At 69.9% G+C, this 57,671-nt stretch carries 51 protein-coding genes and 1 other RNA gene (1 of these 52 running past the window's edge); 12 read left to right on the top strand and 40 right to left on the bottom strand.

All coding sequences use genetic code 11. The annotated features are described in order from the left end of the window. Window positions 1-1,839 (top strand): SEC-C domain-containing protein (locus IT184_00545; GenBank protein MCC7007282.1); only part of this gene is annotated, 1,839 nt, incomplete at its 5' end. A 12-nt stretch (window positions 1,840-1,851) separates the two neighbouring features. Then, window positions 1,852-3,375 carry an IMP dehydrogenase gene (gene guaB, locus IT184_00550; GenBank protein ID MCC7007283.1) on the top strand — a complete coding sequence of 508 codons (1,524 nt, stop codon included), beginning with the start codon at window positions 1,852-1,854 and terminating at the stop codon, window positions 3,373-3,375. On the opposite strand, the gene tsaE is transcribed toward guaB, so the two are convergent. Continuing rightward, the gene (gene tsaE, locus IT184_00555; protein MCC7007284.1) at window positions 3,354-3,776 is read right to left on the bottom strand and encodes a tRNA (adenosine(37)-N6)-threonylcarbamoyltransferase complex ATPase subunit type 1 TsaE; all 423 of its coding nucleotides are present in this window, start codon (window positions 3,774-3,776) and stop codon (window positions 3,354-3,356) included. The two genes, guaB and tsaE, sit on opposite strands and share 22 nt — an antisense overlap. Beyond that, complete coding sequence (locus IT184_00560) at window positions 3,776-5,350, bottom strand: NAD(P)H-hydrate dehydratase (protein MCC7007285.1); 1,575 nt, start codon at window positions 5,348-5,350, stop codon at window positions 3,776-3,778. The genes tsaE and IT184_00560 overlap by 1 nt, the downstream gene beginning before the upstream one ends. Before the next feature lie 42 nt (window positions 5,351-5,392). On the opposite strand from IT184_00560, the gene IT184_00565 reads away from it, so the two are divergent. Continuing rightward, entirely contained in the window at window positions 5,393-6,274 is an 882-nt protein-coding gene (locus IT184_00565; protein ID MCC7007286.1) for an aminotransferase class IV, read from the top strand. 2 nt (window positions 6,275-6,276) lie between these two features. Here the strand turns inward: IT184_00565 and IT184_00570 are convergent, their stop codons facing one another. The 10 genes from IT184_00570 to IT184_00615 all read right to left on the bottom strand — a co-directional run bounded on the left by IT184_00570 (window position 6,277) and on the right by IT184_00615 (window position 15,809). Then, window positions 6,277-6,744 (bottom strand): heme-binding domain-containing protein, encoded by a 468-nt coding sequence (locus IT184_00570; GenBank protein MCC7007287.1) that lies wholly within the window; start codon window positions 6,742-6,744, stop codon window positions 6,277-6,279. Window positions 6,745-6,977: 233 nt separating this feature from the next. Next, window positions 6,978-7,646: an acyloxyacyl hydrolase gene (locus IT184_00575; protein ID MCC7007288.1), complete on the bottom strand. Its 669-nt coding sequence runs from the start codon at window positions 7,644-7,646 to the stop codon at window positions 6,978-6,980. A 4-nt stretch (window positions 7,647-7,650) separates the two neighbouring features. Beyond that, the gene (gene gcvP, locus IT184_00580; GenBank protein ID MCC7007289.1) at window positions 7,651-10,503 is read right to left on the bottom strand and encodes an aminomethyl-transferring glycine dehydrogenase; all 2,853 of its coding nucleotides are present in this window, start codon (window positions 10,501-10,503) and stop codon (window positions 7,651-7,653) included. Then, window positions 10,503-10,877 carry a glycine cleavage system protein GcvH gene (gcvH, locus tag IT184_00585; GenBank protein ID MCC7007290.1) on the bottom strand — a complete coding sequence of 125 codons (375 nt, stop codon included), beginning with the start codon at window positions 10,875-10,877 and terminating at the stop codon, window positions 10,503-10,505. The genes gcvP and gcvH overlap by 1 nt, the downstream gene beginning before the upstream one ends. 30 nt (window positions 10,878-10,907) lie before the next feature. Then, window positions 10,908-12,053 (bottom strand): glycine cleavage system aminomethyltransferase GcvT, encoded by a 1,146-nt coding sequence (gene gcvT, locus IT184_00590; protein ID MCC7007291.1) that lies wholly within the window; start codon window positions 12,051-12,053, stop codon window positions 10,908-10,910. Window positions 12,054-12,233: 180 nt separating this feature from the next. Beyond that, entirely contained in the window at window positions 12,234-13,196 is a 963-nt protein-coding gene (locus tag IT184_00595; GenBank protein MCC7007292.1) for a sigma-54-dependent Fis family transcriptional regulator, read from the bottom strand. Between the two features lie 105 nt (window positions 13,197-13,301). Further along, entirely contained in the window at window positions 13,302-13,541 is a 240-nt protein-coding gene (locus IT184_00600; protein ID MCC7007293.1) for a hypothetical protein, read from the bottom strand. After that, entirely contained in the window at window positions 13,529-14,155 is a 627-nt protein-coding gene (locus tag IT184_00605) for a hypothetical protein (GenBank protein MCC7007294.1), read from the bottom strand. The genes IT184_00600 and IT184_00605 overlap by 13 nt, the downstream gene beginning before the upstream one ends. Further along, window positions 14,152-14,475 (bottom strand): helix-hairpin-helix domain-containing protein, encoded by a 324-nt coding sequence (locus tag IT184_00610; protein ID MCC7007295.1) that lies wholly within the window; start codon window positions 14,473-14,475, stop codon window positions 14,152-14,154. Before IT184_00610 ends, IT184_00605 begins: the two co-directional genes overlap by 4 nt. A 260-nt stretch (window positions 14,476-14,735) precedes the next feature. Then, window positions 14,736-15,809 carry an AI-2E family transporter gene (locus IT184_00615; GenBank protein ID MCC7007296.1) on the bottom strand — a complete coding sequence of 358 codons (1,074 nt, stop codon included), beginning with the start codon at window positions 15,807-15,809 and terminating at the stop codon, window positions 14,736-14,738. A gap of 70 nt (window positions 15,810-15,879) precedes the next feature. Between IT184_00615 and IT184_00620 the strand changes: the two genes are divergently transcribed. After that, a complete protein-coding gene (locus IT184_00620) occupies window positions 15,880-16,518 on the top strand; it encodes a DJ-1/PfpI family protein (GenBank protein MCC7007297.1) in 639 nt (212 codons plus the stop codon). Window positions 16,519-16,522: 4 nt separating this feature from the next. Here the strand turns inward: IT184_00620 and IT184_00625 are convergent, their stop codons facing one another. The 11 genes from IT184_00625 to radC all read right to left on the bottom strand — a co-directional run bounded on the left by IT184_00625 (window position 16,523) and on the right by radC (window position 30,365). Beyond that, window positions 16,523-17,467 (bottom strand): SDR family oxidoreductase, encoded by a 945-nt coding sequence (locus IT184_00625; protein MCC7007298.1) that lies wholly within the window; start codon window positions 17,465-17,467, stop codon window positions 16,523-16,525. Between the two features lie 17 nt (window positions 17,468-17,484). Continuing rightward, window positions 17,485-18,606 (bottom strand): amidohydrolase family protein, encoded by a 1,122-nt coding sequence (locus IT184_00630; GenBank protein ID MCC7007299.1) that lies wholly within the window; start codon window positions 18,604-18,606, stop codon window positions 17,485-17,487. 207 nt (window positions 18,607-18,813) lie between these two features. Beyond that, window positions 18,814-19,284, bottom strand: an RNA gene (gene rnpB / locus IT184_00635) — RNase P RNA component class A. Window positions 19,285-19,385: 101 nt separating this feature from the next. Beyond that, window positions 19,386-20,789, bottom strand: a complete 1,404-nt coding sequence (locus tag IT184_00640) for a sigma-54-dependent Fis family transcriptional regulator (protein ID MCC7007300.1) — start codon at window positions 20,787-20,789, stop codon at window positions 19,386-19,388. Next, window positions 20,786-22,312: a trypsin-like peptidase domain-containing protein gene (locus tag IT184_00645; protein ID MCC7007301.1), complete on the bottom strand. Its 1,527-nt coding sequence runs from the start codon at window positions 22,310-22,312 to the stop codon at window positions 20,786-20,788. The genes IT184_00640 and IT184_00645 overlap by 4 nt, the downstream gene beginning before the upstream one ends. Further along, entirely contained in the window at window positions 22,309-24,330 is a 2,022-nt protein-coding gene (gene ligA, locus IT184_00650; protein MCC7007302.1) for an NAD-dependent DNA ligase LigA, read from the bottom strand. Before ligA ends, IT184_00645 begins: the two co-directional genes overlap by 4 nt. 17 nt (window positions 24,331-24,347) lie before the next feature. Continuing rightward, entirely contained in the window at window positions 24,348-25,298 is a 951-nt protein-coding gene (locus tag IT184_00655) for a polyprenyl synthetase family protein (protein MCC7007303.1), read from the bottom strand. A 98-nt stretch (window positions 25,299-25,396) separates the two neighbouring features. Further along, window positions 25,397-26,212: a TatD family hydrolase gene (locus IT184_00660; protein MCC7007304.1), complete on the bottom strand. Its 816-nt coding sequence runs from the start codon at window positions 26,210-26,212 to the stop codon at window positions 25,397-25,399. Further along, a complete protein-coding gene (metG, locus tag IT184_00665) occupies window positions 26,209-28,197 on the bottom strand; it encodes a methionine--tRNA ligase (protein MCC7007305.1) in 1,989 nt (662 codons plus the stop codon). The genes IT184_00660 and metG overlap by 4 nt, the downstream gene beginning before the upstream one ends. A 54-nt stretch (window positions 28,198-28,251) precedes the next feature. After that, window positions 28,252-29,676, bottom strand: coding sequence for a nickel pincer cofactor biosynthesis protein LarC (larC, locus tag IT184_00670; GenBank protein MCC7007306.1), 1,425 nt, complete (start codon window positions 29,674-29,676; stop codon window positions 28,252-28,254). Then, window positions 29,676-30,365, bottom strand: a complete 690-nt coding sequence (radC, locus tag IT184_00675) for a DNA repair protein RadC (protein MCC7007307.1) — start codon at window positions 30,363-30,365, stop codon at window positions 29,676-29,678. Before radC ends, larC begins: the two co-directional genes overlap by 1 nt. A gap of 22 nt (window positions 30,366-30,387) precedes the next feature. On the opposite strand from radC, the gene IT184_00680 reads away from it, so the two are divergent. Continuing rightward, window positions 30,388-30,933 carry a DUF4398 domain-containing protein gene (locus IT184_00680; protein ID MCC7007308.1) on the top strand — a complete coding sequence of 182 codons (546 nt, stop codon included), beginning with the start codon at window positions 30,388-30,390 and terminating at the stop codon, window positions 30,931-30,933. Window positions 30,934-30,994: 61 nt separating this feature from the next. Here the strand turns inward: IT184_00680 and dapF are convergent, their stop codons facing one another. Together dapF and IT184_00690 are read right to left on the bottom strand one after the other, a co-directional pair. After that, window positions 30,995-31,801, bottom strand: coding sequence for a diaminopimelate epimerase (dapF, locus tag IT184_00685; protein MCC7007309.1), 807 nt, complete (start codon window positions 31,799-31,801; stop codon window positions 30,995-30,997). A gap of 4 nt (window positions 31,802-31,805) precedes the next feature. Then, a complete protein-coding gene (locus IT184_00690; protein MCC7007310.1) occupies window positions 31,806-32,570 on the bottom strand; it encodes a methyltransferase domain-containing protein in 765 nt (254 codons plus the stop codon). Window positions 32,571-32,599: 29 nt separating this feature from the next. Here IT184_00690 and IT184_00695 point away from each other — a divergent pair, with 29 nt between their 5' ends. Beyond that, window positions 32,600-34,219, top strand: coding sequence for an FAD-dependent oxidoreductase (locus IT184_00695; protein ID MCC7007311.1), 1,620 nt, complete (start codon window positions 32,600-32,602; stop codon window positions 34,217-34,219). A 33-nt stretch (window positions 34,220-34,252) separates the two neighbouring features. Here IT184_00695 and IT184_00700 read toward each other — a convergent pair whose 3' ends face one another. The 3 genes from IT184_00700 to ttcA form a co-directional block, all read right to left on the bottom strand. Further along, a complete protein-coding gene (locus IT184_00700) occupies window positions 34,253-35,098 on the bottom strand; it encodes a hypothetical protein (protein MCC7007312.1) in 846 nt (281 codons plus the stop codon). Window positions 35,099-35,270: 172 nt separating this feature from the next. After that, entirely contained in the window at window positions 35,271-35,720 is a 450-nt protein-coding gene (locus tag IT184_00705; protein MCC7007313.1) for a D-tyrosyl-tRNA(Tyr) deacylase, read from the bottom strand. Window positions 35,721-35,729: 9 nt separating this feature from the next. Next, on the bottom strand, window positions 35,730-36,509 hold the full coding sequence (gene ttcA, locus IT184_00710; GenBank protein MCC7007314.1) for a tRNA 2-thiocytidine(32) synthetase TtcA: 780 nt from the start codon (window positions 36,507-36,509) through the stop codon (window positions 35,730-35,732). Between the two features lie 73 nt (window positions 36,510-36,582). Between ttcA and IT184_00715 the strand changes: the two genes are divergently transcribed. Together IT184_00715 and IT184_00720 are read left to right on the top strand one after the other, a co-directional pair. Further along, complete coding sequence (locus IT184_00715; protein MCC7007315.1) at window positions 36,583-37,584, top strand: alpha/beta fold hydrolase; 1,002 nt, start codon at window positions 36,583-36,585, stop codon at window positions 37,582-37,584. Window positions 37,585-37,607: 23 nt separating this feature from the next. Continuing rightward, window positions 37,608-38,747: a hypothetical protein gene (locus IT184_00720; GenBank protein ID MCC7007316.1), complete on the top strand. Its 1,140-nt coding sequence runs from the start codon at window positions 37,608-37,610 to the stop codon at window positions 38,745-38,747. A gap of 73 nt (window positions 38,748-38,820) precedes the next feature. Here IT184_00720 and IT184_00725 read toward each other — a convergent pair whose 3' ends face one another. Genes IT184_00725 through IT184_00745 form a run of 5 tightly spaced genes read right to left on the bottom strand, consistent with a single transcriptional unit; the run spans window position 38,821 to window position 43,605 of the window. Beyond that, window positions 38,821-39,888, bottom strand: a complete 1,068-nt coding sequence (locus IT184_00725) for a glycosyltransferase (protein ID MCC7007317.1) — start codon at window positions 39,886-39,888, stop codon at window positions 38,821-38,823. Between the two features lies 1 nt (window position 39,889). Further along, entirely contained in the window at window positions 39,890-40,687 is a 798-nt protein-coding gene (locus IT184_00730) for a hypothetical protein (protein MCC7007318.1), read from the bottom strand. After that, window positions 40,668-41,648, bottom strand: a complete 981-nt coding sequence (locus tag IT184_00735; GenBank protein ID MCC7007319.1) for an NAD-dependent epimerase/dehydratase family protein — start codon at window positions 41,646-41,648, stop codon at window positions 40,668-40,670. The genes IT184_00730 and IT184_00735 overlap by 20 nt, the downstream gene beginning before the upstream one ends. Then, on the bottom strand, window positions 41,645-42,409 hold the full coding sequence (locus IT184_00740; GenBank protein MCC7007320.1) for a methyltransferase domain-containing protein: 765 nt from the start codon (window positions 42,407-42,409) through the stop codon (window positions 41,645-41,647). The genes IT184_00735 and IT184_00740 overlap by 4 nt, the downstream gene beginning before the upstream one ends. After that, a complete protein-coding gene (locus IT184_00745) occupies window positions 42,406-43,605 on the bottom strand; it encodes a glycosyltransferase (GenBank protein MCC7007321.1) in 1,200 nt (399 codons plus the stop codon). The genes IT184_00740 and IT184_00745 overlap by 4 nt, the downstream gene beginning before the upstream one ends. A gap of 86 nt (window positions 43,606-43,691) precedes the next feature. Between IT184_00745 and IT184_00750 the strand changes: the two genes are divergently transcribed. Beyond that, window positions 43,692-44,696 carry a flippase-like domain-containing protein gene (locus IT184_00750; GenBank protein MCC7007322.1) on the top strand — a complete coding sequence of 335 codons (1,005 nt, stop codon included), beginning with the start codon at window positions 43,692-43,694 and terminating at the stop codon, window positions 44,694-44,696. A 21-nt stretch (window positions 44,697-44,717) separates the two neighbouring features. Here the strand turns inward: IT184_00750 and IT184_00755 are convergent, their stop codons facing one another. The 4 genes from IT184_00755 to IT184_00770 all read right to left on the bottom strand — a co-directional run bounded on the left by IT184_00755 (window position 44,718) and on the right by IT184_00770 (window position 50,554). Further along, window positions 44,718-46,373: a hypothetical protein gene (locus IT184_00755; GenBank protein MCC7007323.1), complete on the bottom strand. Its 1,656-nt coding sequence runs from the start codon at window positions 46,371-46,373 to the stop codon at window positions 44,718-44,720. Beyond that, complete coding sequence (locus IT184_00760) at window positions 46,370-47,389, bottom strand: HYR domain-containing protein (protein ID MCC7007324.1); 1,020 nt, start codon at window positions 47,387-47,389, stop codon at window positions 46,370-46,372. The genes IT184_00755 and IT184_00760 overlap by 4 nt, the downstream gene beginning before the upstream one ends. A gap of 136 nt (window positions 47,390-47,525) precedes the next feature. Continuing rightward, a complete protein-coding gene (locus tag IT184_00765) occupies window positions 47,526-49,418 on the bottom strand; it encodes a DUF2029 domain-containing protein (protein ID MCC7007325.1) in 1,893 nt (630 codons plus the stop codon). After that, window positions 49,415-50,554: a glycosyltransferase gene (locus IT184_00770; protein MCC7007326.1), complete on the bottom strand. Its 1,140-nt coding sequence runs from the start codon at window positions 50,552-50,554 to the stop codon at window positions 49,415-49,417. The genes IT184_00765 and IT184_00770 overlap by 4 nt, the downstream gene beginning before the upstream one ends. 264 nt (window positions 50,555-50,818) lie before the next feature. Here IT184_00770 and IT184_00775 point away from each other — a divergent pair, with 264 nt between their 5' ends. Beyond that, on the top strand, window positions 50,819-51,952 hold the full coding sequence (locus tag IT184_00775; GenBank protein MCC7007327.1) for a hypothetical protein: 1,134 nt from the start codon (window positions 50,819-50,821) through the stop codon (window positions 51,950-51,952). Window positions 51,953-52,184: 232 nt separating this feature from the next. Here IT184_00775 and IT184_00780 read toward each other — a convergent pair whose 3' ends face one another. Further along, window positions 52,185-52,901: a hypothetical protein gene (locus tag IT184_00780; protein MCC7007328.1), complete on the bottom strand. Its 717-nt coding sequence runs from the start codon at window positions 52,899-52,901 to the stop codon at window positions 52,185-52,187. 193 nt (window positions 52,902-53,094) lie between these two features. On the opposite strand from IT184_00780, the gene IT184_00785 reads away from it, so the two are divergent. Continuing rightward, window positions 53,095-54,156 carry a hypothetical protein gene (locus tag IT184_00785; protein MCC7007329.1) on the top strand — a complete coding sequence of 354 codons (1,062 nt, stop codon included), beginning with the start codon at window positions 53,095-53,097 and terminating at the stop codon, window positions 54,154-54,156. A 75-nt stretch (window positions 54,157-54,231) separates the two neighbouring features. On the opposite strand, the gene IT184_00790 is transcribed toward IT184_00785, so the two are convergent. Both IT184_00790 and IT184_00795 read right to left on the bottom strand, forming a co-directional pair. After that, on the bottom strand, window positions 54,232-55,071 hold the full coding sequence (locus IT184_00790) for a hypothetical protein (protein ID MCC7007330.1): 840 nt from the start codon (window positions 55,069-55,071) through the stop codon (window positions 54,232-54,234). 427 nt (window positions 55,072-55,498) lie between these two features. Beyond that, window positions 55,499-56,551 carry an NAD-dependent epimerase/dehydratase family protein gene (locus tag IT184_00795; protein ID MCC7007331.1) on the bottom strand — a complete coding sequence of 351 codons (1,053 nt, stop codon included), beginning with the start codon at window positions 56,549-56,551 and terminating at the stop codon, window positions 55,499-55,501. Window positions 56,552-56,662: 111 nt separating this feature from the next. On the opposite strand from IT184_00795, the gene IT184_00800 reads away from it, so the two are divergent. Further along, window positions 56,663-57,671, top strand: partial view of a hypothetical protein gene (locus IT184_00800; GenBank protein ID MCC7007332.1) — the 5' end (the start) only. 1,031 nt of this gene lie beyond the right edge of the window; the window shows 1,009 of its 2,040 coding nt (coding positions 1-1,009); its start codon is at window positions 56,663-56,665; the stop codon falls past the right edge of the window.

Raw genomic sequence — 57,671 nt, forward strand, 5'->3', positions numbered from 1 at the left:
GAGAAGGTCAAGATCGAGCGCGAGAACCAGACGCTCGCGACCATCACGTTCCAGAACTACTTCCGCAAGTACGACAAGCTCTCCGGGATGACCGGCACGGCCGAAACCGAGGCCGAGGAGTTCGCGAAGATCTACAAGCTCGACGTGATCGTCGTGCCGTCGCACCGGCCGCTCCGCCGCAAGGAGGAGCCCGACAGCGTCTACCGCACCGAGAAGGAGAAGTACGAGGCGATCCTCGCCGACATCGTCGACAGACAGCAGTCCGGCCGGCCGGCGCTCGTCGGCACCGTCTCGATCGAGAAGTCCGAGAAGCTGAGCAGCATGCTGAAGCGGCGCGGCGTCAAGCACGTCGTGCTCAACGCGAAATACCACGCGCAGGAGGCCGAGATCGTGGCGCAGGCCGGCCGCCGGAGCGCCGTGACGATCGCCACCAACATGGCCGGCCGCGGCACCGACATCCTGCTCGGCGGCAATCCCGAGTTCATGGCGAGGCAGCGCACGCTGGCCGACCAGTTGGCCGAGCGGCTGCCGAAAGGACAGGAGCGGTTCGTCGACGACGAGGAGTTCGTCTACTTCCATCACCTCGACAGCTTCTACCGGGTCTCGCGGGAGGCGTACGAGCGCCTCTACGCCGAGTCCAAGCAGCAGACCGACGCCGAGCACGAGGACGTGGTCGCGCTGGGCGGCCTGCACATCATCGGCACCGAGCGGCACGAAGCGCGCCGCATCGACAACCAGCTCCGCGGCCGCGCCGGACGCCAGGGCGATCCCGGATCGTCGCGCTTCTACCTGTCGCTCGAAGACGACCTCATGCGGATCTTCGGCTCGGACCGGATCGCCGGGCTGATGCAGCGCCTCGGGATGGAAGAGGGCGTGCCGATCGAGCACGGGATGGTCACGAAGGCGATCGAGCGGGCGCAGCGGCAGGTCGAGGCGCAGAACTTCGGTACGCGCAAGCACCTGCTCGAGTACGACGACGTGATGAACAAGCAGCGGGAGAACGTCTACACGCTGCGCCGGGAACTGCTCGTCGGCCAGATCAAGCTCGACGAGGAAGCCGACGTCCTCGACACGCGCGCGTACCTGATGACGCTCGCCGAAGAGCAGATTCAGCAGGTCGTCGAGACCTTCGCCGCGAAGGAACAGGAGCCGCAGGAGTGGGATCTCGGCGCCCTGGTGCGCGGCGTGAGCGAGCTGCTGGGGATCGAGCCCGATGAGATCGAGGCGCTCGGCCTCGAGAAGCAGACGCCCGAGGAGATGGTCGACGCGATTTACGACCTGGCGGTTCGCAACTACGAGGCGAAAGAGCACCTCCTGCCGGATCCGGCGCTCCTGCGTCGCGTCGAGCGGGACATCATGCTGCAGATCGTCGACGCGCAGTGGAAGGACCACCTCTACAGCCTCGATCACCTCAAGGAAGGGATCGGCCTGCGCGGCTACGGCCAGCGCGACCCGCTCGTCGAGTACAAGCGAGAGAGCTTCGAGCTGTTCCAGGCGATGAAGGAACGGATCGACGAGGAGATGGTCCGGTACTTGTGGCGGCTTCGCCCCGTCATCGAAGGCCCGGCCGATGCCGCGGGCGCGCCCTTGCTGGCGCCGCCGACGCGCCCGGCCCCCAAGCGCCCGGCTCCGGTGACGCTGAGCGGCGCGGGCGCAGCCGCGCCGGCGTCAGCCTTTCCCCCCGCCGCCGCACGCGCCCAGCCGCCGCCGCGTCCGGCCCGCACCGGCGGCGACGATGCGCCGGTCGCGACCGTGCGCCGCGACGAGCCGAAGATCGGCCGGAACGACCCCTGCTACTGCGGCAGCGGCAAGAAGTACAAGAAGTGCCATGGCGCCTAGCTTCCTATGACGATGCCCCTCAGTCCGGCCGCCCAGGTCAGCGCGGGCCTGCCCGAAGCGCTGACGTTCGACGATGTGCTCCTCGTCCCCCGGCACTCCGAGATCCTGCCCAGCCGCGTGGACGTCTCGTCGCAGCTCACCTCCAGGATCCGCCTGAACGTGCCGATTCTCAGCGCCGCCATGGACACGGTGACCGAGAGCCGGCTCGCGATCGCGATGGCCCAGCACGGCGGCCTCGGGATCATCCACAAGAACCTGAGCATCGACGAGCAGGCGTCGGAGGTCGATCGCGTGAAGCGCTCGGAGAGCGGCATGATCGTCAATCCGATCACGCTCTCGCCGCGCCACAAGATCTACGAAGCGCTCGAGCTGATGAAGAAGTACCGTATCAGCGGCGTGCCCATCACCGAGGACGGCAGCAAGGAGGGCCGCCTCGTCGGCATCCTCACCAACCGCGATCTCCGGTTCGAGACGCGCGTCGAGCGGCCGATCAGCGAGATCATGACGCGCGAGAACCTCGTGACCGTCTCGGTCGGCACGACGCTCGATCAGGCGCGCGAGATGTTCCACCGCCACAAGGTCGAGAAGCTGCTGGTCGTGGACGCCGACTTCCGGCTGAAGGGCCTGATCACCGTCAAGGACATCCAGAAGCTCGTCAAGTACCCGAACGCCTGCAAGGACCGGCTGGGCCGCCTCCGCGTCGGCGCGGCCATCGGCGTGAGCAAGGACACGATGGATCGCGCGGATGCGCTGGTCCACGCGCACGTGGACCTGCTCGTGCTCGACACCGCGCACGGCCACTCGCAGGGCGTGCTCGACATGGTGGCCCAGTTGCGCGAGCGGTATCCCGATGTCGACATCATGGCGGGCAACGTCGCGACCGGCGCGGCGACGGCCGCGCTCATCGAGCGCGGCATCAACGCCGTCAAGGTCGGGATCGGCGCCGGCTCGATCTGCACCACGCGCGTCGTCGCCGGCATCGGCGTGCCGATGATCACGGCCGTCGCCGAGTGCGCGCGGGCGGCATGGGATCGTGGCGTGCCGATCGTGGCGGACGGCGGCATCCGCTACTCGGGAGACATCACGAAGAGCCTCGCCGTTGGAGCGAGCGCCGTGATGGTGGGAAGCCTGTTCGCCGGCACGGACGAGAGTCCGGGCGAGATCATCCTGTATCAGGGGCGCAGCTTCAAAGAGTACCGCGGCATGGGCTCGCTCGGCGCGATGCGCCGGGGAAGCCGCGACCGCTACTTCCAGGACGAGTTCGATCTCGAGAGCGGCAGCGGCGATGGCAGCGACAAGCTGGTGCCCGAAGGCATCGAAGGGCGCGTTGCCTACAAGGGCAGCGTGTCCGCGATGATCCACCAGCTCGTGGGCGGCCTCCGCGCGGGCATGGGCTATTGCGGATGTCCGACGATTCCGACGCTGCAGCGGGAGGCCATGCTGATCCGCGTGACCTCGGCCGGCGTGCGCGAGGGGCACGTGCACGACGTCGTCATCACCAAGGAAGCGCCGAACTACCGCGTCGAGTCGCGATAGCGAATCCGGATCCGCCGGCCGTCGGCGCCGGTGGGTTCGATGTCGACGTCGATGGCGCCGGCTGGCGGCCGGCGCCAGCGCTCCGGCCACTCCACCGCCAGCACCGCGCCCTCGCAGAGATCGTCGATCCCGAGGTCGTCCACCTCCGCGGGCGACAGCCTGTACAAGTCGACGTGCTGCAGCACGGTCGGTCCGGCGTATTCCTGGACGATCGTGAACGTCGGGCTCGACACCTCGCGCGGATCGCAGCCGAGCCCTTCGGCCAGCCCGCGCGTGAACGCCGTCTTTCCCGCGCCGAGTGGCCCGCGCAGCAGCACGGCGGCGCCAGGGCCGAGCGTGCGCCCGAGCGCGCGCCCGACGTCGGCCGTCTCGGCCTCCGAGTGCGTCGTGTATTGGCCGATCACGCAATCGCCGCCGGCGGCGGCTCCGGACCGATCAGGTCGAGCACGGCCTCACCGAGCGCCTCGATGATATCCCCGGCGATGAGCGACACCTGGCCGTGCGCATCGGCCGCGACGTCGCCGGCGCGTCCGTGCAGGTACACCGCCAGCCTCGCGGCCGCATCGACGTCGTGCAGTTGGGCGCACCGCGCGGCGATCATGCCGGTGAGCACGTCGCCGGCCCCGGCGGTCGCCATGCCGGGATTGCCGGTGACGTTGACCGCGACGCGCCCGTCGGGGGCCGCGACCAGCGTGCGATGGCCCTTCAGCACGACATGCACGCGGCGGGCGGTGGCCAGGTCCGTTGCGGCGTCCACCCGGTGCGACTGAATGGCTTCGATCGACGCGCCGACCAGGCGCGCCATCTCGCCGGGATGGGGCGTCAGCACGACTGGACCTCGATGCCCGCCAAGCAGCTCCAGATGACCCGCGAACGCGACGACGGCATCGGCATCGAGCACGAGCGGCACGTCGGATCGCTCGACGAGCGCGTGCACGGCCGCGGCAACCGACGGCGACCGTCCCAAGCCCGGGCCCATGGCAACGACGTCGGCATCGAAGGCCAGGATCGTGCGTGCGGCCTCGTCGGCGATCGTGCCGTCCGGCGCCTCGTCGAGCGCCAGCGTCATGTATTCCGCCCCGAGGGCAGCCACGATCGCCGCCGAACTGCGCGGCACGGCGATCGTCACGAGCCCGGCGCCGGCGCGGAGCGCGGCGCGGCCTGCCAGCGCTGCCGCACCGGTGCGGCCGGGCGATCCGGCCACGATCAGCACGCGGCCGAAATCGCCTTTGTGCGCGTCGGCCGCCCGCGGGCGGATCAGCGGCCGCATGGCCGCTCGCGTCAGCACGTCCACGCGCGGGCCGTCCAGTGCGGCGATGACGGCCTCCGGAATCCCGATGTCGGCGACGACGAGCTGCCCGGCCAGCCGTTCGGCAGGCGGCAGCACGAGCGGCAGCTTCGGCGCGCCGAGCGTCACCGTCATCACGGCGTTCACCGCCGTGCCCGGCACCTCGGCCGTGTCGGCCGACAGCCCGCTCGGGAGATCGATCGCGACCACCGGGCGATCCGACGCGTTGACATCCGCGATGACCGTTTCGACGAGCCCGCTCACCGGCCCGCGCAGACCAGTGCCGAAGAGCGCATCCACGACGACGTCACGGGCGAGCACGTCCGGCGCGTGCCGTTCCCAGGTCGCGGCGTCGCCGACCTCGACCACATCGAGGTCGAGCTGCCCGAGCGCCTGCAGGTTCACGCGCGCATCACCCTTGATCTCGTGGGCGGCGCCGATGACGTAGACGCTGACGTCGATGCCGCGCTCGGCCAACAGCCGGGCAACCACGAACCCGTCGCCGCCGTTGTTGCCGCGGCCGCACAGCACCGCCACGCGCCGATCCGCCAGGTCCTCGAAGGCCGCGTCCATCGCGCGGACGACCTCGCGCCCGGCGTGCTCCATGAGGACGAGCGACGGGACGCCGACCTCCTCGATCGTCCGGCGATCGGCCTCACGCATCTGACGGCTGTTCAGCACACGCATGGGACTCCGACGTGTCGTCGTGCCTGAAGATACACTACTGCCATGGACGCGGTGGTGTTCGTCAACGGCACGATCCGCCCGGCAGCCGACGCGGTGATCTCGGTGTTCGACCACGGGTTCCTCTACGGCGAAGGCGTGTACGAAACCATGCGGACGTACGAGCGCGCGCCGTTCCTGCTCGACCGGCACCTGGCGCGTCTGCGCCGCTCGGCCGCGCTGATGCGTCTTCCGCTGCCGTTCTCCGATGGCGAGATTGGCGGAGACATCGAGCGCACGATGGCCGAGCGGCCGGACTGGGGCGAGTGCTACATCCGGGTGCTCGTGACGCGCGGCGTGGGCGACTTGTCGTACGACCCGTCCGTGACGCCCACCCCGTCGGTCGTCATCATCGTCAAGCCGCTCGTGCTGCCGCCGGAGCGGAGCTTCAGCGACGGGGTCGCCGTGGCCGTCGTGGACGTGCGCCGCAATCATCCGCAGGCGCTGAACCCGTTGATGAAATCGAACAACCTGCTCAACAACGCGCTGGCCGCCCAGGACGCGTACGCGCGGGGCGCCGACGAGGCGTTGATGCTGAACCATGCCGGCGAGCTGGCGGAAGGCTCGCAGACCAACGTGTTCGTCGTGAAGGACGGTGGCGTTTGGACGCCGCCGCTCTCGGCCGGCCTGCTGCCCGGCATCACGCGGGAGTTCGTGCTGGAGCTGGCGGCGGAGGCGGGCTATCCGGGTGGCGAGCGGACGCTCACGCCAGAAGACGTCGCGCGGGCGGACGAGCTGTTTCTCACGGGGACGACGCGCGAGATCACGCCGGTCGCGCGGGTCGACGGCACGCCGGTGGCGAGCGGACGGCCCGGGCGCATCACGCTCGCCCTGCTCGAACGATTCCGCGCGCGCGTGCGCGAGCTCGCGCCCGAACCACGCGTCTAGTCTCAGGGGCCGAGCGCGGCGCGCGCCTGCTCGGTCCACGCGCAGAGCGCTTGGACGTCGGCGTCGCTCAGCGCGGCATCTCGATGCAGCAGAACGTAGGAGCTCATCGGCATGTCGCCCGCGCGCACCTGTTCGCACATCTCCTGCAGCTTCTTCGTGGCGCGCGGACGATCGTACGCGGCCCAGTCCGACAGCGCCAGGTGCTCGCGCCCCTCGTTGACGTGAGAGACGAGAACCCAGGAGAACGGCGCGACCTGGCTGTACCAGGGCCAGACCGTGTCGTGCGAATGGCAGTCGCGGCACGAGCGATCGAGGATCGCCTTCACGTCCGGCGGCACCTGCGCCACGGCGGCGAGCGTTCGCGACGGATCCGTCGGCGGGTTCGTGCGCGCCGGCCGGATGGCTTGTGCCGCGACGAGCAGCACCGCGATGACCAGCACGATCTTCTTCGGCGAGGGCACGAGTGGCACGCTGAAGTCCTCGATCATTCTAGAGCGGTTTCGAGATCGGCGGCGCGTCGTCGCCGGATCGTGGTCATGAGCGCGATGCAGTCGCTGTGATCTGCCACCAGACGGACGTTGCGCCTCGAGCGTCTACGACATCCCACCTTCCGCACCGCGCAGTTCCCGACCAGCGGCTCTTGGGTCGACGCTGGAGTCCAGGGAGCCCGTTGGCTCGGAGCTGAAGCGATCGCGGTCGGCGCTCAGTTGGCGCGCGCTCCGCGGGAGAGGCTGTGCTCGAGGCCGACGAAGAACATCTCGGCGTCGACGCCGGGGTTCTCCGGTGCCGTCTTGGCGTTCGAGAAGTGATGGAACTTGTAGCCGGTCCGCAACGCCGTGCGCGCGCCGATCGGCCACAGCACGCCGCCGCCGAACTCGAAGGTGAAGTTGAACGCGCGCGAGCCCAGCACCGGCGCTTGCCGCGTGAACCACAGCGCACCGAGCGCGCCGCTCTCGTAGACGACCACCCGGCCGGTCACGCGCTGCTGTCCCTCGAACCCGATCGGCGCGAAGCCGAACGCGGCGACAGGCGCCGGCGCACCTTCGACGATCGTCGGCGTGCCCGACTCCGACAGCCCGCGCCGGTACGTCGGGTTGTTGGTGACGATGAGGAGCGGCGTCAGCTCGGGGGCGTACCGGAAGGACCATCGCGCGCGGACCACGAGCGGAACCGTCGCGTGCACGCCGATCTGCAGATGCCGGCGGTCCGGCGTGAGCCCCCAGTGCCGGCCCACGGGCGAGTGCGCCGACCCGCCGACGTAGAGTCCGACCGTCCACGGCCGGGCCGGCCCGGCGCCGCCCGTCTGCGCCGAGACGCTGCTGGCCAGCGCCAACAGCATCGCGAGGGTCAGGCCGAGCGATCGTGAGCCCACGGCCTCAGCGCGATGGCTCCGCGTACGCCTCCACGGGCGGGCAGGAGCAGACGAGATGGCGATCGCCGTACGGATTGTCGATGCGCGACACCGGCGGCCAGAACTTGCGCTGGCGCAGCGACGGTACCGGGTAGGCCGCCTGCTCCCGCGTGTACTGGTGACGCCAGTCCGTGGCGGCAACATCCTCGGCCGTGTGCGGCGCATGCCTGAGCGGGCTGTCGTGCGCGTCGACGCGGCCCTCTTCGATGGCGCGGATCTCCTCGCGGATCGCGAGCATCGCGTCGCAGAAGCGGTCCAGCTCCTCCTTCGGCTCGCTTTCGGTCGGTTCGACCATCAGCGTGCCGGCGACGGGAAACGACACCGTGGGCGCATGGAAGCCGTAGTCGATCAGCCGCTTGGCGACGTCCTGTTCGTCGATTCCGGTCGTCGCCTTGAACGGGCGGAGATCGAAGATGAGCTCGTGTGCCACGCGGCCCCGATCGCCGGTATAGAGGACCGGGAACGCCTGCTCGAGGCGCGCCTTGATGTAGTTCGCGCTCAACATGGCGATGCGCGTCGCGTTGGTCGCGCCCGCCGGCCCCAGCAGCCGCAGATAGCCGTACGAGATCAGCAGGATGCTCGCGCTGCCCCACGGCGCGGCCGACACCGGCGCGATCGCCTGTGTTCCGCCGGTGGCCACGAGCGGATGCCCGGGCAGGAAGGGCGCGAGGTGAGCGGCGACGGCGATGGGACCCATGCCCGGTCCGCCTCCGCCGTGCGGGATCGCGAACGTCTTGTGGAGGTTCAGGTGACAGACGTCGGCGCCGACCGCCGCGGGCCGTGTCAACCCGACCTGCGCGTTCATGTTCGCGCCGTCCATGTACACCTGGCCGCCGTGCTCGTGCACGATGCGGCAGATGTCGCGGATGCGCCGCTCGAACACGCCGTGGGTGCTCGGATACGTCACCATGAGACACGACAGATCGCCCGCGTGCCGTGCCGCCTTGGCGGAGAGATCGTCCACGTCGATGTTCCCGCGCGCGTCGCAGGCGACGATGACGACCTGCAGGCCGGCCATCGAAGCGCTCGCCGGGTTCGTGCCGTGCGCCGACTGCGGAATCAACGCCACGCGACGATGGCTCTCGCCGCGCGAGGCCTGGTACGCGCGGATGACGAGCAGCCCCGCCAGCTCGCCCTGGGCGCCCGAGTTGGGCTGCAGCGACACGGCTGCGAGCCCGGTGACCTCGGCGAGCGCTGCTTCCAGCTCGGCGAACACCTGCCGGTATCCCGCGGCCTGCTCCACCGGCGCGAACGGATGCAGCCGCGAGAACTCCGGCCAGCTCACCGGCATCATCTCGGCCGCCGCATTGAGCTTCATCGTGCACGACCCGAGCGGAATCATCGCCGTGTCGAGACCGAGATCCCTGCGCTCGAGCGTGCGGATGTACCGCATCATCTCGGTTTCCGAGTGGTGCGCGTTGAAGACGGGATGCGTGAGGAACGCGGACGTCCTGCGCATGGAACCCGGGAGCGACGCGCGAGGCGCGACGAGCGGCAGCGGCCTGCCGGCGGCCTCGCCGAAGACGTCGACCAGGTCGGCGAGATCCGCCGGGCTGACCGTCTCGTTCAACGAGATCTGCACGCTCGTGGCGTCGGGATACCGCAGGTTGATGCCGCGGGTTTCTGCGGCCCGGTCGATGCGCGCGATGGCGTCCTCGTCGAGCTCGTACCGCAGCGTGTCGAAGTAGCGAGGGTTGCGCTGGCGCCATCCGGTCGGCGCGATCGAGGCCTCGAGCGTGGCCGCCGCCGTGTGCACGGCGTCGGCGATCGTGCGAAGGCCGGCAGGCCCGTGGTAGACGCCGTAGAACGCGGCCATGTTCGCGAGCAGCGCCTGCGCCGTGCAGATGTTGGACGTCGCCTTCTCACGGCGGATGTGCTGTTCTCTCGTCTGCAGGGCCATGCGAAAGGCCCGGCGGCCCGCGGCGTCCACCGAGACGCCGATCAGGCGGCCCGGCATCTGCCGGACGAAGACGTCGCGCGTCGCCATGAACGCGGCGTGCGGACCGCCGTAGCCGAGCGGCACGCCGAACCGCTGTGCGCTGCCGATGACCACGTCGGCGCCGGCTTCGCCGGGCGGCGCGACGATCGCCAGCGACAACAAGTCCGTGCCGACCGCCACGAGCGTTCCCGTCTGCCTGGCGCGCGCGACGAGCGCGGGCAGATCCAGGAGCGTGCCGTGATCGTCCGGCGACTGCACGTACACCGCGAAGCAGCCATCGTCGAACGTCATGCTCGCGGGATCGGCATGCCGGACCTCCAGACCGAGCAGCGAGGCGCGCGACTCCAGCACGGCCCGCACGTGCGGAAACGTGTGCGTGCCGACGAGCAGCGTGCGCGCCTCGGCGCGCTTGTGCACGCGGCGCAGCATCGCGATCGCTTCGCCGGCGGCGGTCGCTTCGTCGAGCAGCGAGGCGTTCGCGACCTCCATCGCCGTCAAGTCCGAGACCATGGTCTGGAAGTTGAGCAGCGACTCGAGCCGGCCCTGGGCGATTTCGGCCTGGTACGGCGTGTACGGCGTGTACCAGCCGGGGTTCTCGAAGACGTTGCGCTGGATGACCGGCGGCGTGACCGTGTCGTGATAGCCGAGGCCGATGTAGCTCCGGGCCACGCGGTTCTTCGCGGCAATCTGCCGCAGTCGCCGGTGGTACTCGAATTCGCTTTCGGCGGGCGGCAACTCGAGCGCGCCGCCCACCCTGATGTCCGGCGGGACGATCTCGTCCATCAGCGCGTCCACGGACGACGCGCCGACGACCTCGAGCATCGACGCGAGATCGTCGTGCTGCGGTCCCAGATGGCGGCGCTCGAAGACGTCCGGCACTAGGACGCCACCACGGCACTGTAGGCCGACGCGTCGAGCAGCGCCTCCAACTCGGCCGGGTCCGTCGCGCGCAGCCGAATCATCCAGGTCTCGTGCGGCCTGCCGTTGACCGATTCCGGGTGGGTCGCCAGGTCGGGATTGGTGGCCACGACCTCGCCTGAAATCGGCGCGAACAGCTCGGACACCGCCTTGACCGACTCAATCGTGCCGAACGCCTCGCCCTGCCTGATCACGCGGCCCGGATCCGGCAGATCCACGAACACGACGTCGCCGAGCTGGCGCTGCGCGAAGTCGGTGATTCCTACCACGAACTCGTTCCCGTCGGCCCGGATCCACTCGTGATCCTTGGTGTACTTCAACTCGGCTGGATACATCGCACTCCTCCACCGCGTCTGGCGGCGTCGTCACGGGGCTGGCGCCGCGGCAGGCCTCGGGCGCGGCCGCCGATAGAAGGGTTCGGCGACCACCTCCGCCGCGGCCGTCCGGCCTCTGACGTCGATCTGCAGCGGCGTGCCCACGGCGCTGAGCGCGGCCGGCACCATGGCGAGGCCGATCGCCTTCTTCAGGAACGGCGTCTGCGTGCCGCTCGTCACCACGCCGCAGGGCGCGCCGTCGAGGAGCACGGCATGGCCGTGTCGCGCGATGGCGCGGTCGCGCACTTCGAAGCCCACGAGGCGGCGGCTGAGACCTTGGGCCCGCTGCTCGCGCAGCCGCTCGGCTCCCATGAACGACGGTTTCTGCCAGCCGACGATCCACCCCAGGCCAGCCTCGAGCACCGTGGTCGCGTCGTCCATGTCGGTGCCGCAGAGCCGCATGCCGGCTTCCAGGCGCAGCGTGTCGCGCGCCCCAAGACCGCACGGGATCAGATCGACCGCACGACCGGCCTCCAGCACCGCGGTCCACACGCGCACTGCCTGGGCAGGTGGGACGAACAGCTCGAATCCATCCTCGCCGGTGTACCCGGTCCGCGAGATCGTCGCCAGGACGGAGGCGACCTCGCCGGTGGCGAACCAGTAGTACTTGATGGCGTCGAGGTCAACCGCCGTGAGCTGCTTCAGGACGTCGATCGCGGCGGGACCCTGCACCGCGATCAGCGCATATCGGGCGCTCGCGTTGACGACCGCGACGTCGCCGCCCTCGGCCTTCGCCTCGGCGGTGATCCACGCGTGGTCGCCGGCGATGTTCGCAGCGTTCACCACGATCATGTAATGGTCCGCCGCCATCCGGTACACCAGCACGTCGTCGACGAATGTGCCGGTCGGCGTCGTGAGCGCGGAGTACTGGGCCTGTCCGATGGCGAGTCGCGACGCGTCGTTGCAGGTGAGGCGCTGGATCAGCGCGAGGGCGTCCGCGCCGGCGACTTCGATTTGTCCCATGTGGCTGACGTCGAAGACGCCAGCGCGCGTCCGCACGGCCATGTGCTCGGCGGTGATGCCGGAGTACTCCAACGGCATGTCCCAGCCGCCGAACTCGACCATCCGGGCGCCGCTGGCCCGGTGCGTGTCGTTGAGTGGCGTCTTTCGCGGACCGGCGGTCGTACCTGCTGACATCGTCGATGGCGCCGGCGCGGACCCATTCCTCGCCGATGGCACCACAACGTACTATTGCGTCGTGAGCCGGTCAAGGAGCGCCCGCCGCATTGCGCCCGACTCGCGCGGTCGCCGTGTCGCACGTGGATCGCAGGCGTCGCGGTAGCAGAACACTGGTCGGGTAGTCGGAGGTCGTGGCGTTCACGATGCGGCCTCACGGTTCTCGTGAGCGAGACGACGACGGGTGGGGCGATAGGGGTATTCGAGATAGGCCTGCAGCGTGTGGTAGCTGATGTTGAGCACGTCGCAGGCCCGCCGCTTGTTGCCGCCGCAGCGCTCCAGGACGAGCCGCACGTACCGGCTGCACCAGCCGCGCAGGGAGTCGTCGCAGTCGCCCGCGCCGGCCTGCACTTCACGATACTCGTGCCGCACGGCGTCCGGCAGGTCGGCCAGGGTGATTTGCGGACCCGCCGCGAGCGCAATCGCACGCTCCAGCACGCGCGCCAACTGCCGGACGTTTCCCGGCCAGTTGTAGACCGTCAGCGCTTCCCTCGCCGCGCTCGCGATCGTCACCTCCGTCGTCCTGCTGTGGCGCCGGAGGAAGTGATCGATGAGCAACGGGATGTCGCTGCGTCGATCCCTGAGCGGCGGCACGACGATCTCGACCCCCGAGAGGCGGTAGTACAGGTCGGCCCTGAACTGGCCGCCCGTCACCATCGCGTGCAGGCTTCGGTTCGTCGCGGCAATCACGCGCGTGTCGATCGACTGGAGCCCCGTGCTGCCGACCCGCTCGACGGTCATGTCCTGCAGGACCCGGAGCAGCTTGGCCTGCGCGGTGAGCGACAGGTCCGCGACTTCGTCGAGAAAGAGCGTCCCCTGATCGGCCAGCTCGAACTTGCCCCGGCGGCCCCGCACGCCCGTGGCGGTTCGCTCCTCGATGCCGAACAGCTCCGCCTCGACCAGCGTGTCGACGATGGCCGCGCAGTTGACGGCGATGAAGGGCCCGCGATGGCGCGGGCTCCTCGTGTGGATCTCGCGCGCGACCAGTTCCTTGCCTGCGCCGCTCTCGCCCTCGACCAGCACGGTGAAGCTCGTCCGCGCGATCCGTCCGATTCGCGTGCGCAACTCGCGCATGACCTCGCTCTCGCCCACCAGCATCGCCACCGCCCCTCGAGTGCGTGTATCAACAGTGGTGCCAGAAACTGGCGTTCGGCGCCCTCCCGCCGCACGGGCCCGCGTCGTCCGTTGGCCCGAGGCGAGCCCGCACGTTCACGTCCAGTGGCAGATGCCGCGAAACAGCGGCCCGTTCCTACCCACCGCGACGACCGTCCACGACCAGACCACCGCGCGCCGCGGCGACGCCGGCGCGTCCGGTCCGGTGTCGACCACGTCGACCTCGCGGCCGGGCCGAAGCCGGAGGCGCCCCTCGAGCTCGATGCCGCCGGGCCATTCGCCCAGGGTCTTGACGTCGCTGCCAATCCGAACGCGAGTTGGCGCTACGGTTGCCATGTTCTCGAGCCTGGGTCGTACCGGAGAACGCGCGTTCGCCCGTTGACGCCGCCCACCCGCACGCAGTACTGAATGCCGCTCGCCGACCGAATGAAGGCGGTGCCGGCCGTCGCATCGCCGTCGGGCGAGAAGCTCGCGAGATTGCTCGCGCCGAACCGGACGGGATCGGGCGACCCTGGTTCGCCCGCCGGACCCCGAAGAGCCGGGTCGACGGCGATCGCTACATCCTTGAACACTCGCTCGATCATCGTCGGCGAGCTGGAGCACTCGTCGATGCCGTCGGCGATGTCGGCACGCCGAAGGCCATTGCCGTTGCCGTCGGCGCAGCGCCGAAGCGTCCAGCCGTTGTGCGTGGGCTCGAACGCCACGCCGACGGAGCGAGCCTCGAACGCCGCCTGCTGCCGCGCGTCTCTCATGATGGCGGCGATGAAGCCGGCCGCGTGTCGAACGCGGCCGGCTTCCACCGCTCGGGCGGTCACCGGCACCGACAGGACTCCCAGCGTGAGGACGAGGCCGAGCGCGACCACGACGTCCGCGAGCGTCGCGCCCTCGTCACGATGGCGGTGGGCAGGTGTGCCTGCGGCCGGCAACGCGCCGGGATGTCGCACGATCACCGATCGGCCGTCCTCGAAGCCGAGCCCACGGTGATCAGGGGCCTCAGCTTGAGGAAGTTCTTCTCGCCGATCCCCTGGACGTTCATGAGCTCTTCGATCTTCTTGAAGGTGCCGTTCTTCTGGCGGTACTCGAGGATTCGTGCGGCCATCGACGGCCCGATGCCCGGCAACTGCTGGAGATCGGTCGCGGTGGCCTGATTGAGGTTGACGAGCGCTGCCGTCGCGGCGGCGGGCGCTTTGGCCTCCTGCGCACGGACGGGGGCGGCGAGCCCGGTCAGACAAACGATGGCGCACGAGAGCGCGGCGCCCAGTAAACGCATGCACGGCTTCATGGGTCCTCCTGCTGAAGTGGCCGCGACGCGGCCGTTCTTCCCTCTGGCAAGGACCTCGCCAGCGTCGGACCACTCATGTCGTGTCGGTGCAAGTCGTTGACACAGCGCGGACTGGAAGCCAATCGCGCCAGGCTTCGCCAGCACGGTGGCCGCGCCGGGCGCGGGAAACGACAACGGCGGGATGCGCTTCGGCGCTGAAGGCACGAACGCCGACGCCTGCCGTTGCTCCTCCCCCAGAAGGCTCGCGGCTACTCCTCGCCGTCGGTGATGACGGGATTCATTTCCGGATGCCGGCTCGCCGTGAAGATTTCCCAGCAGGTGATGAACATGCCGGCGAGGATCGGCCCGATGATGAACCCGCTCGCGCCGAGCACCGCCAGCCCGCCAAGCGTCGAGAACAGCACGACAACGTCCGGCATCCGCGTGTCGCGGCCGACGAGACGCGGCCGCAGCAGGTTGTCGACCGAACCGACGACGAGGCTGCAGAAGGCGGCGAGCGAGACGGCGCGCATCGGGTGGCCGCCGAGCAGCAGAATCACGCACGCCGGCACCCAGACCAGCGCGCCGCCGACCACGGGCAGCACGGAGAGCAGCGCCATGACGACGCCCCAGAAGAGCGCGTCGGGAATCCCGACCACCGCGAACGCAAGCCCGGAGAGGCTGCCCTGCACGAGCCCGATGATGAGCGTGCCCTTCACCGTGGCGCGCGTCACCGACAGGAACCGCTCGGTCATCTGGAGCTGGTCCCGCTCGGTGAGCGGCAGGTGCCGGAGGATCTGGCGCCACAGTCGCGGGCCGTCCATCAGGAGGAAGAACATCGTGTACAGGAGCAGGAAGAACTGGAAGACGAAGTTCACCGTGCTCAGCGTGCCGCTGGAGAGCCAGCCGACCAGCGTGCTCCCGACGCGATTCGCGACATCGGCCAGCCGAGTGAGGATCTGCTCGCGGAACGGCTCGATCCGCTCGAAGCCGGGCAGCCGCTGCACGCGCTCGCCCAGCCAGCCCGGCTCGCTGACCATCTGTTCGATCACGGGCGTGATGCGTTCGGACACGCGCATCGCCTGGTTGATGACGACCGTGGAGACGCCGAAGAGCGGAACGATGACGAGCGTGAGCACGAGCAGCAGCGTGACGCCGGCCGCGAGCGGGCGGCGCCCGTTGAAGGCGCGCTCGAGCCGCGTGTAGAGGGGCCTCACGAGGCCGGAGAGAATCGCCGCGAGCAGGATCGTGGTGGCGAACGGCCGGAGCACGGCGCCGAACGCCAGCGTCACCGCGATGACCAGCAGGAGCAGGAAGGCGCTTCGGAACCGGTCCTCGGCCATGAGAGGCGTGCGTCGTCGCGCGCCCTTGAGTCTACACTGTCGAGACCGTCAGCTCGATTGGAGCATCCGCATGACCTTTGGAGTGTTCGTCTTCCCCGATGTCGAGGAGCTCGACTTCGTGGGCCCGTGGGAAATCGTCGGCACGTGGGGCAAGTTCTACGATGGCCCGGCGCGCCGCCTCGTCGTCGCCGAGGCGGACGGTCCGCTCCGCTGTGCCAACGGCCTGTCGATCAATCCGGACGTGACGATCGCGCAGTGTCCCCCGCTCGACTACCTGCTCGTTCCCGGCGGACAGGGCTCGCGCGTGGCGGTCGATCGGCCCGCGGTCATCGAGTTCATCCAGCGCGAAGCCGCTCGCGCGCGCGCCGTGCTCTCGGTCTGCACGGGCGCGTTCCTGCTCGAGCGCGCCGGCCTGCTCCGCGGGCAGCGCGCGACGACGCACTGGGGGGAGCTCGCGAAGCTTCGCACGCGGCCCGTCGAGGTCGTCGAAGAGCGGTTCGTGCGGAATGGAACCGTGTGGACGGCCGCGGGCGTCTCGGCCGGCATCGACATGACCCTCGCCTTCATCGCCAGCGAGGCCGGCGACACGGTCGCCGGCGACGTGCAGATGTTCGCGGAGTACTACCCGTCGGACGTGCGCTACGGCCGCGCACACCTGCGGCCCGAAGCGCCGCGGTACGTCCGCGCCGACGCGGCGACGCGTTCGTGACGCGCTACCCGCGGGCGACGGCCCGTTCCTGTTGGTACCAGGCCAGCGTCTTGCGCAGCCCTTCCTCGAAGCCCTCGCGAGGTTCGAATCCCAGCAGATGGCGGGCTCTCGCGATGTCGGCCTGCGAATCCCTCACGTCGCCCTCGCGCGCCGGCGCGAACTCGGGCGTCGTCTGGACGCCCAGAAGGCGCCGGAGCACGGCGACCAGCTCGAGGAGCGACACGCGGCGACCGGCGGCGACGTTGATCACCTCACCAGCGGCTCCAGGCGCCTCGCACGACGCGAGCACGCCGTCGACGACGTCGCCCACGTACGTGAAGTCGCGGGTCTGCAGCCCGTCCCCGTAGATGCGCGGACGACGGCCTTCGACGAGCGCCTCGACGAAGAGCGAGATGACGCCGGAGTACGGCGATCCCGGCTCCTGCCTCGGACCGAACACGTTGAAGTATCGCGTCGTGACCGTCTCGAATCCGTAGAGCTGCGTGAAGAGCCGGCAGTACTGTTCCGAGACGAGCTTCTGCAGCGCATACGGGCTGAGCGGCTGCGTCGGCATGTCTTCGTGCTTCGGCAGATCGGCCGTATTGCCGTAGACCGACGATGAGCCCGCGAAGACGAGCCGCTTGACGCCGGCATCGCGCGCGGCGATCAGCACCGCGAGCGTGGCGTCCACGTTGGCGCGGTGCGAGGCGGCCGGATCCTGGATGGATCGAGGAACGGACGGGATCGCGGCCTGGTGCAGGACGTAGTCACAGCCGGCCACCGCGCGCGCCGCGACGCCCTCGGCCGCCAGATCGGCCTCGTACAGCTCGACCCGACCGTGCGGCACGTTGCTGCGGCGTCCCGTCGAGAAGTCGTCCACGACGCGGACGGTGTGTCCGCGCCGAAGCAGCTCCTCGACGAGATGCGATCCGATGAACCCTGCCCCTCCAGTAACGAGGTATTTCGCCAACCCGCCTCCCGATCGGACTACCGCGGCCAGCCGGACTGCGGCAGCCCGGGCGTGATCCGTACCGCGTTCCCATAGTACAGCTTCCGCAGCACCGCATCCGGCAAGCCGATGCCGTAGAGCTTCCAGAACGCATGGTAGTGGCGGTAGTAGTCGAAGTAGTCGTCCGTCGTCTCGAACACGCGCCAGTAGTACGGGAACTCGGTCGGCTCGAAGGTGTCCTTGCCGAACAGCAACCGGTCCTGGTACTTGACGAAGAAGTCGTGGGCCTGACGGGGCTGACGACCGATGTCGTAGAGCACGGCGCCGACTTCCGCCGTGAGCGTGGGCACCTCGTCGAACAGCTTGCCCAGCCGCTGCAGGTCGTTGCCGTACCACGCCAGGTGCGCGGCGATGAACTTCGTGCGCGGGTGCTTCTTGAACATGCGGTCGCGTTCGGCGAGCAGCTCGTCGAGCGCCGGGATGCCGGGGCCGAACCAGCGCCGCTCCGGGAAGAGCGCCAGCTCGAGCCACCGCTCGTTGTGATAGTCGATGGCCTTGAAGAACTCGGGCGGGTCGGCCGTGTGGATGAACACCGGGATGTTCAGCCGCGCGCAGGCCTCCCAGACGGGATCGAGATCGGGGTCGTCCACCTTCAGCCTGGTGCCGTCGGCCTTCTTCGTCGTGAGCCCGAGGCCCTTGCCGACTTCGCCGACGCCCACCGCCCCCGCTTTCACGTCCGCCTCGAGCTGGGCGATCGCCTTCTCCGCCCAGCCCGGGCCGACGTTCTGGAAGTTGATGCCGGTGAGAATCCGCACGCGATCCTTGTGCGGGCTGGCGCGCACGACGTCGAGCGCGCGTTGCAGGCGCTCGCCCGACATGTTGTCGGAGCTGACGGCGATCCGGACGTTGATCTGATCCAACTGCTTGACGAGCGTGTCGAGCGACTCGGCGGAGGTCAGGTAGTTGGCGATGTGCGCGTGGTAGTCGATGGCGCCGTACTTGGCCCGCGGCACGGGGTGTTCCGGCGTGACGAGGGTCGACACGGGCCGGTAGTCGAGGATCGACGGCGCGGGCATCGTCGGCGCGCCGCAGTTGCGCAGGCGGACTTCGGTCGTCCCAGGTGGACATTCCTGACCGGCCTCGATCTGGACGCCGCCCATGCGGCCCCGGCCTCGGCCGCCCCCCGGCGCTCCCTGACCGGCAGGACCACCGCCCGCCGGAGGCGCGGCCGGCGGTTGCTGTGCGGCCGTCACGAAAGCGCCCAGCGCGACACAGGCAGCGAGGGCGATTGACACGCGACGCGATAATGCCATCTGACCTCCAGGATGGAGTCGTGGATGATGCTTCCCTACCGAGACAAGGCGTTCCACTGCAGCCTGCCGTAAGCCGAATTCTGTCCCCCGCGTCCGCGGCCTTCGCGGCAACTTGCGCGCCGCTCCAGTCCGCCTCGGCGGGGTGACGACCATTCCTCTAGGCCCGGCATTGCTGGCGGGCTCGAGCGGCCTACCCGGAGGCTTCGGACGGGCCGTCCTCGAGCGCCTCCCTATTTGGCCTTGCTCCGTGCGGGGTTTTGCCTGCCATCCGCCTCACAGCGGACGCGGTGCGCTCTTACCGCACCTTTTCACCCTTACCTGCTGCCGCTCGCGGCCCGAGAGCCTGAAGCGAAAGCCGGCGGTATGTTTTCTGTGCCACTGTCCTTCGAGTCACCCCGACCGGGCGTTACCCGGCGCACTGCCCTTTGGAGTTCGGACTTTCCTCCCGTCTCCGCCCGCGCTGCCGGCGAGGAGAACCCCGCCCGGCACCGCGGGACGAACACCGGCGGTCGTCCGGCACACTGCAGCGGAACGATACATAGTAGAACACGGTCCTGGGTCCCGAGTCCCGGGTCCCGGGTCCCGGGGCCCGAGTCCTGGGGCGCGCATCGGGGGGCCAGGGGCCGCTACGCCTCGTTCTCCTGTTTGATCCCGTACTGCTCGAGCTTCTTGTAGAGATTGCTGCGCGGCGTGTCGATGACGTCGGCGGTCCGTGAGATGTTCCAGCCGTACTCTTTGAGCTTCTCCACGAGGAACGCGCGTTCCGACCATTCCTTGAATTCGCGGAGCGTGGTGGGTCGAGGGCCGGTCATCGGGACGGTGGCGGGCCCGGCGGATGGGACGGCTCCAGGCGAGGCTGGCCGCGCGTCGCCGCGCACGACCTGCCTGACGTCGTCGGCGTCGATGAGGTCGCGATCCGTCATGATCAGGATGCGTTCCACGACGTTCTTGAGCTCGCGGACGTTGCCGCGCCAGCGCGCGCCGGCGAGCGCGTCGAGCGCTCCGGGCGTGAAACGCGCGAGCCGCCGGTTGTTCTCGCGGCTGAACTGCGCCACGAAGTGCTGCACGAGCAGCGGCACGTCGTCGCGCCGCTCGCTGAGCGATGGCACGCGGATCGGAATCACGCTGAGCCGGAAGTAGAGGTCTTCGCGGAAGCGTCCCGAGGCAATCTCCTCTTCGAGGTCCTTGTTCGTCGCGGCGATCACGCGCACGTCCACTTTGATCGTGCGCGAGGAGCCCAGCCGCTCGACCTCGCCTTCCTGCAGCACGCGCAGCACCTTGGCCTGCGTCTTCGCGCTCATGTCGCCGACTTCGTCGAGGAAGATCGTCCCGCGATCCGCCATCTCGAACTTGCCGACCTGTTTCTCGGTCGCGCCGGTGAACGCGCCCCGCTCGTGGCCGAACAGCTCGGACTCGATGAGGTCTTCCGGAATGGCGGCGCAGTTGACTTGCACGAAGCGCTCGCGGGCACGCAGGCTGCTCCTGTGCATCGCGCGGGCGACGAGCTCCTTGCCGGCGCCGCTCTCGCCGAGGATCAGCACGGTGGCATTGGTCGGCGCCGCACGGCGCACCTGCTCGAGCACTTGCGTGAGCGCGGCGCTCTCGCCGACGAGCTGGTGCCGCGTTTCGAGCGCCGTGCGCAGCGTGCGGTTCTCGCGCCGCAAGGTGCCGAGCTCCACCCCTTCGCGCACGGCGTCGAGCACGTAGTCCTTGGAGAGCGGCTTCTCGATGAACCGGAAGGCCCCGAGGCGCCCGGCCTCCAGCGCCGTGGCCGCGGTGCCGTGCGCCGAGATCATGACGACGGGCAGCGTGTCGTTCTGGCTGCGCAGCCGGCCGAGCACCTCGAGCCCGTCCACGCCGGGCATCTTGATGTCGAGGAAGACCAGATCCGGCGCCTCGCGATCGACGAGGGCGAGGGCTTCGGAACCCGAGCCCGCGAGCTGCACGTCGTGCCCTTCGTACTCGAGAATCATCCGCATCGCATCCCGGATGGCGGGTTCGTCGTCGACGACGAGAATCCGGGCCTTCATCGGTCGGCGTCGGGCGTCACGGTCACGATGGTGTGCTGTCTGGTGTTCCGGTCGTAGATGAGGAGCGCGGCGACGTCGCCGCGCGTGAGATGGGAGACGGCCGACACGTACTCGCGCACGCTGCCGACGCGCTGACGGTTCAGCTCCACGACGACCTGATTGGCCTTGAGCTGCGCGAGCTTCGCCGGCCCGGCCGGATCGACTTCCGCGATGAGCACGCCCTCGATCTGGTCGGGAATGCGGAGCCGGGCGGCCGTGGCCTCGTCGAGCTCGCGCACCTTCATGCCGAGCGGCGTCTTGTCCTGGACGACCGGCCGGATGTCGGCGTCGGGCGGTGTCCGGCGCTGCACGGCGGGCGGCAGCGGACGATCCCGCAGCTTGACGTGTACCGTGCGCGTCTGGCCGTCGCGCCACACGTCGAGCGCGGCGAGCGTGCCGGGCGGTCGGCTCGACACGTAGCGGATCAGGTCCTCGTCGGACCGAATCACCTGGCCATCGACGCCGACGATGACGTCGTACGCGCGGAGGCCGGCCGCATCGGGCGGGCTGTCGGGCGACACGTCCTGCACGACCGCGCCTTGCGAGGGGGCGAGGCGCAGCGCCCGCCGAAGCTCCGGCGTGACGGTCGTGAGCCCGACACCCAGGAATCCGCGCGCGACCATGCCGGTGGCGTGCAGTTGCGGCAGTACGGCGATGACCTGCGTGATGGGAATCGCGAAGCCGATGCTCGACGCCTGCGCGCTCACGGCGGTCGTGATGCCGACGACCTCACCGCGCGCGTTGATCAACGGGCCGCCGCTGTTGCCGAAGCTGATGGCGGCATCCGTCTGGATGAACGCGTCGAGGCCCGGATCGAACAGCTTGCGGCCGAGGAAGCTCACCACGCCGACCGTGACCGAGTGCACGTAGACGCCGAGCGGATTGCCGATGGCGCACACCCACTCGCCCACACGGAGCGCGTCGGAGTCGCCGAGCGGCGCCGCCGGAAGCTTGTCGCCGGTATGGATCTGGAGGAGCGCGATGTCGAGCGCCGGATCGACGCCGATGAGGTCGGCCTTGAACGGACGGCCGTCGCTGAGCGTCACGGTCACGCGGTCGGCGCCCGTCACGACGTGGTAGTTCGTGAGGACGAACCCGGCCGGATCGATGATGAAGCCGCTGCCCGATCCTTCCCGAGGCTGCATCGCCTCACCCGGCACGTACCGCCCTCGCGGACGCGCCCGCTCGTCGAGCCCCCGGCTGGCCGTATCGACGTTGACGACCGTCGCGTTGAGGGTGGCCGCGACGGCGCCGAAGTCGACGCCCGCGACGGGCGCCGCATTCGCGGCGGCCGCCGCCACCAGCGGAGCGACGGCCGGTGCTTCGGCGCGGGTGACGATGGTCAGCGGCTGGATCTTGCCGGCACGAGCCGGCACGGGCAGCGTCGTGGTCGGCAGGGGCGGTCTCGTGCTGGCGAAGACCAGCCCGAGCAGGAAGCTCACGGCGCCGGTCAGCCCGGTCACGGCGAGGGCGACCCGACTCATCGTGGTTTCATTATAAGGGCCAGAAACGCGGCCTCGTCGAGCTCGCGGATGCCGAGCCGTCTGGCCTTGTCGAGCTTCGACCCCGGGTCCGCGCCGACGACGACCCCGGTGGTCTTCCGGCTGACGCTGCCGGCCACCTTGCCGCCGAGCTGCTCGATGGCTTCGGCCGCCGCCTCCCGGCTCATCGCGGCGAGCGTACCGGTGATCACGAACGTCTGTCCCGCGAGCGGCTGCGCGTCGGCGTCCGGTGACGGCTCGTCCTCCATGCGGACGCCCGCCGCCGCCAACCGGTCGAGCAGCGCGGCGTTGGGTGCTTCGTCCAGGAACGTGCGGACCGACGTGGCGACGACCTCGCCCACGTCCGGCACGGCTTGCAGCTCGGCGAGCGAGGCGGCGCGCAGCCGGCTCATGGAACGGAATGCCCGGGCAAGCGCGCGGGCGCCGCCTTCGCCGACGTGCCGGATGCCGATGCCGTGAATCACACGCCACAGCTCCGCGCCGCGGCTTCTGTCGATCTCCGCCACGAGGTTCGCGGCGGACTTCGGTCCCATCCGGTCGAGGCCCGCGAGCGTCCCGACGGTGAGGCCGTACAGGTCCGCGAAGTCGCGCACGAGCCCCTTGCTCACGAGCTGATCGATCAACGACTCGCCGAGGCCTTCGATGTTCAGCGCCCGGCGCGAGGCGAAGTGTTCGAGCGCCCGGCGAATTCGCGCGGGGCACGACACGTTGTCGCAGCGCCAGACGACCTCCTCTTCCGGCCGCACGAGCGTGCTCCCGCAGAACCGGCACGTCGCCGGCATCGTCCACGGGGCGCTGCGAGGCTCGCCCTCGCGGATGACCGGGCCGACGATCTTCGGGATGACGTCGCCGCCCTTCTCCACGATGACGAGATCGCCGTCGCGAACGTCACGGCGGGCGACTTCCTGCTCGTTGTGCAGCGTCGCCATCTGCACGGTGGTCCCGCCGAGCTGCACGGGCTCGAGCACGGCGTACGGCGTGACGGCGCCGGTTCGGCCGACGTTGACCTCGATGCGCAGCAGGCGCGTGATCCCCTGCTCGGCCGGGAACTTGAACGCCGTCGCCCAGCGAGGGAACTTCGCGGTGGTGCCGAGCGTCTCGCGCAGCGCGAGGTCGTCGAGCTTGACGACGACGCCGTCGGTGTCGAAGCCGAGCGAGCGCCGGGCGTCGCGCCATGTGCGGGTGAAGGCGATCACGTCCTGGATGGAGGCGCAACGCTGCCAATGCCGTTCGACAGGACAGCCCCAGGCGCGAAGCCGTTCGAGGATCTCCCCATGGCGCGCCGCAATGTCCGGCGCGCCGGGCGGCGTCACGACCTGATACGTGAACGCCCGAAGGCCGCGCTTGGAGACGGCGGCGGTGTCGAGCGTCCGGATGCTGCCAGCCGCGGCGTTGCGCGGATTGGCGAACGGCGGCTCCCCGGCAGCCTCGCGGTCGGCGTTGAGCCGCTCGAACACCTGGCGCGGGAGGAACACCTCGCCGCGGATCTCGAGCTGGGCGATCGGCGGCGGCGTGCGAAGCCGGAGCGGGATGGCGCGGACCGACCGCACGTTGGCGGTCACGTCCTCGCCTTCCGTGCCGTCGCCACGCGTGACCGCGCGGACGAGCCGGCCGGCCTCGTAGGTCAGCGCGATGCTGAACCCGTCGATCTTCAGTTCGGCGACGTAGCCGAGCGGCGTCTCCGGCGGCTCGCCGATGGCGCGGCAGAGCCTGGCGTGGAACTCGAGCAGCTCCTCCTCGCTGTAGACGTTGTCGAGGCTGAGCATCGGCGCGAGGTGGCGTGCCGTCTCGAAGCCCTCGGCCGGGCGGCCTCCGACTCGCTCGGTCGGCGAGCTGGGATCGCGCAGGTCGGGATGGCGCGCCTCGAGCGCCTCGAGCTCGTGCATCAGCCGATCGAACTCGGCGTCGGAGATCTCCGGGTTGTCGTCGACGTAGTACCGCTCTTCGTGATAGCGGATGAGGTCGCGAAGTTCGGCGACGCGCTCGGCGGGCGAGGACACCGGGACGCTCCGGCGTGTCAGCGATCGCGGCTGAGGAGGTAGTCGGCCAGCGCCAACAGGCGGTCGCGCTCGAGCGACGGGCCGAAGGCGGCCGTGAGATGTTCTTTGGCGCGAGCCACGTAGGTGACGGCCCGCTCGAAGGCCGCGTCGGTCGCGCCGTGCCGCGCGAGCAGCTCCCGGATCGTGCGCCACTCGTCGACGGTGACGCGGCCGTCGGCCACGACGCGGTTGATGAGCTCGGCGACCTCGGGCCCGGTCCGTTGCAGCAGCAGGATGATCGGCAGCGTGACCTTGCCTTCGCGCAGGTCCCCGCCGATGGGCTTGCCGAGCGCCGACTCCTCCGCGACGTAGTCCAGGACGTCGTCGACGATCTGGAACGCGAGGCCGAGGTTGAAGCCGTACTCGCGGAGCGCGACGCGTTGGGCGGGCGTCGACGCGCCGAGCAGCGCCCCGATCTCCGCGCAGCCGGCGAACAGATAGGCCGTCTTGCGCCGGATGATCTCGAAGTGCTCTTCCTCGGTGACGCTCGTGTCGCCGGTCTTCGTGAGCTGGTACAGCTCGCCTTCGATCATCTTCAGCGTGCAGTCGCAGAGGAGGCGGACCACCTCGAGCGTGTCCTGCGTCAAGGCCATCGCCATCGAGCGGATGTACAGGTAATCGCCGAGCAGCACCGTGATGTCGCTGCCCCACCGCGAATGCGCCGTCAGCCGCCCGCGCCGCGTGTCCGCGCCGTCGATGATGTCGTCGTGGACGAGCGTGGCCGTGTGGATGAACTCCACGACCGCCGCGTTGAGCACGCCGCGGTCGCCCGTGTAGCCGCAGAGCCGCGCCGACATGAGCAGCACGGCCGGCCGGATCCGCTTGCCGCCGCTCATCTGGACGTACTTCCCCATCTCGGGGATGAGCTGGACGCGCGACTCGAGATGGCGCGCGAACTCGTGCTCCACGCGCTGCAACTCTTCGCGCACGGGCTCGAAGATGTGCGCGAGATCCAGAGGGGATGTCGTGGAGGGGCCCACGGAGAGCGGTCGCGCCTGAAGACTCACGGGCTCAAAACCTGCCGGAATCAGACCATAGGTTTCGCCGGGGTGTCAACGCGCGGAAGCGTCACGCGGAACAGCACGGCGAAGTTCGACGCGAGCACGGACACGAGATCCGGCTCGGACATGCGCCGCGTGGCGGCGAGGGCGCGCACGGTCTCGGTCACCCATGCGGGCTCGTTGCGCTGGCCGCGCCGCGGCACCGGCGCCAGATACGGCGCATCCGTTTCGACGAGCAGCCGATCGATCGGCACGAACGCGGCGACGTCGCGCAGGTCGGCGGCGCGCGGAAACGTCACGATGCCGGAGAACGACAGGTAGAAGCCAAGGTCCAACGCGCGCCGCGCCTCGTCGCGCGTGCCCGTGAAGCAGTGCAGCACGCCGCGGACGCCGGGTGCGCTCTGGAGCACGGCGTGCGTGTCGTCGGCTGCCTCACGCGTGTGGACGACCACCGGCAGGTCCCTGGACGCCGCAACGGCCACCTGCGCCGCGAACACGTCCCGCTGCACGCCGCGGGGCGAGAAGTCGTAGTGGTAGTCGAGGCCGACCTCGCCGACGGCAATCGCGCCGGTTCGCTCGAGCGCGGCCGTCACGACCTCCGCAGCCCGCGCGGCATCGGCCGCCCCGGCGCCGGCCCGGTGCGGGTGAATCGCGGTGGCGAACCACACCGCGGGCCAGACCTCGCGCACGGTCGCAGCCCGCGTCAACTCGTCAGGATCGTCGGCCGACAGGATGCAGAGCGCCCCGCCGAGCCCGGCCTCGCGGGCGCGTGCGGCCACCTCCGATAGGTCGGCCGCAAACGCCTCGTCAGCGAGATGACAGTGCGAGTCGACGAGGCTCACCGAATCCTGGTGCCAGGGGCGGGCTGCCCGTCGAACGCCACGAGCATCGGCCGGCCGTCTGCCCCGCTGGCCGCGAGGATCATGCCGTTCGACTCGATGCCCATCAGCTTCGCCGGTTTGAGGTTCGCGACGATGCCGACGGTGCGGCCGACGAGCGTCTCGGCGTCGTACGCCTCGGCGATGCCGGCGACGATGGTGCGCTGTTCGGTCCCGAGATCGATCGCGAGCTTCATCAGCTTCTTCGAGTTCGGAACGCGTTCGGCGCTGAGCACCCGGGCCACGCGAAGATCGATCTTCATGAACTGATCGATGTCCACGCGGGCGTCGTCGGAGGCCGGCGCCGCTGCGGCAGGCGCTGCGGCCGTTGGCGCGGGCGAGGCTGGCGCCGGCGCCGCGGGAGGTGGCACGTCTTTCGGCAGTTCGGTCACTCGGATCTCCTTCGCCGGCGCGCCGGCAGTGGGCGCCGGCTGCTCGAGCCGGGGCCAGAGTGCGTCGCCGCGCACGACGTCTCGCTCGCCGGCGGTCAGCAACTGCGCGTCGCGCTCGAGGCGCAGATCGCTCGTCCGCCGGACCGGCGCGCCGATGCGCTCGAGAATGGTCTGGCACGAGCCGGGCATCACGGGGCTCAGCAGCACCGCCGCGATGCGCAGCGCCTCGGCGCTCGTCCAGAGCACGCGATCGAGATCGCGGTCGCGGCCCTGCTTCGCGAGCGCCCACGGCTCGCTCGCCGCGATGTACTCGTTCGTGGCGTCGACGAGGCGGAACGCGTCGTGGCACGCGCGATCGAGCGCGAGTTGGTCCATGTTGGCCCGGTACGACGCGACGAGCGCGGCGGCGGTGTCGGGAAGCCGATCGGCGCCGGCTACGGCCACGAGGCGTCCGCCGCGGTACCGCTCGGCCATCGCCGTGATCCGGTTGACGAGGTTCCCCAGGTTGTTGGCGAGATCGACGTTGTACTTCTCGTCGAACCGCTCCCAGGAGAAGTCACCGTCCGAGCCGAAGACGACTTCCTTGGCGAGATACAGCCGCAGCGGATCGGCGCCGCGCCGATGGGCGGCCTCAGCCGGGTCGATGATGGTCCCAGGGATCGACTTGCTCATCCGCTGGCCGTCCTTGGTCATGAACCCGTGACCGAAGATGCGGCGTGGAAGCGGCAGCTTCGCCGCCATCAGCATCGCGGGCCAGATCACGGCGTGGAACCGCGTGATGTCCTTGCCGATGACGTGCAGGTCGGCAGGCCACCATCGTTCGAAGAGGGCGGGATCGGTGCCGAGCCCGACCGCAGACGCGTAGTTGATGAGCGCATCGAACCAGACGTAGACCACGCTCCCCGCGTCGAACGGCAGCGGGATGCCCCACGACTGTCCCGCGCGGCTCACCGACACGTCCTCGAGGCCGCTCTCGAGCAGCCGCAGGATCTCGTTGCGCCGGATGTCGGGCTCGAGGAATTCAGGATGCTCGGTGAAGTGCTCGATCAGCGGCTGCTGGTATTTCGACAGGCGGAAGAAGTAGTTGCGTTCCTCGAGCCATTGCGGCTCGGACTGCGGGTGCAGCGGACAGCGCCCGTCGACGAGATCCTTCTCCTGTTTGAACGCCTCGCAGCCGACGCAATACCAGCCTTCGTACGTGCCCTGGTAGATGTCGCCGGCCTCATGGAGCCGCAACGCGAGGTCCGTCACCCCCGCTTTGTGCCGCGGTTCGGTCGTGCGGATGAAGTCGTCGAAGGAGATGTCGAGGCTCCGCCAGGCTCGGCGGAACTCTTCCTCCATGCGATCGCAGTAGGCAATCGGATCGAGCCCGGCTTCGGCGGCCTGCTTGAACACGTTCTGCGAGTGCTCGTCGTTGCCCATGAGAAAGCGCACGTCGAACCCGGCCAGGCGCTTGTACCGGGCGATGACGTCGGCCGCCACCTTCTCGTACGCCGTGCCGAGGTGCGGCCGGCTGTTCACGTAGTCGATCGCGGTCGTGAGGAAGAATCGAGGCATGGCGACGGCCGGCCACGACTGGCCGACCTCTGATTGTACAGGAAGGCCTCGATCCTATCGGTCGCGGCGGCCTGCGGCTGCGGTGTGCCAGGCCTGCATCGCGTCGGCCTGGACGTGCTTGACGGGTCGCCCCGTCGCCTCGGCGATGCGCACGCAGTCGTCGAACTCCGGAGCGGCGTTGAGGACTTCCCCGCCGCGCGTGCCGATCTTCATCCGGACCACGCCGCCCAGCACCGAGACGTCTTCCCAGTGCCGCTCCAACGTCTCGCGTTCCATCCGCTCGAACCGCACGCCGAGCGTCGTCGTCTCGCGGAACAGCACGTCCGCGATGGCCTGCCGGCGGTCCTCCGGGCCGAGCACCGTGACCAGCGTACCCGGCCGGTTCTTCTTCATCTGGACAGGCGTCAGGAACACGTCGAGCGCCCCTTGCGCCGACAGCCGCTCCATGGCCGGCGCGAAGAGTTGCGGGCTCATGTCGTCGATCTCGCATTCGATCTTCACGATCGACTCGGCCGAGCCCGCACCGGTGGCCGCCGCGCGTTCGCCGATCACGACGCGCACGACGTTCGGCACGTCGCGGAAATCGCGCGTGCCGGCGCCGTAGCCGACGTGCTCGATGCGCATGGGAGGCAGGGCCCCATAGCTCTTCGCATAGCCCGAGACGAGCAGCGCCCCGGTCGGTGTGAGCAGCTCGACCTGCGGTCCGGCGCTGTACACGGGCGCGCCGGTGATCAACCGCGCCGTCGCGGGTGCCGGTACTGGATAGCGGCCGTGCGCGATCTCGACGGTGCCGCCGCCGACGTTGACCGGCGACGCGACCACGTCGTCGATCCCGAACCACTCGAAGGCGAACACGTTGCCGACGATGTCGATGATCGAGTCGAGGGCGCCAACCTCGTGGAGGTGGACTTCGTCGAGCGGCATGTCGTGAATCGCCGCTTCTGCCTCGCCGAGGCGGTGGAACAGCGCCTTCGCGCGCGCCTTCCCCGCCGCGGACAACGACGAGTGATCGATCAGATGGGCGATCTCGTGCAGCGTCCGGTGCCCATCGGCGCCGTGCGCGTGCGGATGGCTGTGGCCACGGCCGCCGCCGTGGTCGTGCCCGTGATGATGATGGCCATGGTCGTGCTGGTGATCGTGATCGTGGTGGTGGTGATGATCGTGATCGTGGTGATGGGAGTGGTGCTCGCGATCGGCGTGGTGGTCCGCCTCACCATGGTGGCCGTGGGCGTGCGGCGCCGCGCCGGCATCGGTGGGCGGCGCGCTCGACGCGGCCGGACGATGCGGATCGAGGACCTGCACGGAGGTGGCGGAGATGCCCGCGCGGATGACGCGCGTGACGCGGAGCTCGTGGTCCACGGCGAGGCTGCCGAGCGCCCGCTGGAGCGCCTCGAGCGGCAGGCCCGCATCGAGGAACGCGCCCAGCAACATGTCGCCGGCGGCGCCCGAGAAGCAGTCGAGGTACATCACACGTCCCATCACAGCACCTTGAGTTCCTTGAACGACCGGTACTCCGCGTCGGTCAGAATCAGATGATCGAGCAGATCGATGCCGATCAGAGCGCCGGCGCGCTGCAGCCGTTCGGTCAGCAGCACGTCGTCTCGGCTCGGCGTCGGGTCGCCGGACGGGTGGTTGTGGAACGCCACGACCGACACCGCGCCCGCCACGATCGCGCCGCGGAAGACCTCCCGCGGGTGCGCGACGCTCGCATCCAACGATCCTACCGAGATCAACTGCGTCGAGAGAAGCCGGTAGCGGGCGTCGAGCAGCAGCACGCCGAACCGTTCGACCGGATGGGCGCCGTACAGCGGCAGGAGGAACGCGGCGAGGTCGCGCGGATGCCGGAACTGCGGGCGAGCGCGCCGCGGTCCCGAGAGCGTGCGGCGGCCGAGCTCGATGGCCGCCGCGATGCGGCTGGCCTGGGCCGGTCCGACGCCCGGCAGGCTGGCGAGTTGATCGCGATGCATGCGGGTCAGGCCGGCGGAGCCGGCCGCGAGCGAGAGGATGGTGTTGGCGATCGCCAACGCGTCGGCGCCGCGGCCGCCGTGGCCGAGCAACACGGCGAGCAGCTCGTTGTCGCCGAGCGAGTGGGCCCCGCTGCGCTCCAGCTTCTCGCGCGGTCGATCCTGCGGCGCGAGCGCCGCGATGGTACCAGGGTGTCGTGCCAAGGGCTGCTATACTCCACGGCGAATGTTCTGGCGACGTCTCTGCGCCGTCGCGCTGGCGATCGGCGTACTGGGCTGTTCTGAACCCCCACTGAAAGAACGACAACAAGCGGAAGGCGCCGTGGCCGCGGCTCGTGCTGCCGGCGCGGACACGTACGCGCCGGCCGAACTGCGGGCAGCCGAACAGGCACTCGCCGGCTACGAGGCCGCCGTCCAGCAGCGCGACTACCGGCAGGCGCTGCGCTTCGCTGTCGAAGCGCGCAACGGCGCCTACGAGGCGGCCAAGCGCGCAGCCGACGAGAAGGCGGCCGCGCGCAGCCGCGCCGAGCAGTTGCTGGCCTCGTTCGACGATCTGGTCCGCGCCGCCAGCACACGGCCGACCGCCTCCCGGGCGGCCGCCGAGCGGCTTCGCGCCGGCGTCAAATCCGCGACCGCCACTCTGCAAAAGGCGCGCTCACTGGTCGAACAGCAGCAGTACGGGCAGGCGATCGCCGTGCTCACGCCGGCGATCGAGGCATTCAAGGCGGAACCGGCGGCTTCGCCGGGCCCGGCGGGCCGGCGCGCGCCCTAGCCTGGGGCGCCGGCATTGCAGCCCTTCGAGTCTCCGGCGGCGCCAGCCGATTGAAAGAACTTCAACGCCACCAGGCGATGTCGGCGACGATCTCCGCCCAGCCGGTGAGCCAGATGGTCTCGTCGGTCCACTCCACATGTTGCGCGCCGCCCGGCGATTCGACCGTCACGTCGCGGGCTGCGCCCCCGGCGAACGCCGACGCCACGGCGGCAGCGCAGGCGCCCGTGCCGGAGGCCTCGGTTGGGCCGACACCCCGTTCCCAAATCAGGATGCGAACGTGGCCCGGACCGCGAACATCGGCCAGCTCGACGTTGCTGCCCTCGGGGAACGCCGGATGCACGCTGAGGCCGGCCGCAAGCCCATGTAACCGTTCTTCGGTCGCTGGACCGAGAACGACACATTGGGGATTGCCGACTCGCAGCGCGATCACGTCGACCTCCTCGTCATGGACGCGGAGCCGAAGCCGGCGAAGATCCGTCGGCGCCCCCATGTCAGCACGGAAGGTGAACCGTCGCGTGGAGGCCTCGAGCAGATCGAGGCGCTTCGGGCCGGCCGCCGTCTCGATGACGATGCGATCGCCGGCTTGGAGCCCGCGGCGGCTCGCGAGCCATGCCGCGGCACAGCGCACGCCGTTGCCCGACACCTCGGCTCGGCTGCCGTCGGCATTGAACAGTTGCGTGCTGGCGCCCTCCGTGGTGTCTTCCACCAGCATCAGCCCGTCGGCGCCGATCCCTCGATGGCGATCGCAGGCCTGTCGAGCGAGGGCAGGCAGGTCCTGCTCGGCCGAAACGTCGGCCGCGTGCACCAGCAGGAAGTCGTTGCCGTAGGCGTGGGCCTTGACGAGCGCGATCGACGGGCGGCCGGTCACGACGTTACTTCCGGCACCGCGCGAGCAGATGCCAGCCCCAGCGCCGAACCCACGCGCGCGGCATCGCGTTGAACGGGCCGACGAATGCGAGGTTGTAGAGCACGCCCTTCCAGCCCTTGTGCAGGCGGCTCTTCACGGGGAACCGTTCCGGGATGATCTCCGTGGAGGCGAACGGGGCCAGCAGCCGGCGGAACTCGGGAATCGTATAGCGCCGCAGCACCGGCGCATCCTCGTGCTCCAGCGGGACGCGCATGACCTTCGACAGCACCTGCAGCCACGATCGACGGTTGTACACCTGGAACAGCGCCAGACCACCCGGCCGCAGCACGCGATGACATTCCGCGACGACGCGTCGATCGTCGGCCGCGTATTGGACGACACCGTGTGCGTACACGAAGTCGAAGGTACTGTCGGGAAACGGCAGCCGCTCCCCGTCGGCGACGGCGAGCACGGCGGTCGCCTGCTGCTGGTGCAGGTTCTGCCGCGTGAGGCGCACCGACTGCTCGGACACGTCCACGCCGACGACGTGCGCGCCGCCGCGCGCGAATCGCACGACCTCTACGCCGGTGCCGCACCCGACGTCGAGCACGCGGCGGTCGCGCCAGGCGTCGAAATCGACGAGCGTGAGCAGGTGGTGCAGCTTCTCGAAGTGGTAGGCGTCGAGGTCCCGGAAGAACTCGAGCGTCCCGGGCGGATGGGGCGTCATCTCGAGGTCGTGGATGTGAGCGTCCCAGTAGCGGCGGACGCTCGAGCTCGAGACGTCGGGCATCGGCGAATACTATAGGTGACTTCGTACGGATGCGAACAGATCCTCGAACCCTCGCCGGCACGCGTCTCGATCTGCTGATCGCCGGCGGCGGCATCCACGGGCTCTTCGCCGCGTACGACGCCGCGCTGCGCGGGCTGTCGGTCGCGCTCGTCGAGCGCGACGATTTCGGCAGCGGCCTGTCGTTCAACCACCAGCGCACGATCCACGGCGGGCTGCGCGACCTCGGCGCGGGACGGCTCGCCAAAGCCCGCCGGCAGATCCTCGAGCGCCGCCGATGGGTCCACATGGCGCCGCGGCTCGTTCGGCCGCTGCCGTTCGTGACAGGGACGGCCGGCGCGTTCGCACGTTCGCGCTGGGCGCTCGGGCTGGGGCTGCGGGCATACGATGCCCTCGGCCGATCGACGAGCGCCGGCGTGCCGGAGGCTCTGCGCCTGCCCCGCAGCCGGCTGCGCGCGGCGGCCTGGGCGCACGAGGCCGGCGCGGACTTGCCGCCTCGGGGCCTGACAGGCGTCGCGTGCTGGCACGACTACCAGACGCCGTTTCCGGATCGGCTGAACTGGCTCGTCGCGATGGCGGCGACGTCGGCCGGCGCCAGGCTCGTCAACTACGCCGAGATCGCCGGCGCGCTCGTCGAGAGCGGCCGCGTCGTCGGCGCGAAGGTGCGGGATCGAGTCACCGGCGAGACCATGGACGTGCCGGCCCAGGCGACGCTGCTGGCCGTCGGCAGCCAGCTCGGTCCCGTCGGGGCGCTGTTCGGGATTGCGGGCGCGCCGCCGCTCGTGCGCGCGATGAACCTCCTGCTCGCGCGGCCCGCGCCGCGCGTCGCGGTCGCGTCGCGCGGACCGTCCGGACGCATGCTGACGCTCGTGCCGTGGCTCGGTCGCGCGCTCGTCGGGACCTCGCAGTCGGCCGAGGCAATCGACGCGAACGAACACGTCCCGCCCGCGTCGGCCGTCGCAGAGCTGCTCGCGGACGTGAACGCGACGTTCCCGCGGCTCGCCGTGAGCCGCGACGATGTTGCGCTCGTGCAGCACGGGTTGGTGCCCGCCGAGCGCCGCCATGGCCGCCTCGAGCTGAAGGGCGAGCCCGAGATCGTCTCGTTCGCACCGCGCGGCACGCCCGGCCTCGCCACGCTCGTCGGCGTGAAGTTCACGACGGCGCGCCTCGCGGCCGAGCGCGCGATCGACCTCGTGTGCGCCGAGCGCGGCGATGCGGCGCGCCGCTCGGTGACGGGCTTGACGCAGTTGCCCCACGCCGGGCTCGACGACGTCGCCGGCACGGCGCGTGCGGTGGTCGACGCGGCGGGCGCAGCGCTCGACGCCGAGTCGCTCGCCGCCCTGACGGAGGTGTATGGGACGGAGGCGCCGGCGGTGCTGGCGTTTTCAGCCGAGCGCGGGCTGCTGGAGCGACTCGTCCCGGAATCGCCTGTGCTGGCCGGCGAAATCGCCTATGCCGCCGAACATGCCGCCGCCGTCCGGTTGGCCGACGTCGTCCAGCGGCGCACGGTCCTTGGCGCCGCTGGCCATCCCGGCGAGCACGCGCTGGTGCGCGCCGCCGAGATCATGGGCACCGTGCGTCGTTGGACGCCACAGGAACGTCAAGAGGAGATCCGCGAGGCAGCACGACGCTACGTGCTGCCGCAAGTGTGAGGCGGATCCCGGCTGTTGCCCCGCTGGGCGGGCTCAGTTGACGCTGAATGCCTTGAACACCCAGGTGACGCCGGCCGTGAAGCCCCAGGCCGGATCGCGATCGGTGATCCCGATGGCGAACGCGCCGTCGAGCCGGATGGGACCGCGCGTCAGCCGCGACCCGATTCGCATCATGGAGCGGCTCTCGGTGCCCACCGGCGGCTCGCCCGATCGGGTGTTCAGTCGGCCGTTCAGCTCGCCCACGAGCTCGACGCCCGTGCGGACCGCACGCGCCACCGACACGCCGTAGTCGAGCACGTCGTTCTGCCGATCGCCGCGGACGGGATCCGGCAGGATGCCGAACCCGATGTTGCCCACGACACGGATCGACTGGGTCGTCTTCCCCACCGCCAGGCCGAAGTGGAAATCGGTCGTGTCGAGGCCGAGCCCGCTCTCGTTGCCGGCATTCGGCAGCCGCGTCCAGAAGCGCACCGCCACGGCCGGCCGCGTGGCCGTCTCGGAGACGAACCGGATCTTGGCGCCGATGGCGACGTCCTCGACGTCGCCCGTGCTCGTCGCCGTGTCGAGGTCGAGCATCGACGCCAGCGGCGCCGGCGTCATCTCGCTGATCGACAGCCGGTTGCGCAGCCCGCCGTCGATCTGGATCTCGGCGATCGGGCTCACGCCGAAGCTCAACCCGAACGTGCCCACGCGCCACAGGTTGCCGCGCAGGCCGGAGGCCGGATAGGTCACGTCATGACCATGATCCAGGCCGGCCTCGAGCAGGATGTTGCCGCTCGGTACCGTCTCGGGATCTTCCGTCGTCAGCGGCCGGGACTGCGCCGACGCCGAAGCGGCGGCGACGAACAGGGCGGTCAGCACGCCGACGATCGTTTTCATGTTTCCCCACCTGGTGCATCTGGGCATCGGATTCCTTCGTCTGCCACCTCGCGGCGGCGTCTTGATGATCGGTCATCTGCCATCGGCGCCAGCGTCGATCATGCGCCACGCCGATCGCACGCACTCATCGGGAGGGGAACTCAGCACGCACGACGTCCGTGAACGACTGCTCTCAAAAGCGGCGCCGGCTGTCGAGCAGGATCGTGACCGGGCCGTGGTTGACGAGATCGATCGTCATCTCGGCTCGAAAGCGTCCGGTCTCCACCCTCAGGCCCAGCTCGCGGAGCCGGCCGGACAGCGCCTCGTAGACCTCGAGCGCGCGTTCGGGCGCTTCGGCGTCGTCGAACGCCGGCCGGCGTCCTTTCCGGACGTCGCCGAGCAGCGTGAATTGGGAAACCAGCAGCACGGCGCCGTTGACGTCGCGCACCGACCGGTTCATGCGCCCGTCGGCGTCGTGGAAGATCCGCATCTCGGCGATCTTGGACGCCGTGTACTCCAGATCGGCCGGGCCGTCGCCGGCCGCGACGCCCACGAACGCCAGCAGGCCGTGACCGATCGCGCCGACGACGTCGCCGTCGACGGCGACCGAGGCGCGAAGGACGCGCTGGATGACGGCCCGCACGCCGCTGAATCAGGCTTGCACGAGCGTCTCTGCCGCCGGATGGAGCCGGCGGTCCAGCAGATGCCCGGGCACCACGTTGCCGAGCGCGGTGATCATCGAGTTCTTGATGTCGGGATGCTCGAGCTCGAGCTCGGCGATCAGCCGTTTGACGCGTTGCCGCTTCATGCTGAGATCGCCGCACGCCGGGCAGCAGCAGCCGATCACCGGCAATCCCACTTCCTGCGTGTAGGCACGCGCCTCGGCCTCGGTCACGTACACGAGCGGCCGGATCACGACGTGCCGCTTGGTGTCGGACACCAGCCGCGCCGGCATCGACTTCAGCGAGCCCTGGAAGAACAGGTTCAGGAGCGTCGTTTCGACGAAGTCGTCGAGATGGTGACCGAGCGCGATCTTGGTCACGCCGAACGCGTCGGCCAGCCGATACAGCACGCCGCGCCGCAGCCGCGCGCAGAGCGAGCACGGCGTGTCGCCGTCGTCCAGGATGTCATCCATGATGGCGCCGATCGTCGTGTGCTCGACGTGCACTTCCCAGCCGCGTGCGGCGCAGGCGGACGTGACGAGATCGTGACGGAAGTCGGCGTAGCCGGAGTTCACGTTCACCGCGACGAGCGAGAAGTCGATGGGGGCGCGCCGGCGGAGCACGTCCAGCATCTCCATCAGCGCCCAACTGTCCTTGCCGCCCGACAGGCCGACCATCACGCGGTCGCCGTCCTCGATCAGGCCGTGTTCGACGATGGCCCTCGTGACCTTCCTGGCCAGACGGGCTTCGAGTGGTGTTCTGTAGCTCACGAGTGCGCTTCCAGACGTAGGATACACGGACCGGCGCGTCGGCGGGTCGCCGTCGGCCGGAAGGAGCGAGCCGATGGTCCGAGTGGCCGGTGTGCTGTTGTCGTTGTTCCTGCTGTCCGTGCCGGCGTCCGCGCAGGTGACGGCGGTCTCGCAGGACGCGAGCCTCCAGACCTCGCTCGGCACGCTGTCGGGGACCTGGCTCGTGCCGAAGGTGGACGGGCGTTTGCCGATCGTGCTGCTGATCGCCGGGTCCGGCCCGACCGACCGCGACGGCAACAGCACCGCGCTGCCCGGCAAGAACGACAGCCTCAAGATGCTGGCCGAGGCGCTCGCGGCGCGCGGCGTCGCAACGCTGCGCTACGACAAGCGCGGCATCGGCCGCAGCGCCACGCCCGGCCAGCGCGAAGCCGATCTGCGCTTCGAGGACTACGTCAACGACGCGGCGAATCTCGTGGACATCATCCGCGGCGACGATCGGTTCTCCAGCATCACGATCGCCGGCCACAGCGAAGGATCCCTCATCGGCATGCTGGCCGCGAAGATGTCCGAGGCCGAGGGCTTCGTCTCGATCTCCGGCCCGGCGCGCAACGCGGCCGCCATCCTCCGCGACCAGCTCCGGCCGCAGCTCTCGCCCGTGCCGGCGCTCTGGGAGGCCACGCAGACGATGATCGCGTCGCTCGAACGAGGCGAGACGTTGGCGCCCCCCGCGGCGCTCGCGAGCGTCCCGCCGGTCGCGGGCCTGTTCCGGCCCAGCGTGCAGCCCTATCTGATCTCGTGGTTCCGGTTCACGCCGTCGCTCGAGATCGCGAAGCTGGACGTGCCGGTGCTCGTCATCCAGGGCACGACCGACATCCAGGTGCCGGTCGGCGAGGCCGAGGCGCTCAAGGCCGCGAAACCCGATGCGACGCTGACGATCGTCACCGGCATGAACCACATCATGAAGTCCGTGGAGGCCGACCCGAACAGGCAGATCGCGTCGTACAGCGATCCGAGCCTGAAGATCGCCCCCGAGGTGCCGAACGCGATCGCGGCGTTCACCAGCACGGTGCCGGTGAGGCCGAGGCGCCGGCCATGACCCGGCGCCAGCCGCCCGTGCCGATTCGGCAGCGCGAGGTCACCGCGTCCCTCAGCCGCCGGTCGTTCCTCGCAGCCGCGGCCGGAAGCGTGACGGCAGCCGCGGCCGCCACCCGCACGCGCGCCGCCGCCGAACGGCGTCTTCTCTACGTCGCCGAACCCGGCATTCGCAACTACGTCTGGTACGGCGGCGTCGGCATCCTCGTCTACGACATCGACGAGGGATATCAGCTCGTCAGGCGGATCCCGACCTGGACGGTGCCGGCCGGAGAGGATCCCGATAACGTCAAAGGGATCGCCGCGCACGCGAAGACCGGCCGGCTCTTCGTGACGACGATACGCCGGCTGTGTTGCATCGACCTGTCCACCGATGACGTGATCTGGGACGTGGCGCCCGAGGGTGGGTGCGATCGGCTGACCGTGTCGCCGGACGGGCGCGTCCTGTACGTGCCCTCGTTCGAAGGGCCGCACTGGAACGTCGTCGACGCCTCGAACGGCCGGACGATCAAGACCATCGTGATGAACTCGCGCGCGCACAACACGCTCTACTCGCTCGATGGCTCACGCGTGTACCTGTCCGGCCTGGCATCACCGCATCTTTCGATCGCCGACGCGCGCACGCACACGCTCGTCGGAGCCGTCGGCCCGTTCTCGCGATCCGTGCGGCCGTTCACCGTCAATGGCACGCAGACGCTCGCGTACGTCAACGTCAACGAGCTGCTCGGGTTCGAAGTCGGCGACATCCGCACGGGCACGATGCTGCACCGCGTCGAGGTGCAGGGCTATCGTCAGGGGCCGGTCGATCGGCACGGCTGTCCCAGCCACGGGATCGGCCTGACGCCAGACGAGCGCGAGGTCTGGGTGTGCGACGGCCACAACAAGGCCGTGCACGTGTTCGACAACACGGTCATGCCGCCGCGCCAGATCGCGACGCTGGCCGTTCGGGATCAGCCCGGCTGGATCACGTTCAGCCTCGACGGCCGGCACGCGTGGCCCTCGACCGGCGAGGTGTTCGACGTGCGATCGCGCACGCTCGTCGCGACGCTCGAGGACGAGGCAGGCCGGCAGATCGGCAGCGAGAAGCTGCTCGAGGTCGTCTTCAACGGCGCGTCGGCCGTGCGGGCCGGCGATCAGTTCGGGATCGGGCGGAAGACGTCGAGCTAGCGAGCAGCAGTCGCGAATCGCGCGCGAGACGCAGGGGTGACGGACTCACAACCCGGCACTGACGACCCCGCACTCACAGCGCGGCATTCGGCCCAGCCTCGTTCTTCATCAGTTCGTCCACTGTCGCCTGCCAGGTGAGCGGGCGCACCCGCTCGAGCGCGGCGGTGCCCATGCGGACAGCGTCCGACGGGCTCTCCATAATCTGCGCCAGCGCACCGGCAAGGGCCTCGGGCGTCGGTTCGACGACGAACCCGGTGTCGCCGTGGCGGACGAACTCGAGCGGCCCGCCGCTGTCGGTCGTCGTGATGACCGGCTTCGCGCTCGCGAACGCCTCGACGGTCACGAACCCGTAGTCTTCGTCCTTCGGGACGAACACCACCGCGCGGCAGCGCGCGAGGTGATCGACGAGGATGTCTTCGTCGAGTCGCCCGGTGAACGTCACGCGTTCGCCGAGGCCAAGGTCGCGCGCGAGCGTCCGCAACCGCTCGAGGTCGTCGCCGTCGCCGCCAATCACGCAGCGGATCGCCGAAGCCTCCGGCCGTGCCAGCGCCTGCAGCAGCAGATCGGCCCGCTTCAGCGGCGTCAGCCGGGACGTGAAGAACAGGTAGTCGCCGTAACGATCCGTGCGGTAGGGGCGCTGTGGCGGCGGCGGGTGCAGCACGTCCGCCCGAAGCCCGTGGAAGCGCGCGAGCCTCGCCTGAATCGTCGCCGACTGCGCCAGCAGCCGCGTGACGTGGTGCCGGAGCAGATATGTATCCGTTGCGCGGATCAACGCCCGGCGCACGCCCTCTTTGATCCGGCCCTGCGGTGAGAGGCGCGACGAGAACTGATCCCAGAGGTCGTAGTACTCGCGCATCGTGTGGTTGAGCCACGAGACGTGGGCTGGATGCCGCACGGCGAAGCTCGGGAACCGCAGGCTGATCACGCGGTCGACGCGCCGGCCATCGCCCGTCTGTCCGACATCGGTCAGCCAGTTCGCCAGGTAGGCGGCGCCCTGCCGGCCGAAGCGATTCGACGGGGTCGTGACGATCGCCGCGTCGTGGCCGCACTCGGTCATGGCGCGCACGAGCGCGCGGGCGATCACGAGATGGCCGCCTTCGACGAGTGGCGGCGCAGAGGTGACCACGAGGACGGTCGCCACGCTACGCTGGTCCCTGCGTATCGCCGGCCGCAACGCCCTGCGCGGATCGCGCGCCGACGAGCCGTGCCGGCACGCCGACGGCGGTGGCCTCGGCCGGCACCGACTCGCGCACGACCGCTCCGGCGCCCACCACGGCACGCTCGCCGATCGCCACACCGTCCAGCAGAATCGCGCCGGCGCCGATCCACGCGCCGGCGCCGATCGTCACGCCCGCCGACCGGCGTCCCTGCTCGAGGACGGCCGTCTGCCGGCCGGCGACATCGTGATCGCCGCCGACGACGTACACGTATGCGGCGACGAGCGCGTCGCGGCCGATCGTCACGCGGCTCGCCGAGAAGACCTCGCAGTTGAACCCGATGTTCGCGCCATCGCCGAGCTCGATGTCGCCGTTCTTGCAGGAGAGGATCGTGTTCCGGCCAACGAAGACGCGGCTGCCGATCGTGATGCCCTGGTTCGCGTCCCCCTTGGCGTCGAGCAGGCAGTGGTCGTCGATGACCACGTCGTCGCCGATCGCGATCTTGTGCGGGTGCCGGAGCACGACGTTCTGCCCGAACACCACGTTGCGGCCGCAGCGGCCGAGCAGCCATGGATAGCAGAGACGCCGCAGCGCGAGCCCGAGCGCTCCCGGGACCGCCTGCGTGCCCAGCGCGACGAGCTCGTGCAGCACGAGCGCGCCGAGGCTCGCCCGGCCGACGACGAGCGCGCGATATTTCGCGATGGCACCGCCGCGCGCGGCGAAGAGCTGGTCCTGCGCGCGCGGGATCACGCGGCCGCCGGCGTCAGATCCATTGGTGGGCACGGTACCACTCCAGCGTGCGGCGGATGCCGGTCTCGACGTCGACCTGCGGATCGAAGCCCAGCTCCTGCCGCGCTCGCGAGATGTCGAACGATCGGCTCTTGCGGAAGAAGTCTACACGCCGGCGGTAGAGCGGAGGCTGCAGGCCGAACGGCGCGGCGATCGCTTCGCAGGCGGCGCCGGCCAGCCACACCGGCCACACCGGCACGCGCCACCGCGGCGGGCGGCGCCCGGCGACGCGCGCCGTGATGTCGACGATCTCCCGGAGCGTCGTCACGCGAGGGCCGCCGAGGATGTAGGTCCGCCCTGCGGCGGCCGCCACCGTTCCACACAGGCGAAACCCCTCGCACAGATCGTCGATGTAGGTCAGGTGGTAGTAGTTCTGGCCGTTGCCGAGCAGCACGAACCGCCCGCGGGCAATCGCGCCGAACATCTTGAGCAGCCGCCGGTCCCCGGGCCCGTAGATGCCCGTCGGCCTCACGATCACGAGCTCGATCCCCGTCCGCTTCGCGGCCTCGCGTGCCAGGCGCTCGCCGAGCAGCTTCGTCTCCTGGTAGACGTCGCCCGGCCTCAGCGGCGCATCTTCGTTGGCGGGCGGATGCTCGACGTCTCCATGAACGCCGACCGTGCTGCAGTGGACGACGCGCCGCACGCCGGCTCGGACGGCCGCGTCGATCACGGCGGCGACCGCGTCGGCATTGACCGCCTTGTACGTCGAGGACGGAAGGCCTGCCGTCCGGAACAGCGCGGCCACGTGGTAGACGACGTCGATCCCGTGCATGGCGCGATCGAGGGAGGGCGAATCCAGCAGGTCGCCTTCGACGATCTCGACGCCGGCGCCGTCGAGCGGGGCGCGCGAGGAGGTCGGCCGCACGAAGGCGCGCACCTGGTCCCGCTGCTGGTGCAGGTACCGCGCGAGATGGCTGCCGGTGAACCCGGATGCGCCTGTGACCAGGACGTTCATCGTTCGGCGACGAGCGTGACGGGCGATCCCAGCACGCGCGTCAGGCCCGCGGCCGCCAGCGCGCGTTCGCTCGCGCGCGTGAACGCCGGCGCGCCGATCGCCTTGTGCATCGCGATCGGCAGCACGAACAGGCGATGCACGCCGATCGTCCGGAAGCCGTGGCGCGCGAACGCGTCGCGCACGGCGCGCTCTCGGATGACGCGGTAGGGCTCGACGCGGCGGCCGAGCCCGTGCGCCGCCCGCCGGGCCGCGCTTTCGATGGCCGCGGCGCTGAGCAACGCCGGAAAGTCGACCATCACGCGCCAACGCGCCACGCGGCACAGCTCCGCAACGCAGCGCCGCCAGTCGACGGCGTGCATCAGCACGCGCAGGCACACCGCCCCGTCGACGCTGCGATCCGCCAGCGGCAGATCGTGGGCGTCGGCAAGGCCGAGCTCCAGCGTGGCGCCGGCGGCCGCCGCCGCGCGCCGCGCGACGGCGATCATCTGCGGCGAGGCGTCGAGACCCAGCACGTCCGCGCCCTCGCGCGCGAGCGCGATCGAGGCGCGGCCCGTGCCCGTGCCGACGTCCAAGAGGCGACGACCGGCCACGGGCGCGAACGCCTCGAGGATCTGCCGCTCCTGCGTCTCGAGCAGATGCCGTCCGATCGGACCGCCGAAGCGCAGCGCGTCGAAGCCCTCGGCGACGGCAGGGTCGACGTAGTGGGTGTAGCTGTAGTGGCGACGTTCGGCGGCGCCCGTCGGCCGCGACTCCACGCTCACGCGACGCTCCGGCCGACCTCGGACGCGGGCGCGTCGAAGAGCAGGTCCAGCGCGTGGCGCGTCTTGGCGACGTACGCTTCGTCGTTGTAGCGGGCGTCGGCCACGCGGCGCGCTTCCTCGCCGATGCGCCGCGCGCGATCGGGATCGCTCAGCGCCGCCAGCATCGCGCCGGCGTAGCCCGATGGCGTCGCGTCGCCGAGAAACGCGATTTCGGGCGAGAGCACCTGCGTGTGCGTCCGCAGGTTCGTCGCGACGATGGGGCGGCCCGACCGCAGGTATTGGTAGATCTTGAGCGGCGTGTTGGTGCCGGTCGAGCGCGGCGACACGAGAATCGTCGCCGCGTCGAGGTACGCCGGGATGTCGTCGGCCGGCCGCTGCCCGGTCAGGATGACGTAGGGGGTCAGGCCCGCGGCGTGTACCTGCCGGCGCACCGTGGCGACTTGCCTTTCGTCTCCGCCGACGAGCACCAGCCGCGCGTCGGGACGGGTCTCGACGAGGATCGCCATCGCCTCGAAGAGCAGGTCGAGGCCCTGGTAGGCCTCGAACGTTCCCGTGTACAGCGCGACCGGCGCGTCGGCGGCGAGGCCGAGGGCCGCCCGGATGCGCGCGCCGGTGCCGGCGGTGGGCATCGTGCCCGAACCGGGCGCGTTCTCGATCAGCACCGTCGGCACGTCCGGCCGGATCCCGTGCACCGTCGTGCGCAGGTCCTCGCAGATCACGATCACGACGCGCGATCGGGCGACCATGAGTCGCTCGAGCCAGCCGAGCAGATGCGACAGGCCCGGCACGCCGCGCACACCGAAGTTCTTCACCTGCTGCGGCAGGCTCGAGTGCATGTCGTACAGATGCGGGATGCGAAGCATTGCCGCCAGGATCACGCCGATGCCGCCGCCTTCTTCGTGCGAGTGGACGGCGTCGTACTTCCCCGTCATCGCGAGCCGGACGGCCGTGAGCGTCAGCGACAGATTGAGCGGCACCTTGGCCCAGGAGGGGCCGATCTTGACGCGCGAGACGAACGGCGGCCGCGCGCAGCGGTGGATCCGCAGGCCGGGCAGATCCACGTCGCGGCCGAACGGATACGTCACGAGGTCGACCGTGTGGCCGAGCGACGTCAACGCGCGGATGCGATGGAACTCTGAGAAGGGGGTTCCCCGGGGCTCGAAGAACGGCTCCGGTGCGATCATCAGGATGTGCATGGCCGGGCCGCCCGCCCTCGCGGTCAGGCGCGCCGGCTAATGGTACACTACGCCGCCCGACACGACTACGGCGCGTCGCGGCGTGCATGACCGACTCGGCCTCGTCCGCTCCTCCCCGCCACGCCCGACGGCACGCGCTGATCTGGACGCTGAAGATTCTCGTCAGCGGCGGCTTGCTGTACTGGTTGTTCAGCACGGTCGACGCGCGCGAGGTCTGGCAGCTCGTCCGCACGGCGTCCGGCGTCTGGCTCGCCGCGGCGCTCGCCCTCTACGGCGCCATGGTCCTGCTGAGCGCGTGGCGATGGGACCTGCTGCTCTCGGCGCAGGGCGTGGATCTGCCGTTCGGCTCGCTCTTCAGCTCGTTTCTCGTCGCGACGTTCTTCAACAACTTCCTGCCGTCGAACATCGGCGGCGACGTGGTGCGCATTCGCGACACCGCCCGCGCGGCGGGATCGAAGACGCTGGCCACGACGATCATCCTGCTCGACCGCGGCCTCGGCCTGCTCGGCCTCGTGTTCGTCTCGGCCTGCGGCGCCACCATCGCGGCCGCGCGCAGCGAGGCGCTCGGACCGCTGGGCCCGGGTCTGCTCTGGCTCGCCTTCGCCGGCGGCCTCGCGGCGACCGTCGTGGCGGTCGTCGCGCCACGCACCATCAGCATGGCCCTTCGTCCGCTCGAGGTCGTCCACCAGGCGTGGGTCAGCGAACGGGTCGAACGGCTGACGGCGGCGCTGAGCCGATTCCGCGCCGCGCCACGCGCGCTCGTGCAGTGCTTCGTCGGCGCCATCGGCGTCCAGGCGCTCATCGTTGCCTTCTACGCGGCCATCGCGCGGGCGCTCGGCATCGCGATACCTTCCGCGCATCTCGCGATCCTCGTGCCGATCTCGTTCATCGTGCAGATGCTGCCGGTGTCGGTGAACGGCTTCGGCGTACGCGAGAAGACCTTCGTCGAGTACTTCGCCGCGCTGCACCTGCCCACGGCTGGCGCGCTCGCGCTCTCGCTGACGGGCGCGGCGATGATGATGGTGTTCTCGGTCAGCGGCGCCGTGGCCTACGTGACGCGTCCGCACGCCAGCGAGGTCGGATCGTCCTGATCGGCCGCCGGCGTCATCCCCTCAGCGCGGCGCGCCTGCTGGTGGCCAGCCAACGATCTCGAACAGCCACTCGTCCTCGTTCTGCACGATCGGGCGCAGGTAGGGCGCGTATCGCTGGATGCGCGCGGCGATCTCCTCCCGGCCGCCGTTGCGGTAGTAATCGATGTGCCAGAGCACGTACCGCACCTGCCGCTCGTGCATGATCGCGAACGACGCGGGATCCGGGAAGAAGTTGATCGGCCGGGCGATCGCGTCGAAGTCGGGCGGCACGAGGTCGCTGTAGCCGTTGACCATCGGCTGCCAGTGATAGGTGGACCAGTACATCGCGCTGCCGTGGTTGTGGTAGTTCGAACGCACGTACGGGAACGGGAACTCGACGAAGACGCCGCGGGGACGCTGGGCCACGGTCTGATACGCCACCGATGGCGGCGTCGTCGTGCGGAGCGGCCATGAGGGCCAGCCCCAGTCGGTCTTGACCGCGAGCTCCGCGGCGAGCACGACGACGAGCAGGGCGCCAACCCAGGGCCGGCGGCGGCTCAGCGATGCGACGCCGAACCCGGCGAGCACGCTCAATCCGAGGACGACGATCACGCCGAAGCGCGCGGGCGCGCGCAGCAACGACGCGCCCGGCACGAGCATCACCAGCCGGTAGAAGCCCGCGTCCGGTCCGAACGACGCCCAGAGCCCAGCGAACGTCACGGCCAGATACGCCCAGAGGAGCCGGCGGGTGGACGGCGCGCGCCGCAGCGCCGCGACGCCGGCCGCGGCGAGTGCCAGAACGCCGATCCCGGGGAACAGCGCGTCGATCCAGGGGCGCCACGCGTGCAGCGCCGGCATCCACCAGTGATGCGCGAACGCTCCCGACGCGAGATAGGACGAGAGGTTCGCGGACCAGCCGCGCGCCTCTTCCGCCGACCGCGCGAGGTCCACGGCGCCCGACGCCGCACGCGCGCGTTCGTACACGCGGAGCACCGGCCAGAGCAACAGCGCGGCGGACACGACGGCGATGCCGAGCGAGGCCCAGTACCGCGGCGCGCGTTGCGCCAGCCCGAGCATCACGATCGCGAGCGCGACGCCGCCGTAGATGCCGTAGTAGCCGGACGCGAGCGCGGCGAGCGCGAGCGCGGCGCCGAGCACGCACCCGCGAAAGACGCCGGGCCGGTCGGCGAGCCGGTGGCCGGCCACGAGGAGCAGCGGTAGCACGAAGATCATCAGCAACTGCACGTGAGGCGTGCGGGCCGACACGTAGGGCGAGAACGTGAAGGCCACGCCAGCGACGAGGCCGGCAGGCTCCGATGCGGTCAGCCGACGGACGAGCGCGGCCATCGCGACGAACGACAAGAGCAGCGCGGTGGCGACCGAGCCGTTCAGAGCGGCGAGCGCGCTGCCGGTGGCGGCGTACCAGGGCCACCCGAGCACGCCGGCGACGAGGTTCAGCTCCGAGTACGCGAGCGTGCCCCGGTGCGGATAAAAGATGTTGGCGTCGAGCAGCGTGCGCGGGTCGGTCGAGAGCGCGTGCCCGATCCAGCCGACGTTCCAGATGCTGAACATCCCGTCGTTCGTGTCGAGCCGGCCAACCGTGGTGGCGCGCGGCACCGTCGGGTAGGTCATGACGAGCACGAGCGCCGCGCCGACGAGGAGGGCGCGGACGTGCGGCGCCCAGCCCGTCGGGGTCATCGTCGCAGCGACCGCAGTGCGGTGAGGCGTCCGGCGGGCGTGCCGGGAGCAGGCGAGCTCGCCGGCGGCAGCTCGTAGCTCGCGGCGATGGCGGCGAGGAACGTGTCGGCGAGCACCTGGTTGCCGGCCACCGTGGTGTGGAGGCCATCGGTGCCGATCAGCGTCTCCTTCATTGGTGCGACCGCCGCGTACGTGTCGACCAGAACCGCGTGCTCGGCCGCTGCCCAGCCGCGGATGCGTTCGTTCAGCGTCTCGATGCTGCCCGGCGCGGCGAACGCGCGGAACCGGCCCGGCACCTGCGGCGTGACCGTGGCGATGAAGACGGCGCCGACGCCTTCGTCGAACGCGCGGCGCACGTTGTCGCGGAGCGCGTCCGACACGAGCTCCGGCGCAATCTGCGCGCCGAGGTCGTTCGTGCCCTGCATCATGAGCAACGCGTCGGGATGCTGACTCCGGATTTCCGAGACGAGCCGTCCGCTGCTGCAGCTCGCGCGCTCCGGCGGGCAGGTCACGAACTCGCCGCCGAGCCCCGCGTTGACCACGACGGGCGTCTGGAGCGCATACCGGCTCCGCAGCGCGTTCTGAAGCAGCGACGGATACGAGTCTTCCGGCCGGAAGACCATCACGCGATAGCCCGATGGTTCGCCGGTCTCACCTGACGTGATGCTGTCGCCGAAGGCGAGAAACCTCACGCCCTTGAGCTTCGGCGCGAGCTTCACCGTCACCTGGAACGAGCACTGCGTCGTCCGCGCGGCCCCATCGGTCGCCAGGCAGAGGACGTTGGTCGTCCCGAGCGGCACCGTCGAGCCCGACGGCACGGAGCACGCCGTGGTGACGGGCGGGCGGCCGTCGGTGACGGTCGGCGCCGCGTAGTTCACCTCGACGCTCGAAGCGTCCGTATCGATCGTGAAGCTCGCCGGGCAACTGATCTGCGGCGGGTTCTCGAGCGACGGCACCGGTCCGGGCGCCGAGGGGCTCTTGTGGCATCCCGCCGCGACGAGCACCGGAAGCGCCATGACGAGCCAGACAGGAACGCCGCCGGGCGTTCGCGGGCGGGTCGGGGAGGGCGACGACAAGCGGCTCAACCTTACCGACGAGGCTGCGCGCGCGTCAAGGCGCCGGCGCCGGTCCGGCGGCACGCCCCCGTCAGGGTCATCGGACGATGATCGGTTCGACACGAACGCCGAGATAGCGCCGATCGGTCGACGCCGGATCGACGAGCGCGGGCACGAAGCCCGCCGTGCTGGACACCGACGCGACCCAGACGTACGTCGGCGCGCCGTACCGGCGGTACGGGAAGGGCGTGCCCAGATCCATCTGTACGGCCGTCGAGGCGTTCGCGGCGAGATCGACGCGTGCGAGGCGGCCGCCGATCCGCACCGCGGCCGTCGTCGGCACCGCACCGGACGAGATCGTGATTTGGAGCCGCGAGTACGGCTTGTCGCTCTTGATGAGCAGCTCCGCCCGCGACGCACCTCGAGTCCAGAAGCTGCGGCGATCGGCCTCCTGCAGGTAGGCGTTGTCGTCCAGGTAGTAGATCTGAAAGCCCGGGTTGCCGCGATCCGTCTCGCCGTACCAGATCCGCACGCGCGACACGTCGGTGTTGATCGGCAGGTCGTTCACGTTCGTCAGCTCGATCGGCAGCAGCCGGAAGAGGCCCGCTTTCGCATGGTCGGCCGGCCGAATCGACGTGTGAAACGGATCGAGCACGAGCTTGCCCATGAACAGCCCGCCGATGAGCCACGGCGCGGTGGCCGCCGCCAGCGAGCCGCTCGCCGGCAGCACGAAGAGCGCGAGCCCATACGGCCCGACGAAGTACCGGTTCCCGACGGATCCTCCCCCGCCGAAGTACGTGTACGGCTGGGTGATCACGAAGAGCGCGAGCTGCCCCAGCATGCCGGCCAGCACGAGCCATTGCCACACCGGACGGCCGCGCGGCCGGAAGGCGCAGGCCAGCACACCGGCGAGCGCAGGGAAGAAATACGCGAACAGCCCGGAGTACCGGCCGACGAGGACGTACAGGCCGTTGGCGCGGAGGTTGGTCCAGAAGCCCTCCGGATCGAAGATGACGTCGCCGAGCCCCTCGTCGCGGCCGCGCGGATCGCAGACGTCGATCCCCGCTGCCGTCGACTGGAACGGATATTGGCCGTAGCAGGTCACCCGCTCGCCGCCCTGATAGTTCCAGTCGCCGCTGATCGCCACGTTCGCGCCGAAGAAGAGCAACGTCACCGCCCCCCAGGCCACGCCGGCCGCCAGCGCGCGCCGCCAGGCTCGCTCGGCGAGGAGTCCGATGCCGAACGGGACGAGCAGCAGCACGTTGGTCACCTTGGAGAACGTGAGCACGCCGATGACCGCCGCCGCGAGCAGATCGGTCCACCACGCGCGCAGCCATGCGGTGCCGCGGCCAGAAGCTCGCGGCGCGACGTGCTTGTAGAGCCACAGGAAGCCGGTCGCCACCGTGAGCGCGAAGTTGAACAGCTCCGGGGCGATCCAGACGAAGTACACCGGCACGACCGTGGCGAACACGAACGCCGCGCCGAGCAGCAGGCCGGCTGCCGTGCCGGCTCGCGCGCTCAGAAAGGCATACGCCAAGAGAAACGAAGCCGTCAGCAGCAGCGCGTTCAGCACGAGAAACCCCTTCGTGCCGAAGATCCAGACGAACGGCGCGGCGGCCAGCGGATAGGCGAACGACTTGCCGAAGTACAGGCGTGACGTGTTCGGATCGGGATGCCCGACGATCCTGAAGAACGGCGGACGCGCGTCGAGCCGGAATCCGGTCGGCGTCACGCCGCGCTTCAGGAAGATGCCGGACGGGCCTGACGGAAACTCGCGATACGTGCGGACGAGATCCTCGCGCCGGTACTCCAGGTCGCCATCGGCGGCGAGGCTGTGACCCGCCAGGTAATAGGTCGCTTCGTCGCTCTGGATCCCGATGGCGGCCGACGGGAAATCGACTGTCGCCGCGAGACCGCCGTAGAGCGCGAGGACGACGAGCGCTGCCGCCAGACCCGACCGCCGGCGCGCCGATCCGCTGGCGGGCATCACCGGATGGGCGGCTCGGTCAGGAACGCCATGTCCTTCGACTCGGCGATCCGCCGGTGCCGCGCCCGCGACTCACGGTGCAGCAGATCGTAGAGCCGTTCCATCTTGCGGACGAACGCGGTGATGTCATAAGCGGACGCGCTTCGACGCGCGGCGTGCCCGAGCGCCTGCCGCCGCTCGGGTGCATCCGCCAGCTCGATGATGCGGGCCGCGAGCGCCGCGGCATCGCGGCGCGGGACGATGACGGCGTTGGCGCCATCGACGAGCACTTCCGCGAGGCCGTCGGCGTCGGTCGCGACGATGGGCCGCGCGGCGGCGAGGGCTTCGAAGACCGTCAGCGGCGTGCCCTCCCAGAGCGACGGGAACACGGCGAGGTCGAATGCCCACAGCACGGCCGCCACGTCGCGAACGAACCCCGCGAAGCGAAATCGTTCGCCCAGCCCGAGGGCGCGCACGCGCGCCTCGAGCGACGCCCGGAGCGGTCCCTCCCCGAAGACGATGAAGCGGGCCTGGGGCCGCGCGTCGATCACCTGGCGCGCTGCGTCGACGAGGTACTCGTTGCCCTTCGACTCGTGCAGGCGCGTGACGGACCCGACGAGGAAGTCGCTCGGCGCGACGCCCAGCGAGCGCCGCGTTTCCGCGATCTGGTCGGCCGACCGCGGTGGGCCGAACTCCTCGACCGGAGCGCCGAGATAGACGACGCGCACGCGTTCGGGCCGGACGAGCCGTGCCTCCGTGACGAACGTGGCCGTGCTGCGCGAGACCGCGATCGCGACGTCGGTCACCGGCTCGAGCATCCGATCGGCCACCTTCTGGAACCAGGGCGTCGCGGTCAGATTCGCGTGCTCGTGGAGCACGACGGGCAGGCCGACGATCGCCGCAGCCAGCCGGCCGAACGTCGTCGCGCCGTAGCCGTGCAGGTGCAACACGTCGGCGCGCTTCGCGCGGATCACCCGCAGCAGCGCCGGGAGCGTCGTCGGATCGAATCGCGACTTGCCGAGATAGGTGATGTCGATGCCGAGCGCGTCGAGCGTCTCTTCCGACAGGTCGCGGCGGCGGAGGCTGACGAGCGAGACGCGGTACCTGGAGGCGTCGAACCGCGGGATCATCCAGGCGAACAGCCGCTTGACGCCGTGCATCCGCGACCCCTCCCACCCCAGGTGATCGCAGACCTGCAGGATGTTCAGCGGACGAGGGCTTGGACTGGCGTCTGAGACCACGGTGGGCAATGGCTGCGCCTCACGCGTGCGATCGGCAGCCGGAACGACGGGACATGTTAGTGGCTCGCGCGCGGCCGGTCAAACACGGCACCGAACGCTAAAGTGTGTAGGCCAAGGGCTCGATAGAGACAGGAAGGGAGTGCAGACGCCGCCGGGACCTGGCCCGGGGCGGTCTGGAACGATATGCGTCGCACTTCAGGCCTTCTCGTCGTGTTCGCGGGCACCCTGCTCGCCCTCAACTGCGAGGTCACCAAGAGCAGCAATCCGCTGAGCCCGGTCGTCGCTGGCCCGATGGCCGGCATCGGGGTCAGCTATCCGGGCATGCTCTCGCCAGGAGCCGGCGCCAAGATTCGGGATCGCGAGCAGCCGATCACGCTGGTCGTCGGCAGCGCGGACACGAACTCCCCGCGCACCATGTTCCTGCAGGTGCAGCTCGCCACGGACGCCGGGTTCAAGTCGATCGTGTTCTCGCGCAACGGTGTGCCGTTTGGCGCCGACGGCCAGACCAAAGTCTCGCTCGGCGACCGGCTGCCCGCGGGCCGCACGTACTACTGGCGCACGAACGCGACCGACGGGGCCAACGAGAGCGGCTGGTCCGACCCGAACAGCTTCGAGATCATGCAGCCGATCACGCTGGGGATCCCGACGCCAGTCTCCCCCATCAACAACATCGTCACGCTCAGCGAGGGGCCGACGCTGACGGTCACGAACGGCACGGCCTCGGGCCCGACCGGGTCGATCCTCTATCACTTTCAGGTGAGCGAGTCCCAGACGTTCAGCTCGCTCGCGGTGAACGGCCTGTCCTCCCAGGCCAGCGGCACGACGACGTTCGGGACGCTGCTGCAATTCGGCAAGTCGTACTTCTGGCGTGCGCGGATGCTCGCCGACGACAACACCGCCGGTGCCTGGTCGTCGGTCGCCACGTTCCGCACCCCCGACAAGGCTGCGAGCCCGTCGCCTTCGCCGAGCCCGTCTCCCTCGCCCGGCAATTGCTCGGCGATGAAGGACCCGCTCGACATCATCCAGTGCTACCGGGACCTGTACCCCACGCACATGGCGGCTGACCAGGCGGTCTCGTTCATGAAGAGCGTCGCGCACCAGTTCAACGTGGCCGGTGTCTCGAGCGGCGGCGTCGGGGCGTTCGGGGCGCTGCGCAAGGCGAGCGGCAACAACTGCAACGGCTACTCCTGCGACGTGCTCTGCGCCGGTCAGGGCAGCAGCCAGAAGCAGTGGGACATCCTCGTGGACGAGAAATGGGCGACGTGGGGCAGCCCGATTCCTGGCGCGATTCGAATCGACGTCTGCGACATTCAGTGAATCGGCGAGCGGTGGTCGTGAAGTTGTGAGTGGTGAGCTCCGGGGTCACCAGCCCGGGCTCGCCAACTCACAACTGCAGTTGCCGCCGCGCTCCCCTGCTCAGCAGCGCCGGCGGACGCTACGCCACCCAGGAACAGTGGGACGTCCCGCTGGACGAGCGGCCGGCGGCGCCCACCCGATTCCTGGCGCGATGCGGGCCGCCCCTGAGACATCCCGTGAATCGTGCTTCGGTTCAGAATCGCAGCCGGACGCCGCCGCCGATCTGAAAGCCGCCGACCTTGATCTTCGTGTCGCCCGGCAGCGAGCCGGACGCGCGCTGGTAGCGCAGCAGGACGCCGACGTCCACGCGCTCCGTCAGGTCGTACTTCAGGTCCAGGCCCACTTGCACGCCGACGAGCGTCTTGCTGACCCGGCCCACGTGGGAATCGAGCTCCGGCGTGTCGCCCGGCTCGCTCACGTCGATCGAGGACACGAGATCCTCCTGGACGCGCACCGCCGCGGGGCCGGCGAACGCCTGTGCCGTGACCTGGTTGTCCAGGAGCCTGATCGGCAGGTCGTACAGGACCACACCGCCGATCCACAGCTCGCGGTGAACGAGCGAGGGGACGTTTCCGGTGATCGCGCGCGGCGAATCGAACCGAATCGGATCCGGCAGGTCGGCGGTCAACCGGCCGTCGGACGTCGACGAGCCGCCGTTCACGTTCACGCCGACCGACCACGGCCCGCGCAGCGGAATTCCGCCCGTGACGTCGAACACGATCCCGCCCGTTCCGCGCGTGACCGACAGGGTTGCGGGCTCGTTGTACAGGTCGAACGCCAGCCGCGTCGTGACGTCCGGCGAGCCTGTCTGCACCGCCACGTTCGCGTTCACGAACACGCGAGCCGTTGTCGGCGTCGCCTGCGCCGCCGCGCTCGTTGCGCCGGCGACCAGCAGTCCCAGGCTCCACACCAGTCCCACTCCTCGTTTCATCCAATCCCCCTCGAGCGATCGCGCACGTCAGCGACGATGGTTCAGCCGCGCGGCGATCGTCTCTCTGGCGCGCGGGAACGAACGCGCCGCATTGTATGATAGGCGCGCGTTTGGAGAACGCCGGTGCGCCACGAAATCGACGCGCTGCGCAAGTTGAACGGGAGCACGTTGCATGAGACAGAAGACCAAGTGGTGGAGTGTGGCCTCGGGAATCGCGTCGGCGCTCATGATCGCCTGCTCGCAGTCTTCGAACCCGATCGTTCCCGGCGCGGTGCCGGGTGACTTCGGTGCGGGGCCGAGCGGCGAGACGTTGAAGATCGCGGCGCCGCCGTTGGTGTCTCCCGTCAACAACGCCGAGTTCTCGCCGAACTCGCCGATTGTGCTGCGCTTCCAGAACGTGAACGGGACGTTCAAGGCGTTTCCGGTCAGCTATGAGGCCCAGGTGCTGAGCGGCAACAACGTGGTGGCGACCGAAACGACCGGCGCGGCCGGCGGCAGCACCTCGTCGGTGACGGTTCGCACGAAGCTCAACGCCGAGTCGAACTACTCGTGGCGCGTGCGCGCGACCTACAACGGCGCGTTCGGGCCGTGGTCCTCGACCGCCACCTTCCGGACGCCCCCCTCCGCGTTCCTGCGCGGCAAGGAAATTTTCGATCCGCTCACGAACGGCTTCTCGGTCGGCAAGGTGACGGGCGGCACGTTCCTGCCGGGTGTCGGCTGGCGCGCCAACACCGGCACGGACGGCATCGACTACGACATCGAGACCTGCGAGCGCTGCCGGCTGGAATTCGACGTCCTCGGGTTCGACGACGGCGGATACGCGTTCGGCCGGTTCGAGCCGAAGATCCTCAGCATGGGCGACGGCACCGCCTTCGGAAGCTTCGGCGCGTTCCGCGATCACGACTGGAAGATGCACTTCTCCATCCGTTCCGACGGCGACGGCACGGGCCTCGACGTCGTCTGGCGCAACGGCGAAGCGGGCGACGGCGATCCGGGCGATCATCGGGTCAAGGTGGAGCCTGGTCCGCGCTGGAACGAGATGCAGGCCTCGCACGTTGTGGTCGAGTGGGACCAGGGCGGATACCGGATCTTCGTGAACGGCGACGAGTGGGCGTCCGACGGGTGGGGCGAATCGTTCGGTCCGCCCAACCATCGGATTCAGCTCGGCTGCATCCCGCGCGCCGAGACCTTCGAGTTCGCGATCTGGCGGAACGTGCAGTTGAGACCGTTCTAACCGGCGCTCGTCGGGTACAGGCAAACGGCCCGGGCGGGTTCATCCCGTCCGGGCCGTTGTCGTCAGGGCTCTCGCCTACTGCTTCTTGACGACGACGTCGAACGCCCCGCTGTTGTCCTTCATCTCGTCGTCGTTGATGCTCAGCATCAGCCGGCCGGACGCCGGCATCGTGATCGGGTCGGTCTTGTCGCCGATGAGGAACATCCTCGTGCCGACGCGACCGACGAGCGCTCCGACCGGGCCATTCGGTACGGGCACGTTCTTGCGGCGCCCCACGCTCATCGTGCCGGCGGGCGGCACCGCGGTGTTCTCATTGATCTTCACTTGACCGCTGGCCGAGAAGGCGACTTTCTCGTCGGCGGTGACCGTGATGGCGGTATCGACCCAGCGCTGCGTCGCCGACACGCGCACCGTCGTACCCGATCCGCCCGAGGCCGACGAGGCGACGGCGTCGCCGCCGAAGAGCGAACGCGCGCTCGGCGCGCTGAGATACAGCCGCGCGACATCGCTCATGTTGAAGCTCTGCCGATCGACGCCGCCCGACCCCGTGCGCGTGTCGAACACGACGCGCGAGTCGTTCGTGAAATCGTAGAGCTTGCCCTTGATGGCGCGCCCGTCCTTGAGCACGAGCATGTGGCGTTCGAGCTCGGGCGGGTTGTCACCGGTCGGGAGCTGGCCGACCTCGGACTTCGCCGGGCTCGCGTCGGCGAATGCGATCATCGCGATGTCGTCGAACTTGTAGCCCCGCTCGGTCTCCCCCGACACGAGATAGACCTCCGCGCCCTGCCGGTAGACGAGCTGGCCCGACTGACGCTCGCCGTTCTTCAAGACGAACGTCGCATCGGCCGCGCTCAAGAGAGCGCTGGCGGCAACGAACGCCACCCCTGCCATGACGAGAGACAATCTGCGAACCATGTTCGGCCTCCTGCGCGTGTGATGTGCTGGATCGGCGCCGCGTGCGCGGCCATCGACGCCGTCCCGGTCCCAGTATCTTGCATGACGGATGCCAGAATGGATATGCCTCACTCCGACCGGCCAGGGCAAAGCGCTACCCTTCGCAGGGCGGACGAGCGGCACGGATGTTTAGCCGCGCGTCACCAGCGCGTCCGTGACTCGATGCACATGGCCACCGGCTGGCGCCACACCGGAACGGCGGCGAGTCTCCGGGTGGCATCTCTGGTCTGGTGACTGAGACGCCTTCAAGACTCCCGCGGCGTGGATGGCGCCGGACGGGGCCGCCCTGCGTGGCACGCAGGCGGCGCCCGTGATCCCGCGCGTCGTGCCGAGGACCGCTCGGGGCTGTCCGGCGACGGGACCCGCGCTCGCCGAGTCTTGAAACACGCTAGAAGAAGAGCTTCCCGACCCTGACGAGCCCCTGATTCCAGGCGGCGCGGTGGGAGACACCGGATGCCCGCTGGATGTCCTGCAGATGCGCGACGTACCAGTCGTAGTTGCGAAGCAGTGCCTGGACGTTCGAATACCGTGGCCGGAAACCCAGCCGCTGCTCGGCTCGCGCGATAGAGACGTAGGAGTCGGCGGCTGCCGTCTCGTAGACCCATTCGTATACGGGCGAAAGTCTCAGCCGCTCGAGCAGCTTGAGCACGGCGATGATGGGACCGGCGGGCAGCGACCGGACGCGCTTGCCGTGTCCCGCGCGATCGAGCACGGCCTGGAAGTCTTCCCGCATCGTGCCGAACGATTTCGCACCGACGTTGAAGACCTCGTCCACCGTCGCGGCCGGCAAGGTCATCGTCGCCCAGATGGCGTCGCAGAGATCGTCGACGTCGAGCAGTTGGTAGCGGTTGGTCCCGGGGCCGATCATCGGAAACCCGCAGCCGGAGTGCGCCCAGTCGAACAGAATCGCCCAGATGCCGAGCCGTTCGGGGCCGATGAACGTCTTCGGGCGCAGGATCGGGACGCACAGTCCACGGGCGCGGAACGCCGCGCACTCGCGTTCGGCGAGCACCTTCGCCTCGGCATAGGCGCCGAAGATCTCGACGCGCCCGTCCTCGGTGGTGCCTTGCACGTTGCGGCCGTAGATCGCCGTCGAGGAGATGTGCACCACCCGGGTGATGCCGTGAGCCCGCGCGGCCGCGAGCACGTTGCGCGTGCCGTCGACCTCGGTGGACATGATCTCCGCGTCGGCGTACGACGGCAGCGCCGCGGCGCAGTGGACGACGATCGTGGCGCCCGCCAGCGCCGCCTCGAGCGAGGGCACGTCGCGGATGTCGCCTCGGATCGCGCGCACGCGATCGCGCTCCGGGTAGTCGAACTCGGCGAGATCGTACGAGACGATCGCGCGCACCCGGGGAAGGAGGAAGCGCACGAGATTGATGCCGAGGAAGCCGGCGCCGCCCGTGATGAAGACGACGTCGTCGCTGTGATCCGGAGTCATGCGTGGGGATGGCGTGAGGCTCGTCACGTCGCGCGGCCGCAAGTCGCGCGGCGAAGCCGGACACGCGTCACCGCGGAGCGAATGCGGCCCGTAGTATAGACTACGCCGCGCATGTGGTCTCGCGTGCCCGCGCCGGCGCGCGCGGCGGTTGGCGGCCTTGCTGGCGCGGCGGGCTGGTTCGCGCTGCAACCGGTGCTCGCGGTCATGCCGCCGGCCGTGCGCTTCTTCACCGGCTGGATCCTCTTCACCTTCGGTCCCGGTCTTGCGATCACCGCTCCGCTCACGCGCGGTGACGACCGGCTGCGCCAGACCGTCCTTGCTCTTGGCGTCGGCGCAGCCGCGTCGGCCGCGATCGCCGACGTGCTCGGTCGGCTGCACCTTGCCGCCTGGTTCCCGGTGTCGACCTTCGCGTGCGGTGGTGCGGCGGCCGCCGTGTGGCGCCGTCCGTCCGCCCGGAAAATCGAACGTGCCGACATCGCCGCCGCGACGGCGATTGTCGCGATCGCGCTCCTCACGGGCGGCATCGCCTATGCTCACCGGACCGCCGAGGATCGCGGTGGCCTCCAGCTCTACGGCGACTACGACTCGCTGGATCTCGCCTACTACGCGAGCATCACGAGCGAAGCGACCCACACGATTCCGCCGACCGCGCCGTACTACGCCGGCCGCGGGCTCAACTACGCGTACTACCCGCAGCTCGTGCCTGCGATGCTGCACCGGTTTCTGGCGGTGCCCGTCACCGGCATGTACTTCGGATACCTGTGGCCGTCGCTGCTCGCGCTGGCTGGGCTGACGGGGTATGTCTTCGTGCGGACGCTCGCGCCGCCGGTCGCGGCGTTCGTCTCCATGGCCTGGCTGATGGTCGGCGGCGACTTCTCGTACCTCGCCGCGTGGGCGCTCCCGCACGCGAACGTGGACTGGGACTACGTCTTGTGGCCGACCAACTTCCTGTCGCCCACGATGGAAGTGCTGCACTTCAACTCGTGGACACCGTCGCTGCCGTTGTTCTTCGGAGTGCTCACGGCCGGAACGGAGGCCGTGCGTCGCTCGAGTCTCGGCTGGGCGGTGCTCGGCGGCCTGCTGCTGGCGGTTCTCTTTCAGTTCAAGCCGTTCGCGTTTC

The sequence above is a fragment of the Acidobacteriota bacterium genome (genome assembly GCA_020853395.1).
Lineage (GTDB): Bacteria > Acidobacteriota > Vicinamibacteria > Vicinamibacterales > SCN-69-37 > JADYYY01.

What these genes read in the sequence shown, in the direction of transcription:
- IT184_00755 (MCC7007323.1), bottom strand. Translation starts at nt 46,373, where the DNA reads ATGACCCCGACGGGCTGGGCGCCGCACGTCCGCGCCCTCCTCGTCGGC.
- IT184_00795 (MCC7007331.1), bottom strand. Translation starts at nt 56,551, where the DNA reads ATGACTCCGGATCACAGCGACGACGTCGTCTTCATCACGGGCGGCGCC.
- IT184_00760 (MCC7007324.1), bottom strand. Translation starts at nt 47,389, where the DNA reads ATGGCGCTTCCGGTGCTCGTCGCGGCGGGATGCCACAAGAGCCCCTCG.
- IT184_00785 (MCC7007329.1), top strand. Translation starts at nt 53,095, where the DNA reads ATGAGACAGAAGACCAAGTGGTGGAGTGTGGCCTCGGGAATCGCGTCG.
- IT184_00750 (MCC7007322.1), top strand. Translation starts at nt 43,692, where the DNA reads ATGACCGACTCGGCCTCGTCCGCTCCTCCCCGCCACGCCCGACGGCAC.
- IT184_00620 (MCC7007297.1), top strand. Translation starts at nt 15,880, where the DNA reads ATGACCTTTGGAGTGTTCGTCTTCCCCGATGTCGAGGAGCTCGACTTC.
- IT184_00700 (MCC7007312.1), bottom strand. Translation starts at nt 35,098, where the DNA reads ATGAAAACGATCGTCGGCGTGCTGACCGCCCTGTTCGTCGCCGCCGCT.
- larC (MCC7007306.1), bottom strand. Translation starts at nt 29,676, where the DNA reads ATGGGACGTGTGATGTACCTCGACTGCTTCTCGGGCGCCGCCGGCGAC.
- IT184_00630 (MCC7007299.1), bottom strand. Translation starts at nt 18,606, where the DNA reads ATGGGCGGCGTCCAGATCGAGGCCGGTCAGGAATGTCCACCTGGGACG.
- IT184_00790 (MCC7007330.1), bottom strand. Translation starts at nt 55,071, where the DNA reads ATGGTTCGCAGATTGTCTCTCGTCATGGCAGGGGTGGCGTTCGTTGCC.
- IT184_00775 (MCC7007327.1), top strand. Translation starts at nt 50,819, where the DNA reads ATGCGTCGCACTTCAGGCCTTCTCGTCGTGTTCGCGGGCACCCTGCTC.
- IT184_00745 (MCC7007321.1), bottom strand. Translation starts at nt 43,605, where the DNA reads ATGCACATCCTGATGATCGCACCGGAGCCGTTCTTCGAGCCCCGGGGA.
- metG (MCC7007305.1), bottom strand. Translation starts at nt 28,197, where the DNA reads ATGCCTCGATTCTTCCTCACGACCGCGATCGACTACGTGAACAGCCGG.
- IT184_00565 (MCC7007286.1), top strand. Translation starts at nt 5,393, where the DNA reads ATGGACGCGGTGGTGTTCGTCAACGGCACGATCCGCCCGGCAGCCGAC.
- IT184_00695 (MCC7007311.1), top strand. Translation starts at nt 32,600, where the DNA reads ATGCGAACAGATCCTCGAACCCTCGCCGGCACGCGTCTCGATCTGCTG.
- IT184_00640 (MCC7007300.1), bottom strand. Translation starts at nt 20,789, where the DNA reads ATGAAGGCCCGGATTCTCGTCGTCGACGACGAACCCGCCATCCGGGAT.
- gcvT (MCC7007291.1), bottom strand. Translation starts at nt 12,053, where the DNA reads ATGTCAGCAGGTACGACCGCCGGTCCGCGAAAGACGCCACTCAACGAC.
- IT184_00600 (MCC7007293.1), bottom strand. Translation starts at nt 13,541, where the DNA reads ATGGCAACCGTAGCGCCAACTCGCGTTCGGATTGGCAGCGACGTCAAG.
- IT184_00615 (MCC7007296.1), bottom strand. Translation starts at nt 15,809, where the DNA reads ATGGCCGAGGACCGGTTCCGAAGCGCCTTCCTGCTCCTGCTGGTCATC.
- IT184_00560 (MCC7007285.1), bottom strand. Translation starts at nt 5,350, where the DNA reads ATGCGTGTGCTGAACAGCCGTCAGATGCGTGAGGCCGATCGCCGGACG.
- guaB (MCC7007283.1), top strand. Translation starts at nt 1,852, where the DNA reads ATGCCCCTCAGTCCGGCCGCCCAGGTCAGCGCGGGCCTGCCCGAAGCG.
- IT184_00680 (MCC7007308.1), top strand. Translation starts at nt 30,388, where the DNA reads ATGTTCTGGCGACGTCTCTGCGCCGTCGCGCTGGCGATCGGCGTACTG.
- IT184_00770 (MCC7007326.1), bottom strand. Translation starts at nt 50,554, where the DNA reads ATGCACGGCGTCAAGCGGCTGTTCGCCTGGATGATCCCGCGGTTCGAC.
- IT184_00645 (MCC7007301.1), bottom strand. Translation starts at nt 22,312, where the DNA reads ATGAGTCGGGTCGCCCTCGCCGTGACCGGGCTGACCGGCGCCGTGAGC.
- IT184_00735 (MCC7007319.1), bottom strand. Translation starts at nt 41,648, where the DNA reads ATGAACGTCCTGGTCACAGGCGCATCCGGGTTCACCGGCAGCCATCTC.
- gcvH (MCC7007290.1), bottom strand. Translation starts at nt 10,877, where the DNA reads ATGTATCCAGCCGAGTTGAAGTACACCAAGGATCACGAGTGGATCCGG.
- IT184_00715 (MCC7007315.1), top strand. Translation starts at nt 36,583, where the DNA reads ATGGTCCGAGTGGCCGGTGTGCTGTTGTCGTTGTTCCTGCTGTCCGTG.
- IT184_00610 (MCC7007295.1), bottom strand. Translation starts at nt 14,475, where the DNA reads ATGCGTTTACTGGGCGCCGCGCTCTCGTGCGCCATCGTTTGTCTGACC.
- IT184_00690 (MCC7007310.1), bottom strand. Translation starts at nt 32,570, where the DNA reads ATGCCCGACGTCTCGAGCTCGAGCGTCCGCCGCTACTGGGACGCTCAC.